At 59.5% G+C, this 57671-nt stretch carries 52 protein-coding genes; 6 read left to right on the forward strand and 46 right to left on the reverse strand.

Annotated features, from left to right (window positions below; translation table 11 throughout):
* Positions 1-51 precede the first annotated feature (51 nt).
* From fliL to ACIOMO_RS13025, 44 genes are all read right to left on the reverse strand, one after another.
* A complete protein-coding gene (fliL, locus tag ACIOMO_RS12810; RefSeq protein ID WP_053118371.1) occupies positions 52-555 on the reverse strand; it encodes a flagellar basal body-associated protein FliL in 504 nt (167 codons plus the stop codon).
* Between the two features lie 207 nt (positions 556-762).
* Complete coding sequence (locus ACIOMO_RS12815) at positions 763-2124, reverse strand: flagellar hook-length control protein FliK (RefSeq protein WP_401241056.1); 1362 nt, start codon at positions 2122-2124, stop codon at positions 763-765.
* A 105-nt stretch (positions 2125-2229) separates the two neighbouring features.
* Complete coding sequence (locus ACIOMO_RS12820) at positions 2230-2577, reverse strand: Hpt domain-containing protein (protein ID WP_401241059.1); 348 nt, start codon at positions 2575-2577, stop codon at positions 2230-2232.
* Between the two features lie 31 nt (positions 2578-2608).
* Entirely contained in the window at positions 2609-4312 is a 1704-nt protein-coding gene (locus tag ACIOMO_RS12825; protein WP_053118366.1) for a fused response regulator/phosphatase, read from the reverse strand.
* A gap of 5 nt (positions 4313-4317) precedes the next feature.
* Positions 4318-4623, reverse strand: coding sequence for an STAS domain-containing protein (locus ACIOMO_RS12830; protein ID WP_159812646.1), 306 nt, complete (start codon positions 4621-4623; stop codon positions 4318-4320).
* A gap of 154 nt (positions 4624-4777) precedes the next feature.
* Positions 4778-5230, reverse strand: coding sequence for a flagellar export protein FliJ (gene fliJ, locus ACIOMO_RS12835; RefSeq protein ID WP_053118362.1), 453 nt, complete (start codon positions 5228-5230; stop codon positions 4778-4780).
* Between the two features lie 6 nt (positions 5231-5236).
* Positions 5237-6595, reverse strand: coding sequence for a flagellar protein export ATPase FliI (fliI, locus tag ACIOMO_RS12840; RefSeq protein ID WP_401241064.1), 1359 nt, complete (start codon positions 6593-6595; stop codon positions 5237-5239).
* Positions 6585-7391, reverse strand: coding sequence for a flagellar assembly protein FliH (gene fliH / locus ACIOMO_RS12845; RefSeq protein ID WP_401241066.1), 807 nt, complete (start codon positions 7389-7391; stop codon positions 6585-6587). Before fliH ends, fliI begins: the two co-directional genes overlap by 11 nt.
* A 4-nt stretch (positions 7392-7395) precedes the next feature.
* Entirely contained in the window at positions 7396-8415 is a 1020-nt protein-coding gene (fliG, locus tag ACIOMO_RS12850; RefSeq protein WP_053118356.1) for a flagellar motor switch protein FliG, read from the reverse strand.
* Complete coding sequence (gene fliF, locus ACIOMO_RS12855; RefSeq protein ID WP_053118354.1) at positions 8408-10192, reverse strand: flagellar basal-body MS-ring/collar protein FliF; 1785 nt, start codon at positions 10190-10192, stop codon at positions 8408-8410. Before fliF ends, fliG begins: the two co-directional genes overlap by 8 nt.
* 15 nt (positions 10193-10207) lie before the next feature.
* Complete coding sequence (fliE, locus tag ACIOMO_RS12860) at positions 10208-10537, reverse strand: flagellar hook-basal body complex protein FliE (RefSeq protein ID WP_053118352.1); 330 nt, start codon at positions 10535-10537, stop codon at positions 10208-10210.
* A 251-nt stretch (positions 10538-10788) separates the two neighbouring features.
* On the reverse strand, positions 10789-12180 hold the full coding sequence (locus ACIOMO_RS12865; RefSeq protein ID WP_401241070.1) for a sigma-54-dependent transcriptional regulator: 1392 nt from the start codon (positions 12178-12180) through the stop codon (positions 10789-10791).
* A gap of 5 nt (positions 12181-12185) precedes the next feature.
* On the reverse strand, positions 12186-13397 hold the full coding sequence (locus ACIOMO_RS12870) for a sensor histidine kinase (protein ID WP_401241073.1): 1212 nt from the start codon (positions 13395-13397) through the stop codon (positions 12186-12188).
* Between the two features lie 110 nt (positions 13398-13507).
* Positions 13508-14983, reverse strand: a complete 1476-nt coding sequence (locus ACIOMO_RS12875) for a sigma-54 dependent transcriptional regulator (RefSeq protein ID WP_053118349.1) — start codon at positions 14981-14983, stop codon at positions 13508-13510.
* A 172-nt stretch (positions 14984-15155) separates the two neighbouring features.
* Positions 15156-15452, reverse strand: coding sequence for a hypothetical protein (locus ACIOMO_RS12880; RefSeq protein WP_053118348.1), 297 nt, complete (start codon positions 15450-15452; stop codon positions 15156-15158).
* A gap of 11 nt (positions 15453-15463) precedes the next feature.
* A complete protein-coding gene (gene fliS, locus ACIOMO_RS12885) occupies positions 15464-15859 on the reverse strand; it encodes a flagellar export chaperone FliS (RefSeq protein WP_401241076.1) in 396 nt (131 codons plus the stop codon).
* Positions 15860-15989: 130 nt separating this feature from the next.
* On the reverse strand, positions 15990-17441 hold the full coding sequence (fliD, locus tag ACIOMO_RS12890) for a flagellar filament capping protein FliD (protein ID WP_401241078.1): 1452 nt from the start codon (positions 17439-17441) through the stop codon (positions 15990-15992).
* Positions 17442-17523: 82 nt separating this feature from the next.
* On the reverse strand, positions 17524-17880 hold the full coding sequence (locus ACIOMO_RS12895; protein ID WP_053118342.1) for a flagellar protein FlaG: 357 nt from the start codon (positions 17878-17880) through the stop codon (positions 17524-17526).
* Positions 17881-17953: 73 nt separating this feature from the next.
* Positions 17954-18805 carry a flagellin domain-containing protein gene (locus ACIOMO_RS12900; protein ID WP_053118340.1) on the reverse strand — a complete coding sequence of 284 codons (852 nt, stop codon included), beginning with the start codon at positions 18803-18805 and terminating at the stop codon, positions 17954-17956.
* A 243-nt stretch (positions 18806-19048) separates the two neighbouring features.
* Positions 19049-19315 (reverse strand): hypothetical protein, encoded by a 267-nt coding sequence (locus ACIOMO_RS12905; RefSeq protein ID WP_401241083.1) that lies wholly within the window; start codon positions 19313-19315, stop codon positions 19049-19051.
* Entirely contained in the window at positions 19312-20601 is a 1290-nt protein-coding gene (locus ACIOMO_RS12910; RefSeq protein ID WP_401241086.1) for a motility associated factor glycosyltransferase family protein, read from the reverse strand. Before ACIOMO_RS12910 ends, ACIOMO_RS12905 begins: the two co-directional genes overlap by 4 nt.
* 84 nt (positions 20602-20685) lie before the next feature.
* A complete protein-coding gene (locus ACIOMO_RS12915) occupies positions 20686-21612 on the reverse strand; it encodes a ketoacyl-ACP synthase III (protein WP_053118335.1) in 927 nt (308 codons plus the stop codon).
* Positions 21613-21838: 226 nt separating this feature from the next.
* Positions 21839-22891: a pseudaminic acid synthase gene (gene pseI, locus ACIOMO_RS12920; protein WP_401241089.1), complete on the reverse strand. Its 1053-nt coding sequence runs from the start codon at positions 22889-22891 to the stop codon at positions 21839-21841.
* The gene (gene pseG, locus ACIOMO_RS12925; protein ID WP_401241092.1) at positions 22884-24389 is read right to left on the reverse strand and encodes a UDP-2,4-diacetamido-2,4,6-trideoxy-beta-L-altropyranose hydrolase; all 1506 of its coding nucleotides are present in this window, start codon (positions 24387-24389) and stop codon (positions 22884-22886) included. Before pseG ends, pseI begins: the two co-directional genes overlap by 8 nt.
* Positions 24386-25081 (reverse strand): pseudaminic acid cytidylyltransferase, encoded by a 696-nt coding sequence (gene pseF / locus ACIOMO_RS12930; protein ID WP_401241095.1) that lies wholly within the window; start codon positions 25079-25081, stop codon positions 24386-24388. The genes pseG and pseF overlap by 4 nt, the downstream gene beginning before the upstream one ends.
* Positions 25078-25698 (reverse strand): pseudaminic acid biosynthesis-associated methylase, encoded by a 621-nt coding sequence (locus tag ACIOMO_RS12935; RefSeq protein WP_401241098.1) that lies wholly within the window; start codon positions 25696-25698, stop codon positions 25078-25080. The genes pseF and ACIOMO_RS12935 overlap by 4 nt, the downstream gene beginning before the upstream one ends.
* 31 nt (positions 25699-25729) lie before the next feature.
* Positions 25730-26887 carry a UDP-4-amino-4,6-dideoxy-N-acetyl-beta-L-altrosamine transaminase gene (pseC, locus tag ACIOMO_RS12940; RefSeq protein ID WP_401241101.1) on the reverse strand — a complete coding sequence of 386 codons (1158 nt, stop codon included), beginning with the start codon at positions 26885-26887 and terminating at the stop codon, positions 25730-25732.
* Positions 26884-27885, reverse strand: a complete 1002-nt coding sequence (gene pseB / locus ACIOMO_RS12945; RefSeq protein ID WP_401241104.1) for a UDP-N-acetylglucosamine 4,6-dehydratase (inverting) — start codon at positions 27883-27885, stop codon at positions 26884-26886. Before pseB ends, pseC begins: the two co-directional genes overlap by 4 nt.
* Before the next feature lie 23 nt (positions 27886-27908).
* A complete protein-coding gene (locus ACIOMO_RS12950) occupies positions 27909-30821 on the reverse strand; it encodes a TIGR00180 family glycosyltransferase (RefSeq protein ID WP_401241107.1) in 2913 nt (970 codons plus the stop codon).
* Between the two features lie 61 nt (positions 30822-30882).
* Complete coding sequence (locus ACIOMO_RS12955) at positions 30883-31617, reverse strand: cephalosporin hydroxylase family protein (RefSeq protein ID WP_053118320.1); 735 nt, start codon at positions 31615-31617, stop codon at positions 30883-30885.
* 64 nt (positions 31618-31681) lie between these two features.
* Positions 31682-32539 carry an NAD-dependent epimerase/dehydratase family protein gene (locus tag ACIOMO_RS12960; RefSeq protein WP_401241111.1) on the reverse strand — a complete coding sequence of 286 codons (858 nt, stop codon included), beginning with the start codon at positions 32537-32539 and terminating at the stop codon, positions 31682-31684.
* The gene (locus ACIOMO_RS12965) at positions 32536-33762 is read right to left on the reverse strand and encodes a methyltransferase domain-containing protein (RefSeq protein ID WP_401241113.1); all 1227 of its coding nucleotides are present in this window, start codon (positions 33760-33762) and stop codon (positions 32536-32538) included. Before ACIOMO_RS12965 ends, ACIOMO_RS12960 begins: the two co-directional genes overlap by 4 nt.
* On the reverse strand, positions 33759-34319 hold the full coding sequence (locus ACIOMO_RS12970) for a dTDP-4-dehydrorhamnose 3,5-epimerase family protein (protein WP_401241115.1): 561 nt from the start codon (positions 34317-34319) through the stop codon (positions 33759-33761). The genes ACIOMO_RS12965 and ACIOMO_RS12970 overlap by 4 nt, the downstream gene beginning before the upstream one ends.
* Positions 34316-35398 carry a CDP-glucose 4,6-dehydratase gene (gene rfbG / locus ACIOMO_RS12975; protein ID WP_401241118.1) on the reverse strand — a complete coding sequence of 361 codons (1083 nt, stop codon included), beginning with the start codon at positions 35396-35398 and terminating at the stop codon, positions 34316-34318. Before rfbG ends, ACIOMO_RS12970 begins: the two co-directional genes overlap by 4 nt.
* Complete coding sequence (rfbF, locus tag ACIOMO_RS12980) at positions 35380-36153, reverse strand: glucose-1-phosphate cytidylyltransferase (RefSeq protein ID WP_053118309.1); 774 nt, start codon at positions 36151-36153, stop codon at positions 35380-35382. Before rfbF ends, rfbG begins: the two co-directional genes overlap by 19 nt.
* A 261-nt stretch (positions 36154-36414) precedes the next feature.
* Positions 36415-40017 (reverse strand): glycosyltransferase, encoded by a 3603-nt coding sequence (locus ACIOMO_RS12985; protein ID WP_401241121.1) that lies wholly within the window; start codon positions 40015-40017, stop codon positions 36415-36417.
* Positions 40018-40124: 107 nt separating this feature from the next.
* On the reverse strand, positions 40125-41693 hold the full coding sequence (locus tag ACIOMO_RS12990) for a flagellar hook-associated protein 3 (RefSeq protein WP_401241124.1): 1569 nt from the start codon (positions 41691-41693) through the stop codon (positions 40125-40127).
* Positions 41694-41706: 13 nt separating this feature from the next.
* On the reverse strand, positions 41707-43752 hold the full coding sequence (gene flgK / locus ACIOMO_RS12995) for a flagellar hook-associated protein FlgK (protein ID WP_053118303.1): 2046 nt from the start codon (positions 43750-43752) through the stop codon (positions 41707-41709).
* A gap of 24 nt (positions 43753-43776) precedes the next feature.
* Entirely contained in the window at positions 43777-45075 is a 1299-nt protein-coding gene (gene flgJ, locus ACIOMO_RS13000) for a flagellar assembly peptidoglycan hydrolase FlgJ (RefSeq protein WP_401241127.1), read from the reverse strand.
* Positions 45076-45086: 11 nt separating this feature from the next.
* Entirely contained in the window at positions 45087-46175 is a 1089-nt protein-coding gene (locus ACIOMO_RS13005; protein ID WP_053118300.1) for a flagellar basal body P-ring protein FlgI, read from the reverse strand.
* A 27-nt stretch (positions 46176-46202) separates the two neighbouring features.
* On the reverse strand, positions 46203-46898 hold the full coding sequence (gene flgH / locus ACIOMO_RS13010) for a flagellar basal body L-ring protein FlgH (RefSeq protein ID WP_053118299.1): 696 nt from the start codon (positions 46896-46898) through the stop codon (positions 46203-46205).
* 51 nt (positions 46899-46949) lie between these two features.
* Complete coding sequence (gene flgG / locus ACIOMO_RS13015) at positions 46950-47735, reverse strand: flagellar basal-body rod protein FlgG (protein WP_401241129.1); 786 nt, start codon at positions 47733-47735, stop codon at positions 46950-46952.
* A gap of 45 nt (positions 47736-47780) precedes the next feature.
* Entirely contained in the window at positions 47781-48521 is a 741-nt protein-coding gene (locus ACIOMO_RS13020) for a flagellar basal body rod protein FlgF (protein ID WP_053118297.1), read from the reverse strand.
* 361 nt (positions 48522-48882) lie between these two features.
* Positions 48883-50445, reverse strand: coding sequence for a sigma-54-dependent transcriptional regulator (locus ACIOMO_RS13025; RefSeq protein WP_159812595.1), 1563 nt, complete (start codon positions 50443-50445; stop codon positions 48883-48885).
* Between the two features lie 387 nt (positions 50446-50832).
* On the opposite strand from ACIOMO_RS13025, the gene phhA reads away from it, so the two are divergent.
* The 6 genes from phhA to ACIOMO_RS13055 all read left to right on the forward strand — a co-directional run bounded on the left by phhA (position 50833) and on the right by ACIOMO_RS13055 (position 55295).
* Positions 50833-51624: a phenylalanine 4-monooxygenase gene (gene phhA, locus ACIOMO_RS13030; protein WP_053118286.1), complete on the forward strand. Its 792-nt coding sequence runs from the start codon at positions 50833-50835 to the stop codon at positions 51622-51624.
* 69 nt (positions 51625-51693) lie between these two features.
* Complete coding sequence (locus ACIOMO_RS13035; RefSeq protein WP_003222798.1) at positions 51694-52050, forward strand: 4a-hydroxytetrahydrobiopterin dehydratase; 357 nt, start codon at positions 51694-51696, stop codon at positions 52048-52050.
* The gene (locus ACIOMO_RS13040; RefSeq protein ID WP_401241133.1) at positions 52050-53243 is read left to right on the forward strand and encodes an amino acid aminotransferase; all 1194 of its coding nucleotides are present in this window, start codon (positions 52050-52052) and stop codon (positions 53241-53243) included. Before ACIOMO_RS13035 ends, ACIOMO_RS13040 begins: the two co-directional genes overlap by 1 nt.
* A 364-nt stretch (positions 53244-53607) precedes the next feature.
* Positions 53608-53739 carry a hypothetical protein gene (locus tag ACIOMO_RS13045; protein WP_008088845.1) on the forward strand — a complete coding sequence of 44 codons (132 nt, stop codon included), beginning with the start codon at positions 53608-53610 and terminating at the stop codon, positions 53737-53739.
* Between the two features lie 34 nt (positions 53740-53773).
* On the forward strand, positions 53774-53992 hold the full coding sequence (locus ACIOMO_RS13050) for a hypothetical protein (protein WP_249342571.1): 219 nt from the start codon (positions 53774-53776) through the stop codon (positions 53990-53992).
* A 115-nt stretch (positions 53993-54107) separates the two neighbouring features.
* Positions 54108-55295 (forward strand): MFS transporter, encoded by a 1188-nt coding sequence (locus tag ACIOMO_RS13055; RefSeq protein ID WP_401241137.1) that lies wholly within the window; start codon positions 54108-54110, stop codon positions 55293-55295.
* Here ACIOMO_RS13055 and arfB read toward each other — a convergent pair.
* Together arfB and ACIOMO_RS13065 are read right to left on the reverse strand one after the other, a co-directional pair.
* Complete coding sequence (gene arfB / locus ACIOMO_RS13060; RefSeq protein ID WP_007920134.1) at positions 55292-55705, reverse strand: alternative ribosome rescue aminoacyl-tRNA hydrolase ArfB; 414 nt, start codon at positions 55703-55705, stop codon at positions 55292-55294. The genes ACIOMO_RS13055 and arfB overlap by 4 nt on opposite strands.
* Positions 55706-55940: 235 nt before the next feature.
* Positions 55941-57353, reverse strand: a complete 1413-nt coding sequence (locus tag ACIOMO_RS13065) for an amino acid permease (RefSeq protein WP_053118275.1) — start codon at positions 57351-57353, stop codon at positions 55941-55943.
* Positions 57354-57671 lie beyond the last annotated feature (318 nt).

Here is a 57671-nt window from a genome sequence, read left to right on the forward strand (position 1 = left end):
CGCGTCGATTTCATCCTTGCACAGCAGAACCTGCACGGCCATGTCGTGTTCCTACTGCAGTACGAAATTAGTGAAAAGCAACTGTTCGATGACCACTTTGCCGAGTTCTTTCTGCGCCACTTCCTGGACGCTGGCGGTGGCCTTCTGGCGCAACATCTCTTGGCCGACCGGCGTCGCCAGTGTGGCGAAATCCTGACCGGAGAAGAGCATCACCAGGTTGTTGCGGATAACCGGCATGTGCACTTTCAGCGCTTCCAGATCGGCCTGATTGCGCCCGAGCATGGTGATGCTCACCTGCATGTAGCGCTGACGGCCGTTCTGGTTGTAGTTCGCAACGAAGGCCGGCGCCATCGGTTCGAAAATCGCCGGTTGTTTGCCGGTCGGGGCGGTTTCAGCCGCAGCCTCTGGTTTGCTCTGGGCACTGTGCATGAAGAACCAGGTCGCCCCCACGGATGCACCAATGGCCAACAGCAACGCCAGCACGATCATGATGATCAGCTTGAGTTTGCCTTTGGTTGCGGGGTCTTTTACTGCTGCAGCTTCGCTCTTCGCCATGCCAATAATCCGTCACTAATCAGGTTTTCACAGTCGCACGGCAAGGCAAGAGCAAGTGTTATGCCAGAAGTGTCGGCCGGGGATCGGCGCCTGGATCAACAGGACTGAAAAGCAAAAGATCGCAGCCTTCGGCAGCTCCTACAATTGGATGTGTACACCCTGTAGGAGCTGCCGAAGGCTGCGATCTTTTGGTATCGCTACAACCCGTCAGGCGTAATAGTCGACGGCGCTGCTGCCGATCACGCTGGTGGTGTTGGCAGCAATCTCGGCCGCGCTGACCGGGGTAATTTCTTCATCCGCCGAATCCAGACGACCACCGGCCGCGCTGGTACGACCGCTCTGTCCCTGCTGCGCCTGTTCCTGACCCTGCTGGCCCTGCCAGCCACGGCTTTGATCAGACACATTAACGTCAACCTGGCCCATGCCCTGCTGCGTGAACATCTCGCGCAGTCGATGCATCTGGCTGTCGAGCGCCTCCCGCACGCTCGGATGCGCACTCATGAACGTCACTTGGGTCTGCTGATCCGGCACCAGATTCACGCGGATATCCAGGCGCCCCAGCTCAGCCGGCTGCAACTGAATATCCGCCGCCTTCAGGTTGGCGCTGGACAGGTACATGACGCGGTTGACCACTTCTTCCGTCCAGCCGCTCTGATGCATGGCAATCGGCTGATTCACCGGCACGGCGTTCGCGGTTTTTGGTGTGGCAGCCTGCGTCAACGCAGCGAGACGGTTGGCGAAATCATCAACGCGGGTATCGCTGGTCGCAGTCTTGAGGTCTTTGAGACCGTCATCGATCAGGCCGCTGAACGCTTTGTCGCCGCCCTGACTGGTGCTGTCCTTGTCGGCTTGCACGTCGAGCATGCTGGCCATGCCAGCGGCGAAGTTCTGCGCCGAGGTCAATTCGCCGTCAGCCTGAGCCTGTGCCGAGGTGGTTTTCGGTTGCGCCTGGCTGGCAGCGGAAATATGCCCGCCCTGCTCCATCGCCAAACGCACCGCCGGCATCGAATCGAGCGGATCGGCTGCCGGGTCGAAATCGCTATCGGTCGAGGCCGCCGGGTCTTTGACTGCTGGCAACAAGGCGACCGCTGGTGTTTCGGCTTCAGGTTGCGCCGGTGCAGCGACAACCGGGGCTGGCACCACAGGCGCAGCCACCGGTTGCACGGCAACAGCTAAGGCCGGATCAAGCGCTGGATCAGTCACGCTGGCGTCGGCAACCGGCGTTTGCGCAGGATCGGTAGTGTCATCGCTGGCAGCGGTGTCATCGGTCGCAGCAGATTTGTCGGCAGGCAAGGCATTGCCGCTATCGGCAACCGCCGGAGCCGGGGCGGCAGATTGATCCTTGGCGAGGTCTTTCTTGCCAGCGCTGTCAGCGGCTTTATCGCGCGCGGTTTTCGCCGGGTTATCGGTGCTGACAACAGGCTTGTTCGCACCCTGATCGGCGAACACTTTGGCGAAGCTGGAGGCTTTATCTACGGGCTCTGCGGCCATCGCCGACGATTTGGCCGAGGCAGCTTGCGCCTTGGCCTGAGCGGCATTCTGAAGAAGGATATTGGGGGTCGCAGGCATGAAACGGTCTCCGCTGCACGGGGCTCGTAAGTACAGTTGAGAAAATTGATTGCAAGTGCCGGGCCAGTTTCGCCGAACGCTTGAGAAAAGCGTCCGGCGGCCGGTTCAATGAGTATGCGCGTGCTGCCGTTCGCTTTCGTAAACCGGGCGAACGCCATCAAATTCGAGGCTGATTTCAGCGACCAGTTTGACGATTTCAGCGGGACTTTTGTGTCTGGCGTCCGACTCCAGTGCCTGGCACAACTCGGCCAGGCGAACAGCGCCCATGTTGCTCGCGCTGCCCTTCAAGCTGTGAGCGACCTCCGACAGCTTTTCGGCATCGGCGGTCGCTTGCAGCTCCTGCAAGCGACTTTCGGAATCCGTCAGGAAGGTATCCAGCAAATCCGGATAGTTCTCCTCCATGACGTCACGCAAAGTATCGAGTACGTCGCGATCCACATGTGGGTCAGTCACTTGTTCACTCCTTGATCAAGAATTGCGCGGATTATGCCTGAACCTCCCAGAAAAACTCCACGCGGGCACTACGACCTTCGTCCGACCAACTGGCGTTACGCCCCAGTTGTCGCACCAGGCTGACCCCACGTCCCGACAAACGGACATTTTCCAGCGGCCGCTCCATCACCCGCGCCACATCAAAACCCTTGCCACTGTCTTCAACGCGAATCACCAGACAACCGCCCTGCTCTTGCGGCGTGACCTGCAAATGCACGCGCACGTAGCCGTCCTGCAATGCTTCCAGCCGCGTGTTGCGTTGTTCGTAATAACGCGCGAACCCCACCGCATCGCGCTTGAGACTGGAATCGAGACCGAGCACGCCATGTTCCAGCGCATTGGAGTACAACTCGGCGAGCACGCTGTACAACGCGCCGCTCTGCCCGCGCAGGCCATGCACTTCCAGCAGCAACTGCAACAGGTACGGCAAAGGGTTGAAGCGCTTGAGCGTGGCACCGCGAAACTCGAAGCTCACCGACCAATCGAGCGGGCATGACTGGCCGCTGTCGGAATACACCGGCGCCGTCGGCTTGAGCTGCGCCGGCGCAAGCAGGCTGACTTCAACCATGCTGACATCGTCGCGCGCCTCGCCACGAAAATCCCGCAGCGCCTGCTCGATGTCCTCGAACAACCGGTCAGGCTCACGATTGGCGGCAAACACCTGCTGCAAGCGCTCGACACCGAACAGCTGATCATTGGCATCGCTGGTATCGATGACGCCGTCGGACAGCAGAAACACCCGATCATCGACGGCCATCGCATGCACTTCGGTGCTGTCATCAAAGGCCTGCGCGCTCAACACGCCGAGCGGTAAATGCCGTGCTTTCAGCGGAACCCGCTCACCCGTCGCGAGCCGGTGCAGATAACCGTCGGGCATGCCGCCGTTCCACACTTCCACCGAGCGCCGCAGCGAGCTCAGGCAGAGCAACGTGGCGCAACAGAACATGTCGACCGGCAGGATGCGTTTGAGCTTCGCGTTCATCTCGCGCAGGGTTTCCGCCAGGCCGTAGCCCTTGGCGGTCATCCCGTAAAACACTTCGGCAAGCGGCATAGCGCCCACCGCTGCCGGCAACCCATGGCCGGTGAAATCGCCGAGCAACACATGCATATCACCCGCCGGCGTATACGCCGCCAGCAGCAGGTCGCCGTTGAACAGCGCGTAAGGCGATTGCAGGTAGCGAATGTTCGGCGCGCTGAGGCAACCGGAGTGCGCGACCTTGTCGAACACCGCTTTGGCCACGCGCTGCTCGTTGAGCAGGTAATCGTGGTGTTTGGCGATCAGGTCGCGTTGCTGCAACACGGTGTCTTGCAGGCGGCGCAAGCGATCCATCGCCTTGATTTTGGCGGCAAGGATGATCTGGTTGTAGGGCTTCGCCAGAAAGTCGTCGCCGCCCGCCTCCAGGCAACGCACCAGTGCTTCACTTTCGCTGAGCGAGGTCAGGAAGATGATCGGCACCAGCGTTTCGCCCGCCAGCAGTTTGATCTGCCGCGCCGCTTCGAAGCCGTCCATCACCGGCATCATTGCGTCCATCAGCACCAGTTGTGGCTGCTGCTGACGGAACAACTCGACCGCTTCGGCACCGTTGGCGGCCGCCAGCACTTCGTGGCCCTGACGGCGGACGATGGTCGACAACAACAGGCGATCGGCGGCGCTGTCTTCGGCGATCAGGATAGTCAGCGGCTCTTGCGCCTGCATTGCCGTCACGTGATGTCGAAGAGTTTGTCGAAATTGGAGATGGCGAGGATTTTGCGCACGTCGGAGTTGGGGTTAACCACCCGGATGTCCGAATCATCACCGCCCGCGTGGTCACGCAGGAGCAGCAGCATCCCGAGCGCGGAACTGTCCAGATAAGTGGTCTCTTTCAGATCCAGCTCGTAGGAGTTTGGCTCGGGGTCGACCCGTTCATAGGAATTGCGAAATTCCTGATGTTTGCCGAAATCGAATCGGCCTTTGACCGAGATTCTGAGCTTTTTCCCATCCGGTGAGACTTCTGCAACGACTGACATTGACTGGCTTCCTTGTCATTGACGAACGTGTACAAGGTTTAGCATCTGACTGACCTCGGGGCAAGGAACAAGCAACGTCAAAAGATCGCAGCCTTCGGCAGCTCCTACAGGGATCGCGTGCAGGAGCTGCCGAAGGCTGCGATCTTTTGATCTTCTAAAAGGGTTCATGCCGTGGCAGGCGCTGCGACAATTCGTCGAGCAATTTCTGCTCGCGTTTGTCTTCAAGCCGCTGGGCTTCTTCGCGGTAGCGCTGCACCAGTTTGCGCAAGCCTTCAACCTTAGCAAACGCCTGTTGCCAGGCCTCGCGCGCCTTATCGAGATTGTTCTGGTGCCAGTTCAGACTCTGCCGCTGCTGATCAACAGCCGTGTCGAGTTGCGCCAGAAACCCCTGAAAACCCAGCAACCACTGCCCGGTCACGCCGGTGCTGCCGCGTACGATCCACTGCTCGGAATAATCCAGACGAAAGGCATTAAGGTCGGCGAGTTTGCTTTCGGCCACCTTCACCTGGCCCTGAAAGTAACCGAGGCGCTGCACGGCGGTTTTCTCGGCTTTTTCAGCCATGTCCACCACCGGCGCCAGACGCGCGGCTCGACTGACGGCAGCCATGACCGGTTACCCGCCCGCCGCTGGGGCGAACAGGGTTTCCAGATAAGCCTGGCTTTCGCCCATGTTGATTTTGTCGTTGAGCCCCTGACGCTGGTAGCGCACCAACTGCGGGTGCAGGGAGATCGCCAGATCGGTTTCGCGATCGCCACCGGCAACGTAGGCACCCACGCTGATCAAGTCGCGGCTCTGCTGATAGCGCGACCACAACTGCTTGAAATACTGCGCACGCTGCATGTGCTCAACCGAGACCACGGCCGGCATCACCCGGCTGATCGACGCTTCGATATCGATGGCCGGGTAATGACCTTCCTCGGCCAGACGCCGCGACAACACGATGTGGCCGTCGAGCACGCCTCGCGCCGAGTCGGCAATCGGATCCTGCTGGTCATCGCCTTCGGACAACACAGTGTAGAACGCGGTAATCGAACCCCCGCCCTTCTCCGCATTACCGGCGCGCTCCACCAGTTTCGGCAACTTGGCGAACACCGATGGCGGATAACCCTTGGTCGCTGGCGGCTCGCCGATGGCCAGAGCGATTTCCCGCTGGGCCTGAGCGAAACGCGTCAGCGAATCCATCAGCAGCAGGACGTTCTTGCCCTTGTCGCGGAAATACTCGGCGATGCGCGTGCAGTACATCGCCGCGCGCAGACGCATCAGCGGCGCATCGTCCGCCGGAGAGGCGACGACCACCGAGCGCTTGAGACCTTCTTCACCGAGGCTGTGCTCGATGAATTCCTTAACTTCTCGACCGCGCTCACCGATCAGCCCGACGACAATAATGTCGGCCTCGGTGAAGCGCGTCATCATGCCCAACAGCACGGATTTACCAACGCCAGTACCGGCGAACAGACCGAGACGCTGACCACGCCCCACCGTCAGCAAACCGTTGATGCAACGAATGCCGACGTCCAGCGGTTCGCTGATCGGGTCACGGTTGAGCGGGTTGATCGTCGGGCCGTCCATCGGCACCCAGTCTTCGGCTTTCATGCCGCCCTTGCCGTCCAGCGCACGACCGGCGCCATCCAGCACGCGACCGAGCATGCTCATGCCCATCGGCAAACGTCCGGTGTCGGCGAGCGGCACCACGCGGGCGCCCGGGGCGATGCCGGCGACACTGCCGGCCGGCATCAGAAAAACTTTGCTACCGGAGAAACCCATGACTTCCGCTTCCACCTGCGAGGGGTGATAGCTGTCGTCGTTGATCACCAGGCAGCGCGTGCCCATGGCGGCACGCAGGCCTTCGGCTTCGAGGGTGAGGCCAACCATGCGCAGCAGGCGACCTTCAAGAATCGGCGCCCCGGCAATTTCGACGGCCTCGGCATAGCTGCTCAGGCGCTTGGCGAAGCTGGTGCGTTCAAGGCGCATCGGGGACGTCCGCGAGCGGCTCTTCAGCAGTGGCCGCCGGTTTTACGTCTTCGGGAATGTCCAGGCTCAAATCCGCTTCTGCCGGATGCAAAGCTTGTTCGTGCAACTGATCGAACAGTTTAGCCATGACCTGACCAACGCGGGTTTCGATGCTCGCGTCGATGCGACTGTGCGCGGTTTCGACCCGGCAACCGCCCGGCAGCAGCGCTTCGTCTTCAACGATGCGCCAGGTTTCTTCATGACGTTCGCGCAGGGCTTTGGCCTGCTCGAAGTCCTGCGGATTGACGTACAGACGCACGTTGTCGACGCCCAGCGGCAACAGCTTGAGGGCGTCGCGCATGACGTGTTCGATCTGAGTCGAATTGATGGCCAGTTCGCGCTGAATCACCTGTTTGGTGATGTGTTGCACGAGGTCGATCAGCGATTTTTCGATCTGCGTATCCTGCTCGGCGATCGGCTCGAACAGGTTGGCCATCAACTGCTCAAGGCTGGCGAGTTTGGCGGCCAGAGCGACCTCGGCTTCCTGACGCACCTTAAGAGTGGCGCTGTGGAAACCTTCCTTTTCGCCGATGGCGAAGCCCTCGTTGTAAGCCTCCTGACGGATGCTTTCGAGTTCTTCCAGGGTCAGTGGCTGGACTTCGTCCAGCGGCACTTCTTCCATTTCCGGCGGTTCAGGCTCGGGTTCTGGCTCGGGTTCCGGTTTTGGCGGATCGAAGCTCGGCAGCGCCCAGGATTCGAAACCCCGAACATCGCGGGCGCGGATCAGATCTGTCACAGACTCGTCATGCTTGTCCATGGGCTTAGATCATTTCCTCGCCGCCCTTGCCACCGAGGACGATTTCTCCGGCTTCGGCCATACGGCGGGCGATGGTGAGGATTTCCTTCTGCGCGGTTTCTACGTCGCTGACGCGCACCGGGCCCTTCGCTTCGAGGTCGTCGCGCAGCAGTTCGGCGGCACGCTTGGACATGTTCTTGAAGATCTTTTCTTTGACGCCTTCGTCCGAACCCTTGAGGGCCAGCACCAGCACGTCAGAAGACACTTCGCGCAGCAACGCCTGAATGCCACGGTCGTCGACATCGGCGAGGTTGTTGAACACGAACATGAGGTCTTCGATCTGACCGGACAGGTCTTCGTCGACTTCGCGGATCGAGTCCATGAGCTGGCCTTCGATCGAGCTGTCGAGGAAGTTCATGATGTCCGCCGCACGCTTGATGCCACCCAGGGTGGTGCGCGAGGCATTCGAGTTGCCGGAGAACTGCTTCTCGAGAATCTGGTTCAGCTCTTTCAATGCCGCTGGCTGCACGGTGTTCAGCGACGACACGCGCAGGATGATGTCCAGACGCACTTTGTGGTCGAAGTTGCCGAGCACTTCACCGGCCTGATCGGGGTCGAGGTAGGCCACCACGATCGCTTGAATCTGCGGGTGTTCGTAACGGATCACGTCAGCAACGGCGCGCGGCTCCATCCATTTCAGGCTGTCGAGGCCGCTGGTGTTGCCACCGAGCAGGATGCGGTCGATCAGGCCGTTGGCCTTGTCTTCGCCCAAGGCTTGCGTGAGCATTTTGCGCACGTAGTCATCGGAGCCGACGCCGAGGCTGGTCTGGTCGCCGACGATGTCGACGAACTCGCTCATCACTTGTTCGACCTGCTCGCGATGGACGTTGCCCATCTGCGCCATAGCCACGCCGACCCGCTGAACCTCTTTCGGGCCCATGTGGCGCAACACTTGTGCGGCATCGGTCGAACCCAGGGACAGCAGCAGAATCGCGGCTTTGTCGACCTTGTTCAGTTTGACGCTGGCGGCTCGGTTATCACTCATCTGCGTTAATCCACTCTTTCACGACCTGGGCCACGCGACCCGGGTCTTCTGCCACCAGACTCTTGATTGCATTCAGCTGCGCGTCATAACCCTCGCTCGGGCTAGGCAGCAGAATGGATTGCGGACCACCGAGGCTGACGCGGTCGTTGGCCAGTTCGCCATCCAGACCGCCCATGCCACCGAGCTCGACATCGCTGCCCAGCGCCAGCTCTTTGCTGCGGCCGCCGTTGGTGATGTTGTTGAGTACCGGACGCAGCACGCCGAACACCAGCACGAGGATGAACAACACACCCAGCACTTGTTTGACGATGTCCCAGAACCATGGCTGAGAGTAGAACGGAATGTCGGCAATCACTTCACCGCGTTCAGCGGAGAACGGCATGTTGATCACGCTGACGCTGTCGCCACGGCTGGCGTCAAAACCGACGGCGTCCTGCACCAGACGGGTGAAGCGCGCCAATTCGTCGGCGGTCCACGGCGCGCGGGTGGTTTCACCGTTGGCCGCATTGACCTTGACCTGATCGTCGACCACCACCGACACCGACAGACGATTCAGGCGGCCCTGCTGCTGTTTGGTGTGGCTGATCGAACGGTCGAGCTCGAAGTTCTTGGTGGATTGTTGACGCTTGTCTGCCGGATACGGCGCGAGCATTGGCTGGCCGGTGGCCGGATCCATGATCTGCTGACCGTTGGCATCCACCAGTGGCTGACCCGGTTGCACCATGGCAGCCGGCGCGGCGGCATTGGCGGTGGTCTGCGGTGCCGAGGCTGGCGACGGCGGCTGGTTGCTCAAGGCACCCGGCACACCTTGCGGGCCATTGCTGGCGGTGCGTTGTTCGTTGACCGACTGCTCGCTGCGCAACGCCGGTTGATCCGGGTTGAACTGCTCGGCGGTGGATTCGACGGCATTGAAATCGATATCGGCCGAGACTTCAGCCTTGTAGCGATCGTTGCCCAGCACCGGTTGCAGAATGTTGTGTACGCGCTGGGTGAGCATGCTTTCCATGCGGCGGCTGTAATCGAACTGCTTGCCGGCCATGGTCATTTCGGAGTTTTCCGCCTGATCAGAGAGCAAGGTGCCCTTCTGGTCGACGACGGTGATCTGCGATTTGCTCAACTCGGGAACGGAAGTCGCCACCAGGTTGATGATCGCAATCACCTGACCCGGCTCCAGCGAACGACCGGAGTACAGCTCAACCAGAACCGAAGCGCTTGGCTTGCGTTCATCACGGACGAACACCGAGCTTTTCGGAATCGCCAGGTGCACGCGGGCACCCTTGACGTTGTTCAGGCTGGAAATGGTGCGTGCCAGTTCGCCTTCGAGGCCGCGACGATAACGGGTCGCTTCCATGAACTGGCTGGTGCCCAGACCCTGTTCCTTGTCGAGGATTTCGAAACCGATATTGCCGTCGCTGGGAGTGACACCAGCGGCTGCGAGTTTCATCCGCGCACGGGACAAGTCTTCAGCCTTGACCAGCAAGGCACCGGAGTTCGGTTCGACGTTGTAAGGAATGTCAGCGGCGGCCAGGGTGTCCATGACCTGCTTGGCGTCCATGCCGGCAAGGCTGCCGTACAACGGACGATAATCCGGCTGCTGCGACCACAGCACCACGGCAAAGCCAATCGCCACGCTCGCTGCCAGGCCGACCAACAGGCCCACCTGACGCAGCATGGTCATCTCGGAGAGGTTTTCCAGGAAGGACAAGCCGAACAGCGGCGGTTTGCCGTCTATCGGGGTGGCCTTGGCCGGAACGTTATCGGCGACTGCTTCTGCCATGACTCAATCTCGTCCTTAAACCGGCATCTGCATGATGTCTTGATACGCCTGAACCAGTTTGTTGCGCACCTGGGTCAGAGCCTGGAACGACACGCTGGCTTTTTGCGAAGCGATCATCACGTCAGTCAGGTCGACGCCGGTCTTGCCGACTTCGAAGGCATTGGCCAACTGAGTGGACGCCTGCTGGGTATCGCTGACTTTGTTGATGGCCTGACCGAGCATGTCGGAAAAGCTGCTGCCCGCCATTTCCGGCACGGCGGAAGTGGTCTTCGGCGAAGACATGGCGTCCATTTTCATGGCCTTCATGTCCATCATCAACCGATTAAATTCAATACCTTGGCTCATGGTCTACTCTCTTGGGCGGCCCGCAATTTTTTGACACTCACTCGGCGGGTACACAGGTATTAGCAACAAGGGTGCCAGCTCGGCGGACTTCTTCCACAAAAGCCAATCGGGGCACCGCGCGAACAGCGAAGCCACCGCAAATCACTGTGGGAGGGGGCTTGCTCCCGAAGACGGCGTGTCAGTCGATATTTATGCAACCGACACGCCGCCTTCGGGAGCAAGCCCCCTCCCACAATGGGTCTGCAGTGAGTTCAGGTGGCGAATAAGTACGCTTCGACATCCATCCCGGCGTCACGCATTTGCGCCAGTTTGTAGCGCAGGGTGCGCGGGCTGATGCCGAGCTTTTCCGCCGCCTCTTTGCGCCGGCCACGCTCGCTGCGCAGGGTGTCGATGATCATCTGAAACTCCCGGCGGCGCAGGTCATCGCCCAAGGCACCGGCGGAATCCGCCTCGATCTCGACTTCACGAATCACCGGCGCAGCGGGCGCTGGCGTCGGCAATGTGGCAAACATCACCGGGCCGGACAGGCAGAAATCCTGCGGCTGGATCAAACCGCCCTGCTGCAGAATCAAGGCGCGCTGAATGGCGTTATCCAGCTCGCGGACATTGCCCGGCCACGGGTAACCGGTCAGGCACGCTTGCGCCTCGGGCGAGAGTTTTGCCGACGCGTGCTTCATTTTATTGACGTGTTTGGCCAGCAGACGCTCGGCCAGCGGCAGGATGTCGGCGGTGCGCTCGCGCAACGGCCGCCAGGCCAGCGGAAAAACCGACAGCCGATAGAACAAGTCTTCACGGAAACGCCCCGCCGCCACTTCACCGGCCAGATCACGGTTAGTGGTGGCGACCACGCGAATATCCAGGGTGATCGGCTTGCGCGCGCCAACCCGCTCGACTTCGCGCTCTTGCAGGACGCGCAGCAGTTTGGCTTGCAGGCCCAGCGGCATTTCGGAAATTTCGTCGAGCAGAATGGTGCCGCCATCTGCCTGTTCAAACTTGCCGGCCTGAGCAGCAATGGCGCCGGTGAACGAGCCTTTCTCGTGCCCGAATAATGTCGCTTCGAGCATGTTGTCCGGAATCGCCGCGCAGTTGATCGCAATGAACGGTTGATTGGCGCGATGGGATTGCTGGTGAATGTAGCGCGCCAGCACTTCTTTACCGGTGCCGGACTCACCGGAGATCAGCACCGTGGAATCGCTGCGCGCGACGCGTGCCGCTAACTCAAGAAGCTGGGCGCTGGCCGGTTCGACCGCAATCGGCCCTTCGCTTTCGCTCGCGCCGAGATTGCCCAGCGCATGCCGCGCGACCAGATCGAGCAACGCTTTGGGCTCAAACGGTTTGACCAGATAATCCGCCGCGCCTTGGCGCATCGCATCCACCGCGCGCTCGACTGCGCCGTGGGCAGTCATCAGCAACACCGGCAATTGCGGTTGGCGCGAGCGCAGCAGCGCGAGCAACTGATGACCATCCATGCCGGGCATATTGACGTCGCTGACCACCAGACTGAACGCCTCACGCGCCACCGCCGTCAACGCTTCTTCCGCGCTGCCGACCGCATGGTAATCATGCCCGGCCAGCAACAGCGTGTCGGCCAGCGCTTCGCGCAACGAGCGGTCGTCCTCGACCAGCAAAACCTTGATGCCCATGGCGATCACTCAGCTCCTTGTACAGCGGAAAATAGCGGCAGGATCACCTGCGCGCATGTGCCGCGCCCGACTCGCGAACGCAGCAGCAATTCTCCCTGATGCGCACGGGCGACCGCTTTGACCACGGTCAGGCCGAGGCCAGTGCCGGTCACTTTAGTGGTGAAAAAAGGTTCGCCGAGCCGCGCCAGAACGGCGGGCTCGATGCCGCTGCCGCTGTCACTGACGCTGATGCGCAAGGTGTTGTCGCGGGCGTAGCAATGCACTTTCAGGCGCACGTCACCGGGACTGGCCTGAATGGCGTTTTCGATCAGATTCAGCAGCGCGCCGACCAGCGTGTCGCGGTTGCACAGCAACTCGCCGGCATGACTGTCGCACTGCCAGCGGATAGGCAGATCCTGCACATGGGTCAGCGCGGCGGCTTGCAGCGATTGCATCAGAGCAGTCGGCGTCAGGCGATCGGTCAGCGGCAGCTCGCCACGGGCGAACACCAGCATGTCGCGCACTTGGTGCTCCAGCTCGTGCAGGCGTTCTTTCAGGCGCCCGGCGAAACGTTGTTGAGTGGCGACCGGCAATTCCTGCTCAGTCAAATGACTGGCGTACAGCAATGCAGCAGACAGTGGCGTGCGGATCTGATGGGCCAGCGACGCGACCATGCGTCCCAACGAGGACAAGCGCTCGTGGCGCGCCAGTTGATCTTGCAGATGACGGGTTTCCGTCAAATCGTTGAGCAGCACCAATTGCCCCGGCTCGGCATCCAGCGAGCGGGTGGCAATCGACAGGCGTCGACCGTTTTTCAGAGAGATTTCATGGCCATCGTCTTCACGCGGCGCGAAGCAGCGGGCGATGACGTGGCGCCACAATTCGCCTTCCAGCGGCAGGCCGAGCAACTCGATCGAGGCCGGATTGGCTTCGACGACAATGCCGTGACCGTCAATCACAATGACGCCACCGGGCAACAGATCGAGGAGGTTTTGCAGACGGTTGGCCAGGCGTTCTTTTTCCGCCAGTTCCTGCATGCGCTGGGCGCTGACCACGGCCAGTTCACCCTTGAGCTCGGTGACCCGCGCTTCAAGCATGCTGTAGGAGTCGGTCAGTTGGCTCGACATCTGATTGAACAGCGCGAACGACTGCTCAAGACCCTGCCGGCTGGCCTGCTCTACGGACGAGGATGATGCCTCGGATCGGGAGGCAGAAGAGATCGGGGCGGCGTGGGGCATTGTGGTCTCTCGCGTGGCTGACCGTCAGTTAAACGGAACGTTGCGAGGGATGTAGCAATACCCGTGCCTAAAAAAAACTGCTTATAAATGAAGCAGTTGAAAAACAGGCGTCAATCCTCCGCCTGTTCGTCTCCGTCGCGGCGGCTCATGCCGTACTTGCGCATCTTTTCCACCAGCGTGGTGCGGCGAATACGCAGACGCTCGGCCGCTCGCGCCACGATGCCATTGGCGTCGTCCAGCGCTTGCTGAATAAGGCCTTGTTCGAGACCACCGAGGTAGTCCTTCAAATCCAGGCCTTCCGGCGGCAACAAGGCGTTGGCGGTGAAGTCCGGGGTATGACCGTTGATGGCCACGCGCTCTTCGAGATCACTGCGCAGGCTGTCGACCAGTTGCTCGTCTTCGTCGTCGACGTAGCGGAATTTCTTCGGCAATTCGACCACGCCGATCACCCCGTACGGGTGCATGATCGCCATGCGCTCAACGAGGTTGGCGAGTTCGCGGACGTTGCCCGGCCAGCCGTGACGGCACAGCGACATGATCGCCGCCGAGTTGAAACGGATCGAGCCGCGCTTTTCGTGTTCCATGCGCGAGATCAGTTCGTTCATCAGCAGCGGGATGTCTTCGACGCGCTCACGCAGCGGCGCCATCTCGATCGGGAACACGTTCAGGCGATAGTAGAGATCTTCGCGGAAGGTGCCGATCTCGATCATGCTTTCGAGATTCTTGTGGGTCGCGGCAATGATGCGCACGTCGACGCTCTGGGTCTTGTTGCTGCCCACGCGTTCGAAGGTGCGTTCCTGCAGGACGCGCAGCAGTTTGACCTGCATCGGCAGCGGCATGTCGCCGATTTCGTCGAGGAACAGCGTCCCGCCGTTGGCCAACTCAAAGCGGCCAGCACGGCTGGTGATCGCGCCGGTGAAGGCGCCCTTCTCGTGGCCGAACAATTCGCTTTCGAGCAACTCTGCCGGGATCGCCCCGCAGTTGACCGGCACAAACGGCGCGTCGCGACGCTTGGAGTGGTAATGCAGGTTACGCGCGACCACTTCCTTGCCGGTGCCGGACTCGCCAAGGATCAGCACGCTGGCGTCGGTATCGGCAACTTGCTGCATCATCTGACGCACGTGCTGAATCGCACGGCTGGTACCGACGAGGCTGCGGAACAGGTTGGGTTCGCGATGGCGACCGCGCTCGCGGGCCTGGTCGTACATCTCGCGATAGACCTGGGCACGGTGCAGGGAGTCGAGCAATTTGCTGTAACTCGGCGGCATTTCCAGGGTCGACAACACCCGGCGGCGCTGGTCTTCCGGCAAGTCGACGGAAGAATTATCGCCCATCAGCAAGACGGGAAGGAACTCATCCCAGCTTGAGAGTGTCTTTAACAAGCCCAAAAGCGCGCCAGGAGCATTAACCGTCCCGATCAGTACGCAAATGACTTCACGACTAGACGACAAAGAGCCGACTGCCTGCTGCCAGTCATGGCTGCCGCAGGGTAAATTTTCTTCGCCGAGAAAATTTAAAATCACCGCCAGGTCGCGGCGGCGGACGCTATCGTCATCGATCAGCAGAATTTTGGTTTCACGCCACATGCAATAGCAACTTCCCTGGTCAACTCAATGCCCGAAAATGGGGGCAAGCGAGACGCTTGCAGGACACTCTGTGCCTGTAGACGCCCGAAATCTGAAAACAGCCACTAGTTAAGTCAAAAAACCGTGCACAGTCAAATTTATGGCGCACATCTCTGGATTAACTGAAGGTTAATTAACCAAACAGATGGTAAACCTTTGCCGCGTTCCGCGCTTGGGTGATCTGCGACATCTCATCGACTATCGCCTGGCGTTCGCCCATTGCCACTTCAAGCAGATCCTTGTAGACGTGAAGCAGCTCTTCGAGGTTCTCGCGCAACGCGACCTCGTCCAGCGAAGCTTCAGCCATGACGTCCTCCATGCAGGAACGGCAAGCCAGATCCAGCTCGCCAATAGCTTCCCAATTGCGCTCTGCCAGAGCACTGACCAGCGACTCTCGGGTATCTGCGATTCTCTGCAAAACAGGACTCATGGTGATCTCCTTTAAAACTGCGGACCTGGCGGAGCAATGCCGTCCCAGCCTTCCTTCACGGTACGCAACAGGCCGGCCACTTCATCGAGAATCCGTGGGTCGCTGCTGATATTGGCTTCGGCCAGACGCTTCATCATGTAGATGTAGAGCTGGTTGAGCTCAGCGACTGAATCGGCGCTGTTTTCCAGATCCAGGCCTTCGCACAATCCGCCGACAATGCCGATGGCTTTGCCGATGGCCGTGCACTTGGCCGGGATGTCTTTGCGTTCGATAGCGCCTTTGGCCTGAGCAATTCGTTCCAGGCCACCTTCCATCAACATTTGCACCAAACGGTGGGGGCTCGCCTCGGAGGTCTGGGCGTGCGCGCCTACTTTCTGGTACTGCCGAAGGGCTAACATCGGGTTCATGTTCTACCTCATTGCCACAATGACTCGTATAACCAGTGTATCGCCAACGAATCTCAAAACTTTAGATGAAAAGACAAAAACCCGGCGCACGCCGATAAAGCGTAGCCGGGTTTTTGTCGTCAGTTCATGACTAACTGGCGGACTTCTGGGCGTCCAGCGAAGCAAAGAACGAGGTGATGTTGCTCGCCGTCGCTTTCATTTGCCCAACCAACAAGTCCATGGCGTTGTACTTGGCGGTCAAGGTCGCCGTCAGGCTGGCAACGTGAATATCTAATGCAGCCTGCTGTTTTTTCAGACTGGCAGCTGCATTGGTCAGATTACTGCTGCGCTGATCAAGCAGGCCCGTACCTGATTTGACATATGGATCGACGGCACTGCCCATGCGGGCTAGCAGACCATTGGTCGAGGTGGTACCGGAAAACAGCTGCTGAACCTGGCCGGCCATACCCGGGATAGCCATACGGTCGTTGAATACTTTGGTATCAAGCGTCAACTCACCGGTTTCCTTGTCGGTCAGCACACCCATCTGCGACAGAACGGCCAACTGGCCGGTTCCCGCCGAGGACTGGGTCAGTTGCGAACGGATATCGGACATCAGCGAGCGTGGCAGCGAGTCCCCGGTAAAGGCAGCCGACACCGTCAGGTTGCCATCCTCATCCGCTGTCGCATTGGACAGGGTGTCGATGGTGCGCTTGAGGGTGTTGTAGGAGTCCATGAACGTCTGCAGCGACGTCTGGATGCCTGCAGTGTTGGTTGCGACGGTGACGTTCGCCGCAGTCTGGTTCCCACCGGCGTCTTTAGGGCTCGCGGCAACGAGGTTCAGTGTCAGGCCGCTGATTGCCCCGCTGACCGTGTTGCTTTTGCTGGTAACGAGCAACCCGTCAATGGTGATGGCGGCGTCGCCGGCCAACTCACCCACAGCGCCGGAAGCGCCTGCGGCCGGGTTATCACCCATTTTCTGGGTACCGTCGATTTCCAGCCCGGCAATACCGCTGACCGTCAGATCCATGCCTGTGCCGGTCTTGCTCGAGTTGATCACCAGGCGCGAAGCACCGGTGCTGTCGGTCACGATGTTGGCAGAGATACCGTTGCTGGCTTGCGCGGTGTTGATCGCGTCTCGCGTGCTTTGCAAGGTCGCATTGGCCGGAATCGCAACATTGTAATCAATGCCATTCTGACTGATTTTCAGAGTACCACTCGGAATGGCACTGGTAGCGCCGCCGGCGAATGCGGCACTGGCGATTTTCGAGCCGGTGGCCAGATTCTTCACCACAACGCTGTAATTGCCCGGCACTGCCGAGCTGTCGGAGGTGGCTCCCAGAATCGCCGGGGTATCCGAGGTGGCAGAGAAACCGGCAAATGCAGGGCTCGTCGCCTTGCCCAGATCCGTCATCGATTTCTGGAACGCGGCCAGCGCACTTTTCAGCGAGCCGACACCGGAGATCTTCAGCGAGTTGGATTTCGTCTGAGTATCGATCTGCGTCTGTTTGGCCGACTTGTCGGCGTTGACCAGCGCGGTCACGATCGAACCGATGTCCAGGCCGGAACCCAGTCCGGAACCCGGTAAAATTGGACTTGCCATGTGCATCTCCCTTCAGATTGTTGCCATTCTTTTGACCGCTACTGGCGTCTTGGGAACGAACAAACACTATTCATGCCAGCTATCAGACTTTGGCGTCGAACAACACGTGGCTGGCGTTGGCGAGACTGTCTGCAAGCTTTAGAGCTTCTGCGGAGGGAATCTGTCGAACGACTTCACCCGTCTCGCTTGCGATCACTTTGACGATGACTTTTCCGGAATGCTCATCAATCGAGAATTCCAGATTGCGCTTGATCGACTGTACAAACTTCTCGATTTCCTGCACGGCCAACTTCAATTTGGCATCGTCCGTATCCTGACTTTTATCAGCGACAGGAGCGTCAACCTTGGCAACTTTTGGCGTCTCGGACGGCTTGTCGGCCACAGGAGCTGGTGGCTTGGGAGCCGGATAAGACACGCTAAGCTTTACGCTCATGTCCATGCTCATCACCTTCTAACGTAAAAAAGCGAGAGAGCACGACAAGCGCACTCCCCCGCCTAAACTCAATCCGAAATTACTGAAGCAGCTTCAGTACAGCGGAAGGCAGTTGGTTGGCTTGAGCCAGAACGGAGGTCGAAGCCTGCTGCAGAGTTTGCTGCTTGGTCAGGTTAGCAGTTTCTGCGGCGAAGTCGGTGTCTTGTACACGACCCTGTGCAGCAGTGGTGTTCTCAACGATGTTTTGCAGGTTGGAGATGGTGCTGGTCAGACGGTTTTGCGAAGCACCCAGGCTGGCACGTTGTGCACCGATCGAAGCGATAGCGGCGTCGATCGCGGTGATCGCGCTGTCGATGTTGGTAGCAGCGGTAGCAGCGTCAGCACCGGTCAGAGCCAGAGTAGCGCTACCAACCGACAGGCTGACGGCGTCGAATGCAGAGCTCAGTACCAGGTCGATGTGGTTAGCCGAACCGGTGTTTGCGCCAACTTGCAGGGTCACAGTACCAGCGGTACCGTCCAGCAGGTTTTTGCCGTTCAGGTTGGTCGAAGCCGAGATACGGGTGATCTCGTCGGACATCTGAGCGAATTCGGAGTTGGTAGCGGTCTGGTCAGCAGTGCCGTTGGTACCGTTACGTGCTTTAACAGCCAGTTCACGCATACGCTGCAGGATGTCGGTAGTTGCTTGCAGGCCACCTTCAGCAGCCTGAGCTACCGAGATACCGTCGTTGGCGTTCTGGATAGCCTGGTTGCCACCACGGATTTGCGAAGCCATACGGTTGGAGATCTGCAGGCCAGCGGCGTCATCTTTAGCGCTGTTGATTTTCAGGCCGGAAGACAGACGTTGCATCGAAGTCGACAGAGCGTCGGAAGCGCGGTTCAGGTTTTTCTGAACGTTCAACGATGTGGTGTTGGTGTTTACTGTTAAAGCCATGACGAATTCCTCGTTGGTTGGGTACTGCGGCTTCCGGCCCTGGCAACCGCCGGGTATGGCCTAGAGAACCTTCGTAATAGTTATCGTCGGGTTTGCAGGTTGCTTGAGGGCTTTTTGAAAAAAATTTGCCATCACCCTGCCACCCCCGAGAAAACAAGGGCTTAGCCGCGCCCCGCCCACGAAAAAATGACGTCATAAAATCGACTGCTGCGCAAAGCAGCGGGCCAGCGCCGTTGGTCGCCTTCAGCGCTGCGTGCTTTGCAGCAATTCGATCAGTTCGTACTCCATGAAATCGGCGAGGCCCAACCAGTCCTGACGCTCTTGGCATTCAAGGATTTGCGTCAGCAAGCTCGCCCAGGCTTGCTGGACATCGGTCGATGCCGACATGAGCGCCTGCTGCGCGCCTTCAAACACGTCAACCATGACCAGCGCGGCCTCGACATCACGGCCCAGCCGAAACAGTCCGGCGCACTGACGGCACTCGTCCATGCATTTATCGATAGCGGTCATTGCACGAACTCCGGGTCGAACTGCGTGCCGGCAATAAAGGCGCCCGCACGACTGCTGTTATAGAACTGCACGTGCGGATGGGCGGCGATGTAGCGTTCCAGCACACATAGATAACCGCGAAAGTTGAGCTGCGTGGCGACGCGCTGGCCATTCCCGTCCAGCACCCAGTGCCGTGACTGACTCACGCCCGGCCCCAGATCGCCGTCGTTCCAGCCGGCGTGGGTCTTGTTATTGGGAAACGCAAAGTCAGCGCCGAACAGCGTGATGCGCGCGGCGCCCATCTTCACCGCCAGATCGACGGCGGGATGAATCACACTGCCACCGACATGCAGCAGCGCGCGCGGATGTTGCTCGCGCAAACCGGCGTACACCGGACTTGCCGAATAACCACCGTAGCGCTTGCCCTTCCAGGCCGTCAGTACATCGGGATCACTCATCGGCAGGTACACCAAAGTAATCCCGTCCGATTCCTCGAATGGTAGATGCCGAAAACCGATACGTTGATCGATGCTGACCACCATGTCCGGGACGATCCCGTGTTCGCGCAACGGCCGATAAGCGGTATCCACGGCAATAAACAATGGACGATCAGCCTGCTGACGAATCACCGCCAACCGTTCGAAATGGCTCTCAAGCGACGGGCCAGTACCGATCACAAACACCTCGCGGCCGGCGCAGGTGCCGAACAATTGCGCCACATCCTCATCGCCCAACAGAACCGGCAAACTGTCCTGCAACCGTTGTTGAATAATCGGCGACTGCACGTCGAATTCGCGATTATTGAAAGTCAGATGAACTTCATTGACCAGCCGATCACGGATCTTCGCGTTGAAGTCATCCGCCAGCAGCATCTCGGCCGGCAGGGCAAAAAACGGCGTGCAGATATCGGAAAGATCGCCTGCATAAAACAGCTCCACGCGCGGATCTTCCAGCCACTGCCGTTGATCAATCAGTTGCAGCACCAGCGCAAACAACGCGCCATTGAGGATGTGCACGTACAAGCGATCAAGGTTTGTGCGCTCCAGCAACACGCCCGGCAGATCGCCGAGGCTGGTGCCGTAGACGTGCAGTTGCGCTTTGTCCGGAAGACTGGCGGCCTGAATCCGCGCCTCATGCGTGCGGTCATGGCGACTGGTGAGCTGGATGCCGTTGACGCTCAGCGTCGAACCCAGCCCTTGCGTCAGCTCAGCCTCGATGGCCGAACTGTCCTCAGCCATCAAGCGCTCGAACAGCGCCGGCCAGCGTCGTTGCAGGACTTCGGCATTGGCCTGGAAAAACTCGCTCATGACGCCTCGCACTCCCTTTCAGGCAAAAAAATAGCGCTCAAGGTTAACCCTTGAGCGCTATTTTTGTATCGGCCGTTGTGTGGCTCAAGGACGATAAATAATCGCCGAGCCCCACGACAGACCCACACCGAAACCGCTGAGCGCAATGCGCTGCCAGTCGGAATCGATCACGTGTTTTTCCAGCAGCAGCGGAATGCTCGACGACACGGTGTTGCCGGTCTCGACCATGTCCTTGATGAACTTCTCCGGCTCGCCTTCGAAGCGTCGCGCCACGGCATCAACGATCGCCGCACTGCCCTGGTGAATGCAGAACGCATCGATGTCGTCAGCCTTGAGGCCAGAATCGTCGAGCAACTCGTGCAAGTGCGCCGGGACTTTCAGCAGCGCAAAGTTGAACACCTGACGACCGTTCATGAAGAACACGCCATCGGTGACTTTCAAGTGCGGCGCACCGGAACCGTCGGTGCCGAACTTGGCCTTGCCCAGCGCCCAGGTCGGATCTTCGCCCATCCACGTGGCGGTGGCGGCATCGCCAAACAGCATGGTGGTGTTGCGGTCTTCCGGGTCGACGATTTTCGAGTACGGGTCAGCGGTGATCAGCAGGCCGTTCTTCAGGCCGGCGGCTTCCATAAAGCCCTTGATCGCGTAGATGCCGTAGACGTAACCGGAGCAACCCAGGGAAATATCGAACGCAGCGACATTGGTCGGCAGGCCGAGTTTGTCCTGGACGATCGCGGCAGTGTGCGGCAGGCCTTCTTCGTCACCGTTCTGGGTGACGACGATCAACGCGTCGATCGATTCACGCTTCAGTTCAGGGTTGCTGGCAAACAGCGCATTGGCCGCTTCCACGCACAGATCGGAGGTTTCTTGATCAGCGTCTTTGCGCGGCAGAAACGCCGAACCGATTTTGCCAAGGATGAATTCTTCATCTTTTTCGAATTTTGCACCTTGTGCGTAATTGTCCACGCCGGCTACAGGAACGTAGCTCGCAATGCTTTTTATGCCAATCATTACGGCTTCCCAATAAAAAACAGCCCAAGACCACCGCTCGCAAGGATTTCGAGGGGCGCCGACAAACAGAAAACGGCCGCCACAACGGGCAGCCACGGGGAGCGCAAAGGGCTATCACTGCCACCGATAACGGGTCAGGCGCCATCTCACCGATTAATACAATACAGTGAAGATGCGCGTTATGACTCGCAAGTCACGATAAATGCCGAATCGATTGCAGATCGGTCTATTCGATCAGCGACCAGTCCAGCGGCGTACCGCGTTTGATCGGCGTGCGCGCGCAGCGGCCGAGAACGGCGTCGGTGTGCTTGGGCGGCAGCCCGAGACCCGGACGAATGGCGCGCAGATTGGCAGCGCTGAAAGGCTCACCGGCGGCCATATCAGCGGTGACGTACAGCGAACGGCGATAGACCACCGACTTGCGCTCGGCCTCGGTCACGCCGTAATGCACCTGACCGAGCGCCTGCCAGGCGCGTTCGGTTTCCACCACCAGACTGGCCATCTCCGCCGGTTCCAGCGAGAAACTGGCGTCGACGCCACCGGCCGCGCGGTCGAGGGTGAAGTGTTTTTCCACCACTGTCGCCCCCAGCGCCACCGCCGCCACTGATACGCCGACGCCCATCGAATGATCAGACAGCCCCACTTCGCAGCCGAACAGTTCACGCAGATGTGGAATCGTGCGCACGTGGCTGTTCGCCGGTGTCGCCGGGTAGGTGCTGGTGCATTTGAGCAGCACCAGATCCTTGCACCCCGCCTCACGGGCGGCGCGCACGGTTTCGTCGAGTTCGGCGATGCTCGCCATGCCGGTGGAGATGATCAGCGGTTTGCCGGTGGCCGCGACGCGACGGATCAGCGGCAAATCGGTGTTTTCAAAACTGGCGATCTTGTAGGCCGGTACGTCGAGGCTTTCGAGAAAGTCCACAGCGCTGTCGTCGAACGGTGTAGAGAACGCGAGCATGCCCAGCTCTTTCGCCCGAGCGAAAATCGGCGCGTGCCATTCCCATGGTGTATGCGCCTTCTCATACAGGTCATACAAAGACGTGCCGGCCCAGAGGCTGCCCGGATCCTTGATGAAAAACTCACCCTCGGCGATGTCCAGCGTCATGGTCTCGGCGGTGTAGGTTTGCAGCTTCAAGGCATGCGCGCCAGCCTTCGCCGCCGCCTCGACGATTTGCAGGGCCACGTCCAGCGACTGGTTATGGTTGCCGCTCATCTCGGCGATGATGAACGGCGGCGCGTCGGCACCGATCAGGTGATCGCCAATCTTGAAATCAGGCATGCGGGTGTTCCTTCAAGACACGGGTGAACGCACAGGCACTTTGCAGATACCCGGCGTCACGAAAGACATTCAATGACGGGCGATTGGCAGGCGAAACCTGCGCGGTGATTGCGGTCAGTTGCGGCCAGTGCGCCGTGACGAATGCCTCACCGCGAGCGAGCAGCGCCCTGCCCCAACCGAGGCCCAGACGCTGTTCAAACAGATACAGCGAAACTTCGGCCGCAAAACCACGCAAGTCATAACGCAACACGCCGACCGGGCCGTCGTCGCCTTCGGCAATCAACAGCAGTCGCTGCGGATTGCGCAGGCTCGCGCTCAACCAGTGTTGATGCTGCTCGCGGTCGATCACATCGGTTTTTTGCGACCAGCGTCGCACCGCTTCGGCGTTGCGCCCGTCGAACAACAATTGCGCATCGTCCAGCGTCGCCGGGCGCAGTTTCAGCACCGCGCCAGCCAGCGCTGCCGCTACGCGCAAAGCACCACGACCGTCGACCAATTGCCGCGAGCGCTCGGCCAGACTTTGCCGCAGATAAAAGTTGCCAACGACGAAGCCGATCGCATCGCGCAACTGCTCGACACTGACCTGCTCACGGGCGCCCATGAACACATGCGCACCGGCTGCCGCCATGACTTCGCCGTTGACTTGCTGATTGTTCGACACCGCAATGCAAATCGTCGGCAAACCGAGCGCCGCGCGCTCCCAACTGGTGCCGCCACCAGCACCAATAAACAAATCGGCTGCAAGCATGCGCTGATGAAAATCGCTGACAAAACTGTGCAGGCGCCAGTGCGGCCGCGTCTCGGCCAGCGCCTGCATTTGCGTCCAGGCCGGGTTGTCGGCGCCGGCGACAAAATCCACTTCAAGCTCGGCAAAATCGGCCAGCGCCAACATCGCGTGATGAGTCTGGCGAGCGGCATCGAAACCGCCAAAATTCACCAGCAGTCGCTGCGCCTGCGGCTTGATCTCGATGGCCGGGGCATTGAATTCCTCGCGCAACATCGCATAGCGCGGGCCGAGCAACGTGCGGCATTTGGCAGGCAGCAGTGGCTGATAATTTTCGCTGAGGCCGGACAAATTCTGATTGAGCAACAGGTCGACGCTGTAGCGCCGCGTGGCCAGATCATCGACCGCCGCAATGCGTGGCGCCCAGCGCCGGGCAGCGGTTTGCCAGTGATGATCGAGCCCATAGTGATCGGCGATGATCCAGTCGAACGCGGTGTGACCGTCCAGCAGCTGCGCCAGCGCGTCGATGTCGGCCTGCCAAGGCAACATCGCTTCGATGGCTTGCTGCGGGTCTTCATCGGGATAGCGTTCAGGCAGCGCGAAGGTCTCGAAACCCTCGGCGCTCAGCGCATCGAGCCGATGCCCCGGCAAGCGCCGACAGGCAAACGCGACGTGGCTGCCCTGCCCGCGCAGCACCCGCGCCAGCGTCAGGCAACGGGCAATGTGGCCGCTGCCGATGGTCGGCGAGGCGTCGGCACGGATCAGCACTCTCACGATAATTCTCCGCCAGCCTTCAGCGCGGCATACAGGTATTCGGCGCGTTTCCAGTCTTCCAGCGTGTCGATGTCCTGCACCAGATGCCGGGGCAGAATCACCGGCAGACTGGCGGGCGAATACATCACTTCACCGCGTAACCAGGCATCGCTGCGGCCCCAGTAAAACTGCCCGGCATCCTGAAACGCTTCGGGCAGATCCTGCGAGCGGGTGTTGCGAAACTCCGGGTACAAAGCCTGCAACGCGCCCTGCCCGTCCAGCGTCAATGCACGCTGCACCGGAAAGCCAAAACTGCACACGGAGAATGCAAAGGATTTGTCCGGGTGCTGCTCCAGCAATTCCAGCCCCTGACGTAGATAACGCGTCTGCAACAACGGCGCCGTGGCATAGACGCAGCAGGTGAAATCGAAATCCGGCAGTTGCTGCAAAGCATGCACGATCACAGGCGCAGTGCCGGCAAAATCGTCGGCCAGTTCCGCCGGACGCAGGAACGGCACATCAGCACCGTGAGCCCGCGCCACGTCGGCAATCTCGGCGTCGTCGGTGCTGACCACGACCCGCTCGAACAACCCCGAATCCAGCGCCGTGCGGATCGAGCGAACGATCATCGGCACGCCGTCGAACGGCAAAAGATTTTTACGCGGGATGCGTTTGCTGCCCCCGCGAGCCGGAATGATTGCGACGCTGCTCAAGGACGTTTTTCCAACAGGAACCAAGTGACATCGTCCGCCGGAAACTGTGGGTCGCGGTGATAAACGAAACCGTAATCGAGCAGTTGCAGATCGGCATAACGATCAAGCATTTCGCCCGCGAAATCGCGCTTGAACAATTTGCCGCTCTTGCCGCGATAAGGCACTTCGACGGGTGCCGGGTTGTAGTACTCGGCGATCAAAATGTAGCGCTGGCTCAATTCATACAATTGCGCGTAAGCGGTGGGCAACAACTCTGGCGCCAGATGGATCAGCACACCTTTGCTCAACGTCAGATCGTAGTGGCGCTCGCGCGGGAAATCGAACAGCGAACCGTGCCAGATCTGGGCGATGTTCAGCGCTCGCGCCTGAGCACAGGCACAGTCGTTGATCTCGACGCCAAACAGTTCACAACGCGGCAACAGCTGATGCAGTGCCTGCAAATTGTTGCCCGCGTTGGTGCCCAGCTCGACCAGACTGTCGATACGACCGGCGCGGCTCAGAGCCTTGGCAAACAACGCGAGGTTGGCGGCCACCAACGGCTGGCCAACATTTCGATCAACGTAAGCGTTGCCGAAGTCGCCTTGCCAGAACTTTTCCTGCTCACTCAGATCACGCATTGCAGAGACTCATCCTCAGCCGCAGCGGCCCTTATTCGGTCAGCCGACGCAATTGCTCGACCACATAATCTTGTTGCTCATCGCTCAGCAATGGAAACAGCGGCAGGCTGATCGCTTCGGCGTAATAGCGTTCGGCCTGCGGGAAATCGCCCTCGGCAAAACCCAGGTCGCGATAGTAAGGCTGCAAGTGCAGCGGAATATAGTGCAGATTCACCCCGACCCCGGCCGCGCGCAACCCTTCGAAGATTTGCCGGTGACTGAGATTGACGCGCTCGGTCTGCACGCGCACCACGTACAGGTGCCACGCCGACTCCGCCTCTGGCTGAGAGCTTGGCAAGGTCAACGGCAGGTACGCCAGCAAGCGGTCATAACGTGCGGCCAATTCACGGCGACGGGTAATGAAGTCGTCGAGTTTCGCCAGTTGCGACAGGCCCAGCGCGGCTTGCAGATCGGTGATGCGGTAATTGAAACCGAGCTCGATCTGTTCGTAATACCAAGGGCCGTGACTGGCGTCAGTCATCTGCTGCGGATCGCGGGTCATGCCGTGGCTGCGCAGGCGTTGCAAGCGTTCGGCCAGCGCCGGACGATTGGTCAGTACCATGCCGCCCTCGGCGCTGGTGATGATCTTCACCGGGTGAAAACTGAACACCGTCATCGCGGCGAACTCACCGCACCCGACCGGACGCCCGGCGTACGACGCGCCCACCGCGTGCGAGGCATCTTCGATCACAGTGAAGTTGTAGCGCTCGGCCAGTTCGGCAATGCGGCGCATGTCGCAGCTCTGCCCGGAAAACGCCACCGCCACCAGCACTTTCGGCAACGTTCCGTCGCGTTCGGCCTGATCGAGTTTTGCTTCGAGCGCGAAGGCATCGAGGTTCCAGGTCAGCGGATCGATGTCGACAAAATCGACGTCGGCGCCGCAATAACGTCCGCAGTTGGCCGAAGCGAGAAAGGTGTTCGGCGTCGTCCACAAACGATCGCCCGGGCCCAGCCCTGCGGCCAGACAGGCAATGTGCAGCGCCGCCGTGGCATTGCAAACAGCAATTGCGAAATCAGCCTGACAGCGCTCGGCCAGCGCTTGCTCGAAACGCGCGATGGTCGGGCCCTGGGTCAGCCAGTCGGACTGCAACACCTCGACCACGGCATCAATGTCCGCTTGGTCGAGACTCTGCCGACCGTACGGAATCATGCCGACAGCTTCGCGTGCAGGTCGGCGATCTGCCCGACCGACAGGAAGTGCGGATTGGTGTCGGAGCGGTATTCGAAATCCTCACCGACCGCCCGGCCCTGCTCACCGAGTTTGTCGACGGCGAAATCGACATCGACGCTGGTGAAGCGAATCGACGGCTGAATCGTGTAGTGGTCTTCAAACTCCAACGTCATCCGCGCATCGTCCAGCGGCACCATCAGCTCATGGAGTTTTTCGCCCGGACGAATGCCGACGTTTTTATGCGGCAGATGATCGGCCATGCCCAACGCCAGATCGACGATGCGAATCGACGGAATCTTCGGCACAAAGACTTCGCCGCCGTGCATCCGCGCGAAGCTGTCGAGGACAAACTGCACGCCGTGATCGAGGGTGATCCAGAACCGCGTCATGCGCTCGTCGGTGATCGGCAACTCAGTCGCGCCGTCAGCAATCAACTTGCTGAAAAACGGCACCACGGAACCGCGCGAACCGGCGACGTTGCCGTAGCGCACCACGGCGAAACGGGTTTCCTGCTCGCCGGCAATGTTGTTGGCGGCGACGAACAATTTGTCCGAGAGCAACTTGGTCGCGCCGTACAGATTGATCGGGCTGGCCGCTTTGTCGGTGGACAGAGCGACGACTTTCTTCACGCCGTTATCGATGGCGGCGGCGATGATGTTTTCCGCGCCATTGACGTTGGTGCGAATGCACTCGGTCGGGTTGTATTCCGCCGCCGGCACCTGCTTGAGCGCTGCCGCATGCACCACGTAATCGATGCCGCGCATGGCCTGGCGCAGACGGTCAGCGTCACGCACGTCACCGATGAAGTAACGCATGCACGGCGCGTTGAACGTCTGCTGCATCTCGTACTGCTTGAGTTCGTCGCGGGAAAACACCACCACGCGCTTGGGCTGATATTGCTCAAGCAGGCGAGCGATGAATTTGCGCCCGAACGAACCGGTGCCGCCAGAGATGAAAATCGATTTACCGTTGAACATGTGCTGATTCCTGTCCGGCGAGCTTAAGCAAGCAACTGCGCCCAGTTGATCGAGGCCTTGTCGCCCAAGGTAAAACCTTTGCCGTTCAGGGCCAGGTTGGCGTTGTAAGCCGGATCCTGCGCGAAGGCGTTGCTCCATTTCTCACGCAGGGCTTGTAGCGCCTCTGGCGCCTGCGGCAGTTCGCCGTTATGCAGCACTTGCACCAGCGGCGTCCACACGATGAGGTAACCGGCCTGACCGGCGTTGAGGCACAGATCGACATCGGCATAACCGTCGGCGAAGGTCACTTCGTCCAGGCCGCCAACCGCGTTGAACAGTTCTTTGCGCACCATCAGGCAGGCCTTCGACACGGCGGAGTAATTCTGCTCGACGGCCAAACGATGCATGTAGCCTTCAGCAGCATGCTTTTCGCCTACGAAGGGTGAACCCACGCCCCCATTCAGACCCAAAATCAAACCGGCGTGGGAAATTTTGCCGCTGCGGTCGACCAGCTTGGCCCCGACGATACCGACTTCAGGACGCTGGGCGTGGTTGAGCAGTGACTCAACCCAGTTCGGATTGACGATTTCACTGTCAGCGGCCAACAGCACCAGATACTCGCCCTGCGCCTGCCCGCTGGCAGCGTTGTACAACGCCACCTCGCCGAGCGGCTGATCGGCTCGCAGCACATTCACTTTGGCATTGCGCAAAGTACCCAGCCAGTCGTTGACCGCCGCCGAGTGATTCGGGTTTGCCGCGATCAGTACTTCATAACGGCTGTAACGGGTTCTGAGCAAAACACTTTCCACGCAGCGCCGTAACAAGGACAGATCATCAATGGCCGGCACAATGATCGAAACCAGTGGCTGTTCGCAGTGGCGATAGTCGATCTGCCATGTGCCCGGCGACGCCGAGGCGACCTTGGCCTTGTAGCCGCGATTACTCAAATGACGGAGCAACGCCTGACGTTCGTGAGCGTTTTCTTCAAGCAGCGGCGCCTGGCAAATCAACAGGGGCTCGTCGAGATGTGCTAGACCGCCAAGACCGCCCTGCTCAATGATGCGCAAGAGCAAATCGAATTCCAGCGCTTTGCTGAAATCCGCCTGATATCCACCGACCTCAAGCAGAATGTCGCGACGAATCAACCAGTGGCGAGCCATGAGCGATGGATGGCTCTGCAACAGATCCAGGTTGAAACCAGGACGGTACACATCAACCAGTGCGCCGGTTTCGGTGCGCTGAATTTCATCGGTGGAAACGACACGCACATCAGCAGCGGACATCAGTTCCAGGCTGGCGCGCAACAAACCGCTCGCGGTGAACTCATCCCCCACCTGTGCCAGCATCAGCCAGTCACATGGCGACTGGCTGGCGCTCTGGTTCAATTTGTCTACGAAATTGCCCGGCGAAACCCGAACAAAATGCAAGGTATTTTGCGCAGTGGTGGAGGCAAGCGGTTCGCCGGTCGTGAACACCACTATTTTGAAGGATTTGCAGTGGCCTTCGACGAGGCTGTCGAGTGTGGTTTGCAGCTTGTCGACGTTGTTGTCCAGATCCAGCAGGAAGATGCCGAATTGTGGGCCACCGTTGTTCTCGGCCAGATGAGCGGCAATCTTTGCCGCTTGTTCGGCGTCAGGCTCGCGAGCGTCCAGCCATTTGAGCAGGCGCCCCGAACGCATGTTGCTGAATGCAGGGTAATGATCGGCGTTCGACGCATTGTCCAGACGAGCGCTCCATTCGCGCATGGCCTGCGCTTGCGCTTCATCGCCAGTGGCGTCCAATTGCTCCGACAGACGCTTGATAACGGAACGGTTAAATGCGTTGCTGTCGTGGGCTTGCCACAATCGGTCAATCACACTTTCAGCCGTATCGTTATTGCGCGCACGCAGCAGGTGCTCTTGCCGAGTCCAGACGCCTTCCAATTGTTCGAGCTGAACGCGACCGGCCGGCATTGCGTGAAGCAAAAATTCAAACTGGGTCAGCAGATCAAAAAAACGCTGATTGTAAAAAGGCATCTCAACGTATTGTTTGGGACCGAACTTTCGCTCCGGTTCTTTGAGCAGTTGATTCCAGACTGATTGAAAAACCAGCTCGGCTGTCAACGCACGACCGGACTTGAGGCTATCAGTCATGGCCTCGAAGCTTTTGAGGGCAAATGCCTTGCGTTGATGCTGGTCAAGATGGGTGATGCCTGTCGGCAGCGATGCCAAAAACCCGGCAAATGCTTCACGCTCAGCCACGGACTTGGCATCGGCGAACGTCAGCGCGTGATACACCTCAGTGTTGTGATCAGAGAAGCCGATGTTGATCTCGCGAACAACATAAGGGATCGGCAGAACGCGCGCCTTGGCGTTAGCCAGCAAATAGTAACTATGGCCGATTTCCTGCCACTCAAAGCTAGTACCGGCAGGCAACGCTGCGTACCAGTCCTGAATGATCGAGGTGCGGCACACACCATAAAATGGCGGTACGTACTGATGCATGAAATCGAGAACGCGCTCTTCGGCACGCTCGGATGAGTAGTCTTCACAGATTTTCTTGTCGCGTCGGTAGTAGCTGACACTTCCGGCAAGCGCCAGGTACATCAGGCAGTAGCCGTGACACAAACCATAATCACGGTTTGCTTCAAGGAAGTTGACCGACTCGGCCAATGACTCATGCAAGATAAAATCGTCGTCAGCCGCGAACACCATGTAAGGCGTCGTCAGTTGCTTAACGCCGTAGGTCAGTTTGGCTTGCATGCCCCAGTAAGCAAATTGCGGCAGATGCTGATAGTCGACCGAAGAAAAGTCCCCCTCCGGATGCTCGGGAGAGGAGTCCAAGACCAGGACTTTGCAAGGCAGGGTGCTGTAGTACTTCAGCGCCCGACGCAAAAAGGCCGGACGGTTATGGGTGATGAGCACCACCGTCAGCAATTCGCTCAGTGGCGTGTGTTCAGAACCGTAATTGCCTTGCATAACTTCTCCCACAACCGGCGAAACCGCCCGATAAACACTTTGATGATGGCGTTGATTTGACTCAGCGAACCCGACGCAGATAACCATCCGAGGCGACGGTAATCAGCAGCTTGTCCTGCATCGCTTGATCAATCTCGAAATCACGATTTTCTTTCAAGTAGGCCCAGACCGCCGTTTTCGGATTGTCACCCGGCCCCCACGGACGATCCGGAAAGGCATCGGCCGGCATGTCTTCGACCACGGTGTCCATGACGATGCAATAGCTGTCTGTTGAGACCAGTGGTGCGTAAAGACGCAACTCTTCGAGAACGTGTTCATGGGTGTGATTGGAGTCGAGTACCACAATCACTTTCTTGCCTGCCGCCGCCTGACGAACCTGTTCGGCAACAGCCGGATCCAGACTGGAACCTTCGATCATGCTGATGCGTTTGATCATCGGATGGCTTTCAATGGCCTCACGGTTATGAGCCCGGATGTCGCGATCGATACCCAACACTTCGCCATGGCCTTGCAGCTCCAGCAGCGAAGCGTAGTAAATGATCGAGCCGCCATGGGCGATACCACACTCGATTACCAGATCCGGTTTGATTCGCCAGATCAGTTCCTGCATTGCCATCATGTCTTGTGGCAACTGAATGATCGGACGGCCCATCCACGAAAAGTGATAGGTGTATTTATGCTTGGCCGACTGGTTGTAGAACTCTTGGGCCAGCGCCTTGAGATTCTTGTCCTGGCCTTGGGCAATCACTTCAGCCTGGCACTCCGCCTCGAAGGCTTTGATTACGTTATCGCTCATTGTCCGGTCTCACTGAAAATTCATTTGAAAGTCACGTTTGCCTAAGGCCTTGCGTCGGGCTCCATCAGCTTGTCTGCTGCGCCCCCAGTAACTGCTGCAGACGCTCGACCACCGCCCAGAACGCCATGGGTTCGTGAGTCGGGTAGGGGAAATACCCCAAGTTCAAATCGGTCGAGGCCCCGCGTTCACGCAGTCGCTGCTCCACCAACGACCTGACCGAAACTGGCTGACCGCTGGCGCAATTGATCACGCCGTTGAATTCGCGTTGTTGCGCAATAGCGGCGAGATAACCGGCGGCCGTTTCGATCGGCAGAAAATCGCGCAATTGCTCACCGGCCGACATGTTGAACGATGCATCACCGGCATTGATCGCCCGGTCGAGTGCGGCCAGCAAACTGTTGGGGTTCTGTCCTTCGCCATGCAGATAAAACAAGCGCGCCCACTGCAAGGTGAACGGCTGTGCCTGCTGCAGGTTTTGCAAAAACAGGTGCAGCGTATGTTTGGCCAGACCATACGGGTTCGCCGGTTGCGCCTCGGTCTGCTCACTGAGCGGGCCGCTTTGCATGCCGTATTCAAAACAGGTGCCGGTGACCAGAACCTGCTTCACACCCGTCTCGACCACGCTTTTGATAAAGCGGTAATCGGCCATCAGGTTGTGCTCGAAATGAAACAGCGCCCGATAGTTCGGCAAACCCGGCCAGGCCAGATGCGCCAGTGCATCGACGCCATCGGTCAACGCGACAACATCCAGTTCAGCCGCGTGAATATCCGCGCTGACGAACTCGACGTCATTGATCCACGGCATGCCTTGCGCCGTTTCTGCGTTGCGCGCCACCGCACGCACTTCGCAGCCGCGCGCCAGCAATGCGGCGACCAGGTGCCGACCGACGAAGCCCGTGGCTCCGGTGACCAGAAACTTCACAGTACTTTCAACTCAGGCACGGCGATCACGAAGCGGCCGTCCCACTGACGCACTTGCGCCAGTTGCTGACTGACTTCGTGCAGCAGGTTCCACGGCAGCACCAGCACGTAATCCGGCTTCTCGATTTCAATGCGTTCCGGCGCAACAATCGGAATGCGGCTGCCGGGCAGGAACTTGCCTTGCTTGTGCGGATTGGCATCGGCCACCCACGCGAGCAAATCGGGTTTGACCCCGGCGTAGTTGAGCAGCGTGTTGCCCTTGGCCGCCGCGCCGTAACCCACTACGCGTTTGCCATCGGCCTTGGCCTGCAACAGGAAGCGCAGCAGTTCATGCTTGATGCGTTCAGCGGCGGGCGCGAGAGTCGCGTAGTACTCGGCGGTTTTGACCCCGGCATCGAGTTCGGCCTGCAACTGCTGCTGCACCGATGCTTGCACGGCGCGACGTTCGCCGTCCTTGCGCTGGACGAACACGCGCAGCGATCCGCCGTGGGTGTTCAGTTGGCTGACGTCGAACACTTGCAGACCGTTGCGCTCGCACAAAGTCTGCACGGCGGTCAGCGACAGGTAGGAATAGTGTTCGTGATACAGCGTGTCGAACTGCGCGCCGGCCATCAGCGTCAGCAGTTGCGGGAATTCGAAGGTAGCAACGCCGCTCGGCTTGAGCAGCGTGGCGAAACCAGCGAGGAAATCATTGATGTCCGGCACATGCGCGAGCACGTTGTTGGCGGCCATCAAGTCCGCGCCCCAGCCTTCGCTGTTCAACTGCGCAGCGGTGTCGCGACCGAAGAACAGTTCGCGAATCTCCAGACCTTTTTCTCGTGCAGCTTGCGCGGTGCTGCGAGTCGGCTCGACGCCGAGGCACGGAATGCCACGCGCGGCGACGTATTGCAGCAGGTAGCCGTCGTTGGCAGCGATTTCCACCACGCGGCTGTCAGCGGTCAGGCCAAAACGCTCGACCATCTCGGCAACGTAACGCTCGGCGTGCGCCAGCCAAGTGCTGGAGAACGAACTGAAATACGCGTACTCAGCGTCGAACAGGCTGTCGGCGCTGGTGTAATCCTCAGTCTGTACCAGCCAGCATTGCTGGCACACCGCGACTTTCAGTGGCACCCACTGCTCGGCCTGTTCCAGGCGATCAGCATGCACATAGGCGTTGGACGGTGGTGAGGTGCCGAGATCGATCAGCGGCAGGCTCAGCGGTGCGGCGCACCCACGGCAGTTCATAGACGCACTCCAGCGAAGTGTTGATCGAGCGCAGGATGGCTGGAATCGCGCGCTGACAAATTATTGACAGGCAACGGCCAGGCAATCGCCAGCCGTGGGTCGTTCACCGACAAACCGCCCTCGTGCCCCGGCGCGTAATCAGCGCTGTGCAGGTAGAGCAATTCAGCGTCCTCAGTCAGCGTCTGGAAACCGTGGGCGAACCCGGCCGGGATCAACAGACTGCGACCGTCGCCAGCCTTGAGGTGCTCCGCGTGCCAGTGCAAAAACGTTGCTGAATCCGGGCGCAAATCCACCGCCACATCCCACACTTCACCGCGCAGGCAAGTGATGAGTTTGGCTTCCGGCGCGTTGGCATTCTGATAATGCAAACCGCGCACGCTGCCCTTCTCGCGAGTGCAGGAATGGTTGATCTGGCGGATATGAAACTCAGCGCCAAACGCGCTCAGGCTGCCTTCGCAAAACAACCGCGCGAAGTGCCCGCGCTGATCTTCGAAGCGCTTGTGCTGGACGCTGAACAGTCCGGCCAGCGGCAACGCCTTCAGGGAAAACTCGCTCACAACGCGCCTCGGTACAGGTTCAATTGGCCGAGGGTCACGGCGCGCATGTCATCGCCGTTCTGCCACGCCAGATGCCAGTCGAGGGTTTGCGCCAGGCATTGCTGCAGTGACCAACGCGGCTGCCAACCGAGCAGTTGCCGCGCGCGACTGCTGTCCAGACGCAACAGACCGGCCTCGTGCAATTCACTCGGTTCGATGCGCAAACCGCGAGCCTGCGGCCAGCGATTGGCGAGCAGTTCAACCACTTCGCCGACGCTGCACATGTCCGCCTCGCCGGGGCCGAAATTCCATGCGCCGGCGTATTCCGGGCCTTGCTCGTAGAGGCCAGCGGCCAATTGCAGATAACCGGCCAGCGGCTCCAGCGCGTGCTGCCATGGGCGCACGGCTTGCGGGTAACGCAAGGTCACTGGCTCGTCTGCCGACCAGGCTTTCAGTACATCGGGAATCAATCGCTCAGGGGCGAAATCACCGCCGCCCAAGACATTGCCGGCGCGCGCTGTAGCCAAGGCGAGACCGTGCTCGGCGTACTTGTCCGCCGGGAAAAACGACGCGGCGTAAGACTGCGCCAACAACTCGCAACAGGCTTTGCTGCTGCTGTAAGGATCGTGACCACCGAGGGCTTCGTCTTCGCGGTACGGCCACAGCCATTCCTTGTTGGCGTAGACCTTGTCGGTGGTCACCAGTACACAGGCGCGCACGCAACCGACCTGACGAATCGCTTCGAGCAGGTTGAGCGTGCCCATCACGTTGCTGGAATAAGTACCGAGCGGATCGCGATAGCCTTCACGCACCAACGGCTGTGCGGCGAGGTGCAAAACGATTTCCGGCTCGGTGTCGGCGATGATCTCCAGCAGTGCGCCGAGGTCACGCAAATCACCGCGCTGATCGTTGATGCCTTCGTGTACGCGCGCCAGTTCGAACAGGCTCGGTTCGGTCGACGGATCGAGGGCAAAACCACTGACCTCGGCGCCAAGGCTTTGCAGCCACAGGGTCAGCCAACTGCCCTTGAAACCGGTATGCCCGGTGACCAGAACGCGTTTACCGCGCCAGAAATCCGCACTCAGGCCCATTGCTTCCATGGGGCCTCCCCGCTCTGCCACAGCGCTTCGAGATGGTTCTTGTCGCGCAGGGTGTCCATCGGCTGCCAGAAGCCATCGTGTTCGAACGCTTTCAACTGTTCGTCCTCAGCGAGACGGGTCAGCGGTTCCGCCTCCCAAGTGGTTTCATCGCCAGCGATATAGGGGAGCACCTTGGGTGACAGTACGAAAAAACCGCCATTGATCCAGCCACCGTCGCCTCGAGGCTTTTCGGTGAATCCGAGAACCTGATCGCCTTGCCGTTGCAGCGCGCCGTAACGGCCCGGCGGCTGTACCGCAGTCACTGTCGCCAGACGGCCATGAGACTGATGGTATTTCACCAACTCACCGATGTTCAGATCAGAAACACCATCACCGTAAGTGAAGCAGAACGCGTCTTCATCCTTGAGGTAGCGGCCGGCACGCAGCAGACGGCCACCGGTCATGGTTTCCTCGCCAGTGTCGATGAGAGTGACGCTCCACGGTTCGCTGTAGTTCTGGTGAACGTCCATGCGGTTCTCGCGCATGTTGAAAGTGACGTCGGAGGTGTGCAGGAAGTAATTGGCGAAGAAATCCTTGATCGCATAGCCCTTGTAGCCAAGGCAAATGACGAAGTCGTGAATTCCGTGGGCGGAATACTGCTTCATGATGTGCCAGAGAATTGGCTTGCCGCCGATCTCGATCATCGGTTTTGGCTTGAGGTGCGACTCTTCACTGATGCGCGTGCCGAGGCCACCCGCCAAAATTACTGCCTTCATCGTCTCCCCTCTCGTTCGTCACCGGGCTGCGCTTGGCTTTCTTGAGCTTTACGGGCCTTCTGGCTAGACCTTTTGCCGATTCGGGCGCTGACGCAATGACCGCGAGCGCTCGTTTTATGGCGATTTGAGGGGGACTTGCAGGAAACGCGCCAGCTCCACAAGCCCTTCGCCCAACCCTCTCGCAAGCTCGGCTGCAGCTCATTTCACAAACATAAAAAAAAGACGATCCAAGAGATCGCCTTTTTCGCACAGCCTGACCGATCAATCCGCCAGCCATCCATACTCCCAATAGCGCAAGTTATCACCACGCAACACATAGTCGCGCAAGACCACCTCACGCAGATCATCCCCCATGCGATAACTGGCGTCCGGGTCAGCCAAGTGCATGCGAATCGCCTGAAGCCATTCATCCGTGGTGTTGGTTTTGACCCGCGTGCAAGGCAGGTAGCCGCGATAAGCCTCGGTGTCGGTGCAGATGACCGGATAACCGCAAGCGCCGTATTCCAGCAGACGCAGATTGCTTTTGCAGTCGTTGAAGATGTGAAATTCCAGCGGCGCTAACGCCAGATCAAGGTTGAGGCTGGCCAGTTTGGCCGGGTACACGTCCAGCCCGATCACCCCATGGAACTCATGCATGTACGGCCGAAGTTCTTCGGGGCACATGCCGAAAAAGACCCAGTCGACTTCGCCGGCCAACTCGCGCACCACATCAGCGATCACCGCCAGGTCGCCGTGGTGACTGGTGCCACCGCCCCAGCCGACTCGCGGTTTTTTCGACGTTCGCCGTTGGCTGCGCATGTTGCTCCACATTTTTGCGTCGAGCATGTTCGGCACCACGCGAATATCGTGATGCATGTCCGCCAACGCATTACCTAGCGCGGCGGTCGAGACCACTACCCGATCGCACATGCCAATGGCACGGCGAACCAGACTTTCCATCTCCTGCCTGCTCGGCATGTTGCGGTTGTGCGCATTGCGGTGCGGGACATCAATGACATAGTCATCCAGTTCGTAGATTCGCCGCGCACTGAAATAGTTGCTCAACACCGGCATCTCATTGATCGGTGCTTCTGAGTAACGGCCTTGCAGAATGATCACATCAGGGGACTGACGCTCAATCTCGATAATCGATGGCAGACTCGAACTGTAACGAATCCGCCCCTGCGCCCTGCCCGCCGCCTCCAGCTCAATCAATGGCTGAGTAACGCGGTAGTGCCCGATGGCGGAAGCATTGACCGGCAACGCGAGAATTTTAGGTAACGAGGTATTGGAGAATGGACTCCAGCCACTGCACAGGCCTGGTTCCAGCGCGAAGCTCGACCCCACATGCCCCTGCAAGGAAAGATTGGGATTGTAGGCAGGATCACGGGCAACAACCGGTAGCCAGCGTTTATAGAATGTTTCCTCATGCTGTCCGACCACGGTTTGCTCATCTTCGAGAGCAACCTCGCTCCGCCGCGCGCCGAGCGCCAGTGCGGCATAAGGCGTCCAGACCACCAGAAACCCCTCTTGAGCCACGCGCAGACACAAATCCACCTCGTGCAGCGTCTTCGGCAGATGCTGTTCATCCAGGCAACCCACCGCCTCAAATACCGATTTGCGCACCATCAGACAATCCGCCCCGACAGCACTGAGGTTCTGCACAGACTGCAAGCGGAACATGTACCCGGCGGATTGCATGGCGTTGCCGTAGAACGGCAGCCCGGCGGGCCCTTGCAAACCGAGAATCACACCAGCATGCAAAATATGTCCGTCAGGGTTGAAGAGTTTGCCACCGACGATTCCCACTTCGGGGCGCTGGGCATGATTGAGCAACTCGTCTAGCCATTCTGTTTGGGTAATCACTGCGTAAGGATTCAGCAGCAATACATATTCGCCACGGGCATGGCCGACGGCGAAGTTGCGCATAGCAGCAATATTGCCATGAGCCGGGTATGACAGCACGCGAACGCGATCACTGCCCAATTGCGCCATACCGGCGAACCATTCACGGGCTTCGCCGCTCTCACTGCCATTGTCCACCAGCAACAGCTCGTACTCGCTGTACGCGGTTTTCTCCAACAAGCTGTCAACACAGCGCTGCAAGGCAGGAATATGGTCTTTGCTGGCAATGATGATCGATACCAGCGGGCGTTGCGCATGGCGATAATCGACCCGATTGAGCAAATCGGTGCTGCCACGCCGAATATCGTGAGCGATGTTCAACCGATCAAGGTGAGCCGCCAGCAACAGTGGGCTGTTTTCCACCACCTCGGGCAGCGACAACCACTTGGCCAGATCGAACGCAGACTCAACGACAATCTCGGCCAAATGCCCGACCACTTGCGTACCTTCCCGCTCAACCATTCGCCAGAGCAGGTCATGCGGGGCCAACTCGGCAAATGCACAATCGAAACCGCCCAGCATCACAAAGGTTTCGCGCCGGAACGCCAGGGCACGCCCCACGTAGGGATAAGTGCGCATCAGATCCAGATTGAAGTCAGGCTTGAATGCTGGCTCAACCGATTCACCAAGACGCAAACTGCCCTCGTCGCCATAAAGACAGGTCAGTGCAGCAGTGAACGCAATGCGCTCGGCGATCATCAACAGGGCCGGCACTACCAATCGATCACCGGCACGCAGCAGATAGAACCAGTCAGCCCCCTCAAGCTGTGGCAAAAGCTCATTAAGCTGCTGTCGCCAGTTTTCCTGCAGGGGTAAATGGAACACCCGCCCATCCAGTACCGGCTCAACGCAGTCAGCAGACAACACCAGCGTCAGCTCCGGCGCATAAGCCTGAGCCGCCAGGCTTTCGAGCGTCCGCTCAAGCGCTGAAGGACTGTGCCGATCATCAACAACCACTGGCACTATTCGCGGTGTACACGGCCAACCGGCCAGAGTGTCCGGCAGCAGCCGACGCTGCACATCACTCAGCGTCCGGCATTCCAGCCATTGCGTATAGAGCTGAGAAAAACTCTGACTGTTGGTACCGACACTCCATATCTGCGCACTTTGCTTGGTGCCCAGTGTACGGCTCAGTGGCAACTCTTCCCAGACCCGAGGTGATTCATCAGCCTTGGGCATCGGCACATATCGCACCCAACCCGGTGCTGGCGCCGACTCACCGCCGCGCGCCTTGAGCATCTGCAGTAACCACTGCTGTTCGATCTCTCGCGAATCTTTCATCGCCTGTTGGCCACTCAGGCGATCCGGATACAAGCGTTCGACACTCAACACATGATTGGAGACGACCACATTGCCGCGCCGCAGCAAACATACGAACAGAGCAAAATCCAGGCTCGCGACAAAACAATGACCCGGCTGGGTCAACGCCGGCAACAGCTCCAGAATGTCACAACGACGGAACAACGCATTGCTGAAACCGCCAAGAATATTGGCCGGGAATTTCTCGAAGATTGCCAGCAGATCACTGCCCTTGAACAGACCACTGATGGGTGACAGTGGCGTGTTTTCCAGTCGCGAAGGCAATGCCATATCGTCAGCGTCCCAGAACAGACGCTGAGCTAAAACCAGATTGACCTCGTCCCGATTGGCCAGCACGTGGGCCTGACGCTCGATACAGCTCGCAAACAGCTGATCGTCGTCACACAGGAATTTGATGAACTCACCTTGGGTTTGCTCAAGACAAACCTTCAGGTTTTCGACCATTCCCAACGTACGTGGATTGCGCAGATAGCGCACTGCAACCGCGGATTGCCCTGCCACCGCGACAACTATTTTCTCGATCTCGTTGCCACGACTGTCATCGCACACAACGATCTCAAGATTGCCGTAGCCCTGACTGACGGCACTGCGCAATGCACGTTCGAAAAAACGCGGATTAAACGCGGGGATGGCGATGCTGACGAGAGGAAGTGAATTCACGGCGGGCTCACAGGCGGTACGAGCCTGCTCGGAAAGCGAGCCCTGAAACCGCTAAAAAACATTAACTGAGGGACAGGGCAAACGGGCGCTCACGCGCCCGCCAACCGTCAAATCTTGTTGAACAGACCCAACTGGCTGATCTTGCTGAACGCCAGTTGCGCCGCTTGCAGCATGGTCTGCTGCAAGGTCAGGCGGGTCATGACTTCGGCCGGATCCGAATCACGGATCGAACCTTGAGTCGTGGAGTTCGCCGTGCTCAGGCTCTGGTTGGTGACGACTTGCATATCCAGCGACTGACCACGAGCGCCGATCGAGGTAACGGCAGCGCCGACCTGATTGCTCGCGGCATCGATGTTGCCAAGACCGCCTTCCATGATGCCCTGGAATTTTTGCTTGGCCACATCATCGCCGTCGATCGGTGCGTTCAGCGCGGCAACCATCTGACCCAGGGTATCGAGGATGTTCTGGGTCTGGTGATCGTTAGGCTGAATCGAAAACTGATCACCGGCGGCCGGCGCATTGCCCAGTGCGAACGTCACGCCAGCAGCAGTGGCATTGTTGCCCGACACCGTGCCCGAAGACACTGGCTTGCTGTCAGCAGTGACCGGCGCCGCGTACAGGTCGAACGCGGTAGCGCTGGTGAACTTGAGCACCGCCCCACCCTGTGGGAACGCGGCGGTGTAAGCGGCCTGATCAGTGATGTTCGAGCCAGTGATCACGGCAGTGGATGGATTACCCGGGCTGCGCGTCGTGGTGAACGAATCAGGCGTGGCCGCCAACTGGAAGCTGTGCCCGGCGATGACCGCGTCCGGATCGGTGTCGCCGGCCTTGAGGTTGATGTTCAACTTCATGTCGACGCCACGGAAACTGACGGTCTGGTTGGCGCCGCTGGAATTGAGAATCGCGCCGCCCTTGGTCGCTTCAGCGGTGACGTCGTTGCCCTGCGCATCGGTGATTTTCAACTGAGTGCTGCTGAGAAAGCTGACCGTGTACGGCTCGCCGCCGGTGAACTTGGCGTTGTAAGTCGCCGCGGTGCCCACGGTGCCGTTGGACAGCACGACACGGCCATCGTCGACTGCCGGCGACGTCATGCTGGTGTTGGTGCGCGCGGTATTGATGGTCTGCTGGAAAGCGTCCCAACCGGTGGTATTGGTGCCGACGGTCATGCCGTCGCCAATCCCCAGATTGATGGTGGTCTGGTCACCGTTGTAGGTGTAAGTGCCGTCCGGATTCTGCGAGTACGGCGCGGTGTCGGTTTTCGAACCGGAGAACAGGTAGTTGCCGTCGGCATCCTTAGAGTTCATCAGGCCCAGCACTTGTTGCTGGATCTGCGCCAGTTGCGAGGCGTAAGCCTGGCGATCCTTGTCGGTCAGCGTGCCGTTGTTGGCGGCCAGGCCGATTTCCTTGGCGCTCTGCAATGCAGTGGTGATGGAATCCAGTGTGGTTTCCTGCACCGACAAGGCATTCTTGGTGCTGTTGATGTTGCCGTTGTACTGATCGAGCAACGCGGCCTGCTGGCCCAGTTGCAGCAAACGACCGGCACCGACCGGATCATCCGATGCGGTGTTGATCCGCTGCAGGCTGCTCGCCTCGCTCGCGGTGGCCACAGCCTTGTTGAAGTTACGCTGATAGTCCGACGCTTGCGTGCCGTAATACTGGGCGGTGGAAATGCGCATGAATTACGACTCCTTAAAGGCTGTTGATCAGCGTGGCGAAAGTTTCCTGCGCAGCTTTGATGATCTGCGAAGACGCTGTGTAGTACTGCTGATATTTGACCAGGTTGCCGGTTTCTTCATCGAGGTTGACCCCGGACAGCGAATCGCGCGCACCTTGCGCGTTATCCAGAATCGCCGTGGTCGCGGCGCTGTCAGACTTGCCTTGGGCAGTCTTGGTGCCGACGTTGGTCACCAGTTTGTTGTAGGCGTCGGTCAGGCTGATGCCCTTGCTCGCCGAACCGGTGTCGACCGTTTGTTTGGTTTGCAGACCGACCAGCGCCTGCGCGTTGCGGTTGTCCGAAGACGCCGCACCGGTGAGGTTCATGGTGAAGGTTTCACCGGATTTCGGCGTGCCGCCGACCGTGGTTTGCACGGTGAAGGTCTTCTGCACGTTCGGCGTGACGGAGGTGTCCATCACTGGATTGCCGTTGGCATCGAGGACGCCGACTTTCAGGTTCAGTGTGTTCGACTGGCCCGGCACGATGGTGCCGGTGCCGATGTTCTGCCCCTTGGCGTCGACCAGCGTGTACGACTGGCTGCCGCCGCTGGCGTCACCGAACACCAGTTTCACCGGCGTCGAATTCTTCAGCGCCGCCTGCATGTCAGCCTGGGCAGTCGGGTTGTAAATATTGATCGTGTCGCTCAGCGTCGGCTGGGTGTAAGTGCCCAGACCGTTGGCGCTGGCGGAACCGGTCAGCGGGCCTGCGGCAGCGATCTTCTTCGGATCGCTGAGCACCGTCTGGATGCTCGCGGCGGCATTACGCGTCGGGGTGATCTTGAAGCTGTCACCGGCGCTCAACGCGCCACCGTTGAGGGCCAGAGTGAAACCGTCAATCACTGGCGGCGGATTGGTCGTGGTGCTGAACGTGCCGAGGTCGGTGCCGTCGGAGCGCTTGACGCTGTAGTCGGTCGCGCTGGTGAACGTCACCTGATAATCGCTGGTGGTCAGCTTGCCGGTGTCCTTGATGGTCACATCAAGGTTGCCCGAACCGCTGCTGTTACCGGCCTGCGCGATGCTGCGCTGACTGATCAGCGCGGCACTGTTGATGTTGTTGAAAATCGCCGCGCCAAAGTCACCGTTCTTGTCGATGCCTTGCGCTTGCTGGCTGTTGATCTGATCGGCAACCACCAGGGCTACACGGCCCAGCTCATTGAGCGACGGGTCGAGGACGTCTTTGCGATACGTCAGCAGACCACCGATTTCGCCACCGCTGATCACCGAAGTGATGTCGATGGTGCTCGAACCGCGATCCATCTGAATCGACATGCGCGACGGATCGTCTTTGCTGGCAACCATGCTCAGCGAGTTGGTGGTATTGCCGATCACCAGCGGCTGGCCGCTGCCGACATACACGTCGAAACTGGTGCCGCGTTCAACGACCTGCGCACCGGTCAATTCAGAGAGCTGACGCACGGCTTCGTTACGGCTGTCGAGCAAGTCGTTCGGTGCGCCGCCGCTGGTGGAAATCTCACCGATCTTCTGGTTCAGGTTGGCAATCGACGTGGCCAGTTTATTCACCTGAGCAGTCATGTCGCTGAGGCTGCCGTTGATGGTGGTGTTCTGGTCATTCAACTGCTTGGCGAGAGCGTTGAAACGGCTGCTCAGCGCTTGCGCACCGGTCAGTACCGACTGACGCGAGGTATCGTCGGTGGCCGAGGTCGACACGCCTTGCATCGAGGTGAAAAACTTCTGCAACACGCCGGTCAGACCGGTGTTGGTGTCAGACAGAATCGAGTCCAGCGGCGTGGCCTGGGCCAGGTACGAAGCCGCTTCGCTGTTCAGCGAAGTGGCGGTGTGCAACTGCGATTCGAGGTACGAGTTGTAGACCCGACGCACATCGGCGAGGGTCGTGCCCGTGCCGATAAAAACAGTGCCGTACTGCTGCGAGGCTTTGGTGCCTTGCACGGTTTGCTGACGTGAGTAACCGGCGGTGTCGACGTTGGCAATGTTGTTGCCTGTCGTAGCCAAAGAGGACTGGCTCGACGCCAGACCCGACATCCCGATATTGAGCAAACTCATGGTTCAGACCTTATACCTTGTGCCTTATAAAGGCGTGGTGGATACACCCGCCGCAGCGTAGTTTTGAAGATTGTTCATCTGCTTGGCAATTTGCGAAATCTTTGTCGCGTAGTTCGGGTCGGTGGCGTAACCGGCCTTCTGCAACTCGCGTACAAACTGTTCTGGGTTATCGGCCGACTTCAGCACATCTTGATAGCGATTATTGCTCTGCAGCAAAGTCACCAGATCGTGGAAGCTGTCCTTGTACGAGGCGTAGGAACGGAACTCGGCCGTCTCCTTGACCATCGCGCCATTGCGGAACTCGCTGGTGATGGCGCGGGCCGAATCGCCCTGCCAGTTGCTGCTCGCCTTGATGCCAAACAGGTTGTGGCTGCTGCTACCGTCCTGCGCGCGCATGACCGATTTGCCCCAACCGGTTTCCAGTGCCGCTTGCGCCACCAGATAACGCGGATCGACGCCGATACGGTCGGCAGCTTCCTTGGCCATCGGCAGCATGGTGTTGACGAAATCGTCGGCGGAGCTGAAGGCTTTTTTCGCCGGTGCCAGCGGAATCTGCGCCATCGCGCGGCCGTAGACCTGCATCTGCCCGCCGGAGGCTTTTTCGTTCTCGGCGCGGGCCAGCCAGTCGCCGTTGTACAGCGGGCCGGAACCGGTAATGGCGGCAGGCGCGGTCGCTTGCGGCAGCGCATTTGATGCGGTGGTCGCGGTCGTGGCCGACGGCACCAAACCGGCGAGCAAACGATCGGTGAGTTTCGGCGGCAACGACAGACGACGCTTGTTGATCATCGCCATGTCATTGCTGTGCGACGTATCAGTGCTCGACACACGCCCGGAACGCGATGCCCACAACGGACGCTCGCCATTGACCCGCGACAACGGGCCGTTGATTCCGGTGGTGCCTGCCGCAATCGGCGTGACCACCCCAGCGGCTTTCGCCCGGGCTTCTTCCTGCTTGGCGGCGGACGCGGCCGCAGCCTCACCCGGCGCCATCGGTTTGTTCTTCTGCATCTGACGCAGCAGCACGTCTGCCAGGCCGATACCTCCGCCCTCGCGGGACATGGACACCGCCAGTTGCTGGTCGGACATTTCTTGATATTGCTTGGCCGCCGGGGTGTTCAGCGGATTGTCCTGACCGAGGGTGTCGGTGGCCGAACGCATCGACTTGAGCATTTCGCCGATGAACAACGACTCGAATTCCTGCGCGACTTTGCGCATGTTGCCGTCGCTGTCCTTGTCGCCAACCTTGAGCTGATTCAGACGATTAAGGTCGGAGTAGGAACCCGAATCGGCGTTGCTAACCAGACTGCCTTTGCGCATATCCATGATGGTCGGCCTCAGATCACGATCAGGTCGGCTTGCAACGCGCCGGCCTGCTTCAGTGCTTCGAGGATCGCCATCAAGTCACCCGGCGCCGCGCCGACCTGGTTCACCGCACGCACGATCTCGTCGAGGGTGGTGCCCGGGCCGAATTTGAACATTGGTTTGGCCTCTTGCTCGGCGTTAACACGCGAGCGTGGCACCACAGCGGTCTGGCCGTTGGACAACGGGCCTGGCTGGCTGACGATCGGGTCTTCGGTGATGGTCACGGTCAGGCTGCCGTGGGTCACGGCGGCTGGCGAGACTTTGACGTTCTGGCCGATAACGATGGTGCCGGTGCGCGAATTGATGATGACTTTCGCCACCGCCTGACCGGGATCAACTTCAAGGTTTTCGAGGATCGACAGGTAGTCGACGCGCTGGCTCGGATCGAGCGGTGCAGTGACGCGTACCGAGCCGCCGTCGATGGCTTGCGCCACGCCAGGGCCGAGCATGTCGTTGATCTTGTCGACGATGCGTTTGGCGGTGGTGAAGTCGGAACGGTTGAGGTTCAAGGTCAGGCTGTTGCCTTGGTTGAAACCACTCGGCACCGAACGTTCAACCGACGCACCGCCGGGGATGCGACCGGCCGACGGAACGTTGACGGTGATCTTCGAACCGTCACGACCTTCAGCATCAAAACCGCCGACCACCAGGTTGCCCTGAGCGATGGCGTAAACGTTGCCGTCGATACCCTTGAGCGGGGTCAGCAACAGTGTGCCGCCGCGCAGGCTCTTGGAGTTACCGATCGAGGACACGGTGATGTCGACCTGCTGACCCGGTTTGGCGAACGCCGGCAGATCGGCACTCACCGACACCGCCGCGACGTTCTTCAACTGCACGTTGCCCGAACCCGGCGGCACTTTGATGCCGAACTGCGAGAGCATGTTGTTGAAGGTCTGCAGGGTGAACGGGGTCTGCGTCGTCTGGTCACCGGTGCCGTTAAGCCCGACTACCAGGCCGTAGCCGATCAACTGGTTGGAACGCACGCCAGAAATGCTGGCGATGTCTTTCAACCGTTCGGCGTGTGCAGTGAAAGCCGCAGACATCAACAGCGCGGCCACCATAAGGCTTTTCAGATTCAACGTAGCCACCTAGAAAGGGAACAGCGGGCTGAGGAAGAAACGGTCGAACCAGCCTGGCTGACTCGCATCGGCAAATGAGCCTGTGCCCGAGTAGGTGATGCGTGCATCGGCGACGCGGGTCGACGACACGGTGTTGTCGGTGGCGATGTCATCAGCACGCACCAGACCGGCAATGCGCACCAGCTCATCGCCGGTGTTCAGCGTCATCCACTTCTCGCCGCGCACGGCGATGATGCCGTTGGGCAGCACGTCGGCCACGGTCACGGTGACGGAGCCGGTCAGGGTGTTGCCCTGCGCAGCCTTGCTGTCGCCCTTGGTCGCACGGTCGCCGCTGTAGCCAACGTCCAGACTCAAATCGTTACCGCCCAACGGGTTGTTGGTCACGCCGCTACCGCCGAACAGCGAGGTCAAGCCGATGCCGGTCTTGCTGTTCTTGGCGACTTGCGAGTTGGCGTTTTTGCTCGCCTGGGTTTTCTCGTTGAGGGTGATGGTGATGATGTCACCGACCCGGAACGCCTTGCGGTCGCTGTACAGGTTCTGTTCGAAACCGGCCTGATAGATCGAGCCATTGTTGGCCGCCGCCGGCAACGGCGTACGCGGCAACACCGGAGCGTAATAGGGGTCATTGGGCTTGGGCGTCGGTGCGACACAGCCCGCGAGCGAGACGACCCCACCCAATGCCAAAACAGATACGAAGCGTTTCATGACCCTACCTCACGGTGTTGCAGGCAGCCTCATGGCCGCCTCATAGACTGATTACAGATTCTGCGTTACGAACGAGAGCATCTGGTCGGCGGTGGAGATCACCTTGGAGTTCATCTCGTAAGCGCGCTGAGTGGTGATCATGTTGACCATCTCTTCAACTGTGCTGACGTTGGAACCTTCCAGGGTGTTCTGCAGCGTGGTGCCGAAACCGTTGAGGCCCGGGGTGCCGATTTGCGGCGCGCCGGATGCAGCGGTTTCCAGGAACAGGTTGTTGCCCACCGCTTGCAGACCGGCCGGGTTGATGAAGTCGGCGGTTTGCAGGTTGCCGATCACCTGAGCGGCCGGGTTACCCGGAACGGTGATCGACACGGTGCCGTCAACGCCGACGGTGAAGCTCTGCGCGTTGTTCGGGATAACGATGGCTGGCTCCAGAGCGAAACCGCTGGCGTTGACGATCTGGCCATTGGAGTCGAGGTGGAAGGTACCGTCACGGGTGTAAGACGTGGTGCCGTCCGGCTGCAGAATCTGGAAGAAACCGCGGCCGTCGATGGCCATGTCCAGCGGCTGCTCGGTGGTTTGCAGGCTGCCGGCGGTGAAGTTTTTCTGCGTGCCGACGATGCGCACACCGGTACCCAATTGCAGACCCGACGGCAGTTCGCTGTCCTGAGTCGACTGGGCGCCTGGCTGACGCTTGATCTGATAGAGCAAGTCCTGGAACTCGGCGCGGTCACGTTTGAAACCCGTGGACGACACGTTCGCCAGGTTGTTGGAGATGGTGGTCAGGTTGGTGTCCTGGGCGGACAGACCGGTTTTGGCAACCCATAGAGCCGGAAGCATTCAATTCTCCTCGTGCGCCTGTTTTACGGCGCGACGTTCTGATAATTAGCTGATCTGCAAGACCCGAGCCATGGCCTGGTCGTCGTCTTTGGCGGTGTTCATCATCTTGACGTGCAACTCGAACTGCTTGGCCAGGGCCAGCACCGAGGTCATCTCTTCGACGGCGTTGACGTTGCTCGACTCAAGGAAACCCGAGACCAGTTTGACGTTGGCATCGGCCGGCGCAGGCTGGCCGTCCTTGGTGTAAATCGAGCCGTCGAGGCCCTTGTTCATGTTCTTGATGTCCGGGTTGACCAGTTTGATCCGGTCGACTTCCGCCATGACGCGCGGGCCTTCACCCATTGCACGAATACTGATGGTGCCGTCTTCACCGACCTCGACTTGCTGCTCGGGCGGTACTGCAATCGGCCCGCCATTGCCCATCACCGCCATGCCGTTGCCGGCACGCAATACGCCGAGGGCGTCGATATTGAGGCTGCCGGTGCGCACGTAGCTTTCGCCGCCGTTAGGGTTCTGCACGGCGATGAAACCGTTGCCGGTCACGGCGACGTCGAGGTCGCGACCGGTCTCGACCAGCGAGCCCGGCGAGAAGTCAGTGGCCGGCCGTTCGCTCATGGCAAACGCACGCGCCGGAAAGCTGTCACCAAACACCGGCATCGAACGGGCCTGTTCCAGGTCCTTCTGAAAACCGTTGGTGGAGATGTTCGCCAGGTTGTTGGCATGCGCCTTTTGCGCCAGCGCGTTCTGGCTGGCGCCGGTCATTGCCACATAAAGGTACTTGTCCACACTCTTTCCTCTGCATGCCGGACGTTTGCCGCCCACTGCTGTACTGCTGAGCCATAAGCAATTTGCAGACCAACTTTTTTCTGGCGGCACGCGGCCCGGTAAACAAAGGACTTGGGGGAGATTTAGAGGATTGGGAAAATGTATCGAAGTCGAAAAACCGGCGGTGTTATGCCGCTTGGCGGCAATCCCGATCTCAGGCTGGATGAATAACCCTGTGGCGAGGGGATTTATCCCCGATGGGTGGCGAAGCCGCCCCGCTTTTCCTTCAGGACGACCTCATTTGCAGGTTTTGCGACTGCTGCGCAGCCGATCGGGGATAAATCCCCTCGCCACAAAAGTTCTTCTCACCACTGTGTTGCTTTTAGCTTTCGGGGTCTTTGCCGACTTCGTATTCGCGCAATTTGTTGGCAATCGTCGTGTGCGAAACCCCAAGCCGCTTACCCAACTGCCGACTGCTCGGGTGCTCTGAATACAGCCGCTCGAGCACAGCCTTCTCAAAGCGCCCAACAATCTCGTCCAGCCCGCCCTCCAGCGAAAAATCGCCAAGCGGCTGACGCACGCCGTAATCCGGCAGGCGAATATGCTCAGCCTTCACCGTGCCGCCATCACACAACGAAACCGCCTGAAACAGCACGTTCTCCAGTTGCCGCACATTGCCCGGCCAATGGTAATGACTGAGCCGATCCATCGCCGCCGGTGCCAGTTTCGGCAACGGGCAACCGATCTGCCGACTGGCCTGATCGAGGAAGTGTTCAACCAGCGGCGTCAACCCATCAAGGCATTCGCGCAACGGCGGAATGTGCAGCGAGAGCACGTTCAAGCGGTGATACAAATCCTGACGAAATTCGCCGCGCGCGCACAGTTCGGACAAGTCGACCTGCGTCGCGCAGATCACCCGCACATCCAGATAAACCTCTTCATCACTGCCGACCCTGCGGAAGCAACCATCCTGGAGAAAGCGCAGCAGCTTCACTTGAAGGCGCGGGCTCATTTCGCCAACGCCGTCGAGAAACAGCGTGCCGCCCGCAGTCAACTCCAGCAGGCCAAGTTTGCCTTCCGCGCGCGCACCTTCGAACGCACCGGGGCCGTAGCCGAACAGCTCGGTCTCGGCCATCGACTCCGGCAGCCCCGCGCAGTTGAGCGCCATCAGCGGCGATTGCCCGCGCGGACTGGCGAGGTGGCAGGCACGCGCCAGCAATTCCTTGCCGGTACCGGTTTCGCCTTCAATCAATAGCGGTGCGTCGAGCGGTGCCATTCGGCGTGCTTCACGCACCACGGCGGCCATGACTTTCGAGCTCTGGAAGATGCTGTCGAAGCCACGCAGTTCTTGTTTGCGTACGTTGTAGATACGCTCGCCGACACGGTCGGCGCGGTGCAAGGTGAGTACCGCGCCAGCCATGGCTTCGCTGTCGTCGTGTTCCGATTGCAGCGGTGCGATGTCAGCGAGAAACACGTCGCCCTTGACCTTCACGCGCATGCCGTTGATTCGCGACTTGTTGGCGCGCACCAGCTCCGGCAAATCGAAATCTTCGGCGTAGCGCGACAACGGAATCCCCGGCACTTCATCGACGCGCACACCGAGCAACTGCGCCGCCGCGCGGTTGGCCGCGACGATCGAACCGCCCATGTCGATCGACAGCACTGGAAACTCCAGCGCGCCGAGCAACGCGTTCAATTCCATGTGCCGCCGTTCGCTTGGCATCAGCCCGACGCGCTTGACGCCGAACACCCCGGCAATCGCCTCGAATTTCGGGCGCAGCGCCTGGAACTGGATGTTGATCAGGTTCGGGCAGTGCAAGTAGATCGCGTTGCCATGCTCACCACCGACCTCGCCCCGCGCGACGTTGATCCCGTAGGCCACGAGGAGGTTGAGGATGTCGCGCAGAATGCCGATGCGGTTCTGGCAGTGGACTTTGATACGCATATAAAAGACCCGACAAAATTGGGAATGAACACAATCCCTGTGGGAGCGAGCTTGCTCGCGAAGGCGTCAGCACATACAACATTGATGTGTCAGATCCACCGCTTTCGCGAGCGAGCTCGCTCCCACAGGGTATTGCGGCGCACGGCAGAATTTTCTGCCGAGGTGCGCAAACAGTTGTCAAGATTATGTGACAGTCGCCGACCTTTTCAAACCGGCGAATCGCCGTAAATGCGCGATAATACCTAAACCGTAACGATAACTTTACGAAATCCACGGAAATTTCCTACGCGGTTGCGATCCAACCTACTGCACACAACCTCTCTCTCAGGTAATTCTGAGTCCATCGCTGGACATAACAAGAACGAATTCCCCTAGCAGGAGAGCAGTATGAAGCAGACGCAATACGTGGCCCGCGAGCCCGATGCGCAAGGTTTTATCGACTACCCCGCCGAAGAACACGCGGTGTGGAACACGCTGATCACTCGCCAGTTGAAAGTGATCGAAGGGCGTGCCTGCCAGGAGTACCTGGACGGTATCGAGAAACTCGGTCTGCCCCACGACCGCATTCCGCAACTCGGCGAGATCAACAAGGTGCTCGGCGAGACCACCGGTTGGCAGGTCGCGCGCGTGCCGGCACTGATTCCTTTCCAGACCTTCTTTGAATTGCTCGCCAGCAAGCAGTTTCCGGTCGCGACCTTTATCCGCACTCGCGAAGAACTGGACTACCTGCAAGAGCCGGACATTTTCCACGAGATTTTTGGCCACTGCCCGCTGCTGACCAACCCGTATTTCGCCGAATTCACCCACACCTACGGCAAACTCGGCCTGCAAGCGACCAAGGAAGAACGCGTGTACCTGGCGCGTCTGTACTGGATGACCATCGAGTTCGGCCTGGTCGACACCCCGCAAGGCAAACGCATCTACGGCGGCGGCATTCTGTCTTCGCCCAAAGAAACCGTTTATTCGCTGTCGGACGAGCCTGAGCATCAAGTCTTCGACCCGCTCGAAGCGATGCGCACGCCGTATCGCATCGACATCCTGCAACCGCTGTACTTCGTCCTGCCGAACCTCAAGCGCCTGTTCGACGTGGCCCATGAAGACATCATGGCCATGGTCAAACAAGGCATGCAGCTGGGTCTGCACGCGCCAAAATTTCCGCCGAAGCCGAAAGCGGCCTGAGCAGAACCCGCTCGCGACTTGCGTGCAAAGATAGTAATTTCCAACAAGAATCGAATTCAGGAACCGACCATGTCCACATTGAACCAAGCCCACTGCGAAGCCTGCCGCGCCGATGCGCCACAAGTCAGCGACGAAGAACTGCCGATCCTGATCAAGCAGATCCCTGACTGGAACATCGAAGTTCGCGACAGCATCATGCAGCTGGAGAAAGTTTTCCTGTTCAAGAACTTCAAGCACGCGCTGGCCTTCACCAACGCTGTTGGCGAGATCTCCGAGGCCGAAGGTCACCACCCGGGTCTGCTGACCGAGTGGGGTAAAGTCACCGTGACCTGGTGGAGCCACTCGATCAAAGGCCTGCACCGCAACGACTTCATCATGGCCGCGCGCACTGACGAAGTGGCCAAGACTGCAGAAGGACGCAAGTAATGCACTTCGACGCCATCGGCCGGGTACCCGGCGACCCGATCCTCGGCTTGATGGAGGCGTATGCGCAGGACACTAACCCGCGCAAATTCGACTTGGGCGTTGGCGTCTACAAGGATGCCCAGGGCCTGACGCCGATCCCGGAAGCGGTGAAAATCGCCGAAGCGCGACTGGTCGAAAGCCAGGACACCAAGACCTACATCGGTGGCCACGGCAACCCGCTGTTCGGCAAAGTCATCAACGAGTTGGTGCTTGGCGCTGACTCGAAACTGATCGCCGAACAACGTGCCGGCGCCACCCAGACGCCGGGCGGTACTGGTGCGCTGCGTCTGGCCGCTGACTTCATCGCCCAGTGCCTGCCAGGCAAAGGCGTGTGGTTGAGCAACCCTACCTGGCCGATTCACGAAACCATTTTCGCTGCGGCCGGGGTCAAGGTCAGTCACTACCCATACGTGGGCAGCGACAATCGCCTCGACGTCGAAGCCATGCTCGCCGTGCTCAATGAAGTGCCGAAAGGTGATGTGGTGCTGCTGCACGCGTGCTGCCACAACCCGACCGGTTTCGACTTGAACCACGACGACTGGCAGCGTGTGCTCGACGTGGTGCGCAGCCGCAATCTGCTGCCACTGATCGACTTTGCCTACCAGGGTTTTGGCGACGGACTGGAACAGGATGCGTGGTCGACACGGTTGTTCGCGGCCGAGATCCCCGAGTTGTTGATCACCAGTTCTTGCTCGAAGAATTTCGGCTTGTATCGCGATCGCACCGGCGCGCTGATTGTCTGCGCGAAAAGCGCTGACAAGCTCATCGACATCCGTAGTCAATTGGCCAACATCGCCCGTAACTTGTGGTCGACACCGCCGGATCATGGCGCTGCGGTGGTCGCAACGATTCTCGCTGATCCAGAGCTGAAAGCGCGCTGGGCTGATGAAGTGGAAGCCATGCGTTTGCGTATTGCGCAGCTGCGCAGCGGTCTGGTTGAAGCGCTGGAGCCTCACGGTTTGCGCGAGCGTTTTGCGCACATTGGCGTGCAGCGCGGCATGTTTTCTTACACTGGCTTGTCGCCGGAGCAAGTGAAACAACTGCGCGAGCATCACAGCGTGTACATGGTCAGCTCAGGCCGCGCGAACGTCGCCGGCATCGACGCCACCCGCCTCGCGCTGCTGGCCGAAGCGATCGCCAGCGTCAGCAAATAACACCGCAATCCCCTGTAGGAGCTGCCGAAGGCTGCGATCTTTTGATCTTGATTTTAAAAACAAAGATCAAAAGATCGCAGCCTTCGGCAGCTCCTACATTTGTTTGATCGTTCCCACGCTCCGCGTGGGCATGCAGCCCCGGATGCTCTGCGTCCCAACAGCGAACGCAGAGCGTCCATTGAGGCGTTCCCACGCAGAGCGTGGGGACGATCAACCACCACAGTTTTTGCCCTCCCCTGCGGCCATCTGTCGCATTATTTTGAATTAAAAGTCTGATTGTCATTTTTCCTGCTGTATCCTGCGCAGGCTTTGTAAAAGCGCGGATCTACCAGATCTATCAACAGACTTAGCGAGGAGCGCAACCATGCACGAGATTCCTAATCTCCCCTTCCCAAGCCTGCACGTACCTGAGCAGACGACCACGCAACAAGCCGGCGCCCAACAGCCCGAGCCGAAAGAAGCCGTTGAGAGCCGTCCGGCCGACAACGAAGAGTAAGACCCGTCGTACAGACCGTGTGGAAAGCGCTAACATGCGCTTTCCACACTGCCTGAACCCCGAGCCCGCCATGACCGACGAATTCTCCGAAAGCCAAGCTGCCGTACTGATCGGCGCCACCGAGAAAATGATCGAGATCTGGAACCGTCTCTCCCCCGAGAAACAGGCCGCCCTCCTCGCCCGTTTCGGCACTGAAGAAAACGCCCTCGCCGCACTCGTCACCACGCAATTGGTTGCGCCGGCCAAGCGGTGAATCTGCCATCCGGCAAATAGTTTTACTTTTCCCCGCCCCAGATTCCTCCACGCCGGTATCATAAGCAGCCTATCTAATCTGCCGCTCCCGTGGATCTTTACCCATGTCGTCCTCTATGTCCGAGCCCCAGCGCCCCCTGGCGGTTACGCTGCAAGTCGTTTCCATCGTCCTGTTCACCTTTATCGGTTACCTCAACATCGGCATTCCGTTGGCGGTGCTGCCGGGTTACGTCCACAGCGATCTCGGTTTCGGCGCAGTAATCGCCGGGCTGGTGATCAGCGTGCAATACCTCGCCACCCTGCTAAGCCGTCCGTACGCGGGCAAGATCATCGACAACAAGGGCAGCAAACGCGCGGTGATGATTGGCCTGGCCGGTTGTGGCTTGAGCGGCGTGTTCATGCTGATTTCGGCGTGGACACCGAACATGCCGATGTTCAGTTTGATCAGTTTGTTGATCGGTCGACTGGTGCTGGGCAGCGCCGAGAGTCTCGTCGGTTCCGGTTCGATTGGCTGGGGCATCGGCCGCGTGGGTGCGGCCAACACCGCCAAGGTCATTTCCTGGAACGGCATCGCCAGCTATGGCGCACTGGCGATCGGCGCACCGTTCGGCGTATGGCTGGTTGGCGAGCTAGGGCTGTGGAGCATGGGCGTCAGCATCATCTTGCTGGCCATTCTCGGTCTGGCGCTGGCATGGCCGAAAACCGCCGCGCCGATTGTCGCTGGCGAACGCCTGCCGTTCATGCACGTGCTCGGTAAAGTATTTCCCCACGGCTGCGGCCTGGCGCTGGGCTCGATCGGTTTCGGCACCATCGCCACCTTCATCACCTTGTACTACGCGACTCAGCACTGGGAAAACGCCGTGCTGTGCTTGAGCCTGTTCGGCGCCAGCTTCATCGGTGCGCGATTGCTGTTCGGCAACCTGATCAACCGCCTCGGCGGCTTCCGCGTGGCGATTGCCTGCCTCTCGGTGGAAACGCTGGGCTTGCTGTTGTTGTGGCTGGCGCCGGACGCACACTGGGCACTGGCCGGTGCGGCGTTGAGCGGTTTCGGCTTCTCGCTGGTATTCCCGGCGTTGGGCGTAGAGGCAGTGAATCTGGTGCCTGCCTCCAGCCGTGGCGCGGCGGTCGGGGCTTATTCGCTGTTCATCGATTTGTCGCTGGGGATCACCGGGCCATTGGCCGGCGCGATTGCGGCGGGATTCGGATTTGCCTCGATCTTCCTCTTCGCCGCTCTTGCCGCGTTGAGCGGTTTGGCGCTAAGCGTCTATCTGTACAAGCACACCGCCAAGTACCGCGAAGACTAGAAATCCACCTTGCCGCGCCCGGCCTTGATGCTGCCGCGCTTGGTCTTCGACTCCAGCCGGCGCTTCTTTGAGCCCAGAGTCGGCTTGGTCGGGCGGCGTTTCTTTTCGACTTTGGTGGCGCTGAGGATCAGCTCGACCAACCGTTCCAGTGCATCGGCGCGGTTGGCCTCCTGCGTGCGGTATTGCTGCGCTTTGATGATCAACACGCCATCGCTGGTGATGCGACTGTCGCGCAGCGCCAGCAGCCTTTCCTTGTAGAACTCGGGCAAGGACGAGGCCGGGATGTCGAAGCGCAGGTGCATGGCGCTGGAGACCTTGTTGACGTTCTGCCCACCCGCGCCTTGCGCGCGGATGGCGGTCAATTCGATCTCGGCATCCGGCAGATGCACATTGTTGGAAATCACCAGCATGGAAAAGCGTCCGTATTCAGAGCGTGCAGGATACCGCGAAAATCATTCTGGATTCGGCACAACACCCTGTGGGAGCGAGCTTGCTCGCGAAGGCGTGGTGTCAGGCAACGATGATGCTGGATTCAATATCCTCTTCGCGAGCAAGCTCGCTCCCACAGGATTCGGCATCCTTCCATTGCGCCCATAAATGACAAACCCGGCACTGTGGCCGGGTTTGTTATTTCTGCTCGCGCGATTACTTCGCGGTCGCAGGCACCGCAGCTTGAGCACTGCGCTTGTTCTTGATCACGTAGCAAACCCACATGAACACGACCCACACCGGAATCGCGTACACCGAGATCTGAATCCCCGGGATCAGCAGCATCACGCCAAGGATGAACACCACGAACGCCAGGCAGACATAGTTGCCGTACGGGTACCACAGCGCCTTGAACAGCGGCGTCTGCTGCGTCTTGTTCATGTGTTGACGGAACTTGAAGTGCGAAAAGCTAATCATCGCCCAGTTGATCACCAGCGTCGCAACCACCAGCGACATCAGCAGTTCCAGCGCGCTGTGCGGGATCAGGTAATTGAGCAACACGGCAATCACGGTCACCGCTGCCGAGGCCAGAATCGAACGTACCGGCACGCCGCGCTTGTCGATCTTCGCCAGGCCTTTCGGCGCATCGCCCTGCTCGGCCATGCCCAGCAACATGCGGCTATTGCAGTAAGTGCCGCTGTTGTACACCGACAGCGCCGCGGTCAGTACCACGAAGTTGAGAATGTGCGCGGCGGTGCTGCTGCCGAGCATCGAGAACACTTGCACGAACGGGCTGCCGCTGTACGAATCGCCGGACGCGTTGAGGGTTTCCAGCAGGCTGTCCCAAGGGGTCAGCGACAGCAGGATGACCAAGGCGCCGATGTAGAAAATCAGGATGCGGTAGATGACCTGGTTGATCGCTTTCGGAATCACGGTTTTCGGCTTGTCGGCTTCTGCTGCGGTGAAACCGAGCATTTCCAGACCGCCGAAGGAGAACATGATGATCGCCATGGCCATCACCAGTCCGCTGACGCCGTTGGGGAAGAACCCACCGTGCGACCACAGGTTGGTGACCGACGCTTGCGGGCCGCCGTTGCCGCTGACCAGCAGGTAGCTGCCGAGCGCAATCATGCCGACGATCGCCACAACCTTGATGATCGCGAACCAGAATTCGGCTTCACCGAAGACTTTGACGTTGGCCAGGTTGATCGCGTTGATCAGCACGAAGAAGGCTGCCGCAGAGGCCCAGGTCGGAATGTCCGGCGCCCAGTAGTGGATGTACTTGCCGACCGCAGTCAGCTCCGACATGCCCACCAGAATGTACAGAATCCAGCAGTTCCAGCCCGAGAGGAAACCGGCAAAGCCGCCCCAGTATTTGTGCGCAAAATGGCTGAAGGAACCGGCCACCGGCTCTTCAACAATCATCTCGCCCAACTGGCGCATGATCATGAAGGCGATGAAGCCGCAGATGGCGTAGCCGAGGATCATCGACGGGCCGGCGGATTTCAGTACCCCGGCCGAGCCGAGGAACAATCCGGTACCGATCGCGCCACCGAGGGCGATCAGTTGAATGTGGCGATTTTTCAGGCCGCGTTTCAGCTCGCCTGATTGCGAGGGTTGTCCACTCATGAAAAAGGTCTCACGCAAGGTTTGATGATGTTCAGTAGACGTTGCTGCAAGGTTGCGATTTCAAGCAGCCCCGATCAAACCCCAGCGCAGGCACCAGGAGTTCAGCTCAATTACAACGGTCATGCGTCACCTGTTTGTTTTTATCTGTGACGAAATCGAACCCGAAACGCTTGTGGCGCGACGGAGTGAACAAGGCGGGTAGCCTTGAGTTTTGCGCGATTACGCAGAGGGTCACAGTTAAAACGCGGCGCATTGTACACCGCTAACCCCCTGCTGCCAGACCCCGCTGGATCAGCGTGTCGGTTGCCGGGATTGCGT

This window comes from Pseudomonas sp. NPDC087804, from assembly GCF_044742965.1.
GTDB lineage: Bacteria > Pseudomonadota > Gammaproteobacteria > Pseudomonadales > Pseudomonadaceae > Aquipseudomonas > Aquipseudomonas rustica.

What these genes read in the sequence shown, in the direction of transcription:
- fliL (WP_053118371.1), bottom strand. Translation starts at nt 555, where the DNA reads ATGGCGAAGAGCGAAGCTGCAGCAGTAAAAGACCCCGCAACCAAAGGC.
- ACIOMO_RS12815 (WP_401241056.1), bottom strand. Translation starts at nt 2,124, where the DNA reads ATGCCTGCGACCCCCAATATCCTTCTTCAGAATGCCGCTCAGGCCAAG.
- ACIOMO_RS12825 (WP_053118366.1), bottom strand. Translation starts at nt 4,312, where the DNA reads ATGCAGGCGCAAGAGCCGCTGACTATCCTGATCGCCGAAGACAGCGCC.
- ACIOMO_RS12830 (WP_159812646.1), bottom strand. Translation starts at nt 4,623, where the DNA reads ATGTCAGTCGTTGCAGAAGTCTCACCGGATGGGAAAAAGCTCAGAATC.
- fliJ (WP_053118362.1), bottom strand. Translation starts at nt 5,230, where the DNA reads ATGGCTGCCGTCAGTCGAGCCGCGCGTCTGGCGCCGGTGGTGGACATG.
- fliI (WP_401241064.1), bottom strand. Translation starts at nt 6,595, where the DNA reads ATGCGCCTTGAACGCACCAGCTTCGCCAAGCGCCTGAGCAGCTATGCC.
- fliH (WP_401241066.1), bottom strand. Translation starts at nt 7,391, where the DNA reads ATGGACAAGCATGACGAGTCTGTGACAGATCTGATCCGCGCCCGCGAT.
- fliG (WP_053118356.1), bottom strand. Translation starts at nt 8,415, where the DNA reads ATGAGTGATAACCGAGCCGCCAGCGTCAAACTGAACAAGGTCGACAAA.
- fliF (WP_053118354.1), bottom strand. Translation starts at nt 10,192, where the DNA reads ATGGCAGAAGCAGTCGCCGATAACGTTCCGGCCAAGGCCACCCCGATA.
- fliE (WP_053118352.1), bottom strand. Translation starts at nt 10,537, where the DNA reads ATGAGCCAAGGTATTGAATTTAATCGGTTGATGATGGACATGAAGGCC.
- ACIOMO_RS12865 (WP_401241070.1), bottom strand. Translation starts at nt 12,180, where the DNA reads ATGGGCATCAAGGTTTTGCTGGTCGAGGACGACCGCTCGTTGCGCGAA.
- ACIOMO_RS12870 (WP_401241073.1), bottom strand. Translation starts at nt 13,397, where the DNA reads ATGCCCCACGCCGCCCCGATCTCTTCTGCCTCCCGATCCGAGGCATCA.
- ACIOMO_RS12875 (WP_053118349.1), bottom strand. Translation starts at nt 14,983, where the DNA reads ATGTGGCGTGAAACCAAAATTCTGCTGATCGATGACGATAGCGTCCGC.
- ACIOMO_RS12880 (WP_053118348.1), bottom strand. Translation starts at nt 15,452, where the DNA reads ATGAGTCCTGTTTTGCAGAGAATCGCAGATACCCGAGAGTCGCTGGTC.
- fliS (WP_401241076.1), bottom strand. Translation starts at nt 15,859, where the DNA reads ATGAACCCGATGTTAGCCCTTCGGCAGTACCAGAAAGTAGGCGCGCAC.
- fliD (WP_401241078.1), bottom strand. Translation starts at nt 17,441, where the DNA reads ATGGCAAGTCCAATTTTACCGGGTTCCGGACTGGGTTCCGGCCTGGAC.
- ACIOMO_RS12895 (WP_053118342.1), bottom strand. Translation starts at nt 17,880, where the DNA reads ATGGACATGAGCGTAAAGCTTAGCGTGTCTTATCCGGCTCCCAAGCCA.
- ACIOMO_RS12900 (WP_053118340.1), bottom strand. Translation starts at nt 18,805, where the DNA reads ATGGCTTTAACAGTAAACACCAACACCACATCGTTGAACGTTCAGAAA.
- ACIOMO_RS12905 (WP_401241083.1), bottom strand. Translation starts at nt 19,315, where the DNA reads ATGACCGCTATCGATAAATGCATGGACGAGTGCCGTCAGTGCGCCGGA.
- ACIOMO_RS12910 (WP_401241086.1), bottom strand. Translation starts at nt 20,601, where the DNA reads ATGAGCGAGTTTTTCCAGGCCAATGCCGAAGTCCTGCAACGACGCTGG.
- ACIOMO_RS12915 (WP_053118335.1), bottom strand. Translation starts at nt 21,612, where the DNA reads ATGATTGGCATAAAAAGCATTGCGAGCTACGTTCCTGTAGCCGGCGTG.
- pseI (WP_401241089.1), bottom strand. Translation starts at nt 22,891, where the DNA reads ATGCCTGATTTCAAGATTGGCGATCACCTGATCGGTGCCGACGCGCCG.
- ACIOMO_RS12935 (WP_401241098.1), bottom strand. Translation starts at nt 25,698, where the DNA reads ATGCGTGATCTGAGTGAGCAGGAAAAGTTCTGGCAAGGCGACTTCGGC.
- pseC (WP_401241101.1), bottom strand. Translation starts at nt 26,887, where the DNA reads ATGATTCCGTACGGTCGGCAGAGTCTCGACCAAGCGGACATTGATGCC.
- pseB (WP_401241104.1), bottom strand. Translation starts at nt 27,885, where the DNA reads ATGTTCAACGGTAAATCGATTTTCATCTCTGGCGGCACCGGTTCGTTC.
- ACIOMO_RS12950 (WP_401241107.1), bottom strand. Translation starts at nt 30,821, where the DNA reads ATGCAAGGCAATTACGGTTCTGAACACACGCCACTGAGCGAATTGCTG.
- ACIOMO_RS12955 (WP_053118320.1), bottom strand. Translation starts at nt 31,617, where the DNA reads ATGAGCGATAACGTAATCAAAGCCTTCGAGGCGGAGTGCCAGGCTGAA.
- ACIOMO_RS12965 (WP_401241113.1), bottom strand. Translation starts at nt 33,762, where the DNA reads ATGAACTGCCGTGGGTGCGCCGCACCGCTGAGCCTGCCGCTGATCGAT.
- rfbG (WP_401241118.1), bottom strand. Translation starts at nt 35,398, where the DNA reads ATGGAAGCAATGGGCCTGAGTGCGGATTTCTGGCGCGGTAAACGCGTT.
- rfbF (WP_053118309.1), bottom strand. Translation starts at nt 36,153, where the DNA reads ATGAAGGCAGTAATTTTGGCGGGTGGCCTCGGCACGCGCATCAGTGAA.
- ACIOMO_RS12990 (WP_401241124.1), bottom strand. Translation starts at nt 41,693, where the DNA reads ATGCGCATTTCCACCGCCCAGTATTACGGCACGCAAGCGTCGGACTAT.
- flgK (WP_053118303.1), bottom strand. Translation starts at nt 43,752, where the DNA reads ATGAGTTTGCTCAATATCGGGATGTCGGGTCTGGCGTCGAGCCAGTCC.
- flgJ (WP_401241127.1), bottom strand. Translation starts at nt 45,075, where the DNA reads ATGGATATGCGCAAAGGCAGTCTGGTTAGCAACGCCGATTCGGGTTCC.
- ACIOMO_RS13005 (WP_053118300.1), bottom strand. Translation starts at nt 46,175, where the DNA reads ATGGTGGCCGCGCTGTTGATGTCTGCGGCTTTCACTGCACACGCCGAA.
- flgH (WP_053118299.1), bottom strand. Translation starts at nt 46,898, where the DNA reads ATGAAACGCTTCGTATCTGTTTTGGCATTGGGTGGGGTCGTCTCGCTC.
- flgG (WP_401241129.1), bottom strand. Translation starts at nt 47,735, where the DNA reads ATGCTTCCGGCTCTATGGGTTGCCAAAACCGGTCTGTCCGCCCAGGAC.
- ACIOMO_RS13025 (WP_159812595.1), bottom strand. Translation starts at nt 50,445, where the DNA reads ATGCGTATCAAAGTCCACTGCCAGAACCGCATCGGCATTCTGCGCGAC.
- phhA (WP_053118286.1), top strand. Translation starts at nt 50,833, where the DNA reads ATGAAGCAGACGCAATACGTGGCCCGCGAGCCCGATGCGCAAGGTTTT.
- ACIOMO_RS13035 (WP_003222798.1), top strand. Translation starts at nt 51,694, where the DNA reads ATGTCCACATTGAACCAAGCCCACTGCGAAGCCTGCCGCGCCGATGCG.
- ACIOMO_RS13040 (WP_401241133.1), top strand. Translation starts at nt 52,050, where the DNA reads ATGCACTTCGACGCCATCGGCCGGGTACCCGGCGACCCGATCCTCGGC.
- ACIOMO_RS13045 (WP_008088845.1), top strand. Translation starts at nt 53,608, where the DNA reads ATGCACGAGATTCCTAATCTCCCCTTCCCAAGCCTGCACGTACCTGAG.
- ACIOMO_RS13050 (WP_249342571.1), top strand. Translation starts at nt 53,774, where the DNA reads ATGCGCTTTCCACACTGCCTGAACCCCGAGCCCGCCATGACCGACGAA.
- ACIOMO_RS13055 (WP_401241137.1), top strand. Translation starts at nt 54,108, where the DNA reads ATGTCCGAGCCCCAGCGCCCCCTGGCGGTTACGCTGCAAGTCGTTTCC.
- arfB (WP_007920134.1), bottom strand. Translation starts at nt 55,705, where the DNA reads ATGCTGGTGATTTCCAACAATGTGCATCTGCCGGATGCCGAGATCGAA.
- ACIOMO_RS13065 (WP_053118275.1), bottom strand. Translation starts at nt 57,353, where the DNA reads ATGAGTGGACAACCCTCGCAATCAGGCGAGCTGAAACGCGGCCTGAAA.